Source organism: Luteibacter sp. (assembly GCF_009912395.1).
In the GTDB taxonomy this organism is placed as follows: Bacteria; Pseudomonadota; Gammaproteobacteria; order Xanthomonadales; family Rhodanobacteraceae; genus Luteibacter.
In genome coordinates this window covers 167775-224538 of record NZ_WNDO01000005.1, presented here as the reverse complement: position 1 = coordinate 224538, position 56764 = coordinate 167775, and the positions used below count along the sequence as shown (strand labels likewise).

At 64.0% G+C, this 56764-nt stretch carries 47 protein-coding genes and 2 pseudogenes (1 of these 49 running past the window's edge); 38 read left to right on the top strand and 11 right to left on the bottom strand.

The features are described from left to right. Nucleotides 1-1618 precede the first annotated feature (1618 nt). From GAK28_RS07655 to GAK28_RS07620, 8 genes are all read left to right on the top strand, one after another. Entirely contained in the window at nucleotides 1619-4186 is a 2568-nt protein-coding gene (locus GAK28_RS07655; RefSeq protein ID WP_291776763.1) for a fimbria/pilus outer membrane usher protein, read from the top strand. After that, on the top strand, nucleotides 4183-4755 hold the full coding sequence (locus GAK28_RS07650) for a fimbrial protein (RefSeq protein ID WP_291776761.1): 573 nt from the start codon (nucleotides 4183-4185) through the stop codon (nucleotides 4753-4755). The genes GAK28_RS07655 and GAK28_RS07650 overlap by 4 nt, the downstream gene beginning before the upstream one ends. Before the next feature lie 21 nt (nucleotides 4756-4776). Next, a complete protein-coding gene (locus tag GAK28_RS07645) occupies nucleotides 4777-5310 on the top strand; it encodes a fimbrial protein (protein WP_291776760.1) in 534 nt (177 codons plus the stop codon). 22 nt (nucleotides 5311-5332) lie between these two features. Next, on the top strand, nucleotides 5333-5857 hold the full coding sequence (locus tag GAK28_RS07640; RefSeq protein WP_291776758.1) for a fimbrial protein: 525 nt from the start codon (nucleotides 5333-5335) through the stop codon (nucleotides 5855-5857). Nucleotides 5858-5956: 99 nt separating this feature from the next. Further along, complete coding sequence (locus GAK28_RS07635; RefSeq protein WP_291776755.1) at nucleotides 5957-6463, top strand: fimbrial protein; 507 nt, start codon at nucleotides 5957-5959, stop codon at nucleotides 6461-6463. A gap of 98 nt (nucleotides 6464-6561) precedes the next feature. Beyond that, nucleotides 6562-7323, top strand: a complete 762-nt coding sequence (locus tag GAK28_RS07630) for a molecular chaperone (protein ID WP_291776753.1) — start codon at nucleotides 6562-6564, stop codon at nucleotides 7321-7323. 21 nt (nucleotides 7324-7344) lie between these two features. Beyond that, entirely contained in the window at nucleotides 7345-8364 is a 1020-nt protein-coding gene (locus GAK28_RS07625; RefSeq protein WP_291776751.1) for a fimbrial protein, read from the top strand. Nucleotides 8365-8500: 136 nt separating this feature from the next. Further along, nucleotides 8501-9505 carry a fimbrial protein gene (locus GAK28_RS07620; RefSeq protein ID WP_291776749.1) on the top strand — a complete coding sequence of 335 codons (1005 nt, stop codon included), beginning with the start codon at nucleotides 8501-8503 and terminating at the stop codon, nucleotides 9503-9505. A 70-nt stretch (nucleotides 9506-9575) separates the two neighbouring features. Here the strand turns inward: GAK28_RS07620 and GAK28_RS07615 are convergent, their stop codons facing one another. After that, entirely contained in the window at nucleotides 9576-12047 is a 2472-nt protein-coding gene (locus GAK28_RS07615; RefSeq protein WP_291776747.1) for an acyl-CoA dehydrogenase, read from the bottom strand. A 52-nt stretch (nucleotides 12048-12099) separates the two neighbouring features. Further along, entirely contained in the window at nucleotides 12100-12978 is an 879-nt protein-coding gene (locus tag GAK28_RS07610) for an alpha/beta fold hydrolase (protein WP_291776745.1), read from the bottom strand. Between the two features lie 140 nt (nucleotides 12979-13118). Here GAK28_RS07610 and GAK28_RS07605 point away from each other — a divergent pair, with 140 nt between their 5' ends. From GAK28_RS07605 to GAK28_RS07585, 5 genes and pseudogenes are all read left to right on the top strand, one after another. Next, a complete protein-coding gene (locus tag GAK28_RS07605) occupies nucleotides 13119-13709 on the top strand; it encodes a TetR/AcrR family transcriptional regulator (RefSeq protein WP_291776743.1) in 591 nt (196 codons plus the stop codon). A 99-nt stretch (nucleotides 13710-13808) separates the two neighbouring features. Next, nucleotides 13809-15599: a phosphoenolpyruvate carboxykinase (GTP) gene (locus GAK28_RS07600; protein WP_291776741.1), complete on the top strand. Its 1791-nt coding sequence runs from the start codon at nucleotides 13809-13811 to the stop codon at nucleotides 15597-15599. Nucleotides 15600-15827: 228 nt separating this feature from the next. After that, nucleotides 15828-16382: pseudogene (locus GAK28_RS07595) on the top strand (sigma-70 family RNA polymerase sigma factor). Then, nucleotides 16379-16798 (top strand): hypothetical protein, encoded by a 420-nt coding sequence (locus GAK28_RS07590; RefSeq protein WP_291776739.1) that lies wholly within the window; start codon nucleotides 16379-16381, stop codon nucleotides 16796-16798. Before GAK28_RS07595 ends, GAK28_RS07590 begins: the two are co-directional and overlap by 4 nt. Nucleotides 16799-16815: 17 nt before the next feature. Then, nucleotides 16816-17727, top strand: coding sequence for a DUF4097 family beta strand repeat-containing protein (locus GAK28_RS07585; protein ID WP_291776737.1), 912 nt, complete (start codon nucleotides 16816-16818; stop codon nucleotides 17725-17727). 190 nt (nucleotides 17728-17917) lie between these two features. Here GAK28_RS07585 and GAK28_RS07580 read toward each other — a convergent pair whose 3' ends face one another. Further along, complete coding sequence (locus GAK28_RS07580; protein ID WP_291776735.1) at nucleotides 17918-18892, bottom strand: hypothetical protein; 975 nt, start codon at nucleotides 18890-18892, stop codon at nucleotides 17918-17920. Between the two features lie 269 nt (nucleotides 18893-19161). Here GAK28_RS07580 and GAK28_RS07575 point away from each other — a divergent pair, with 269 nt between their 5' ends. Continuing rightward, the gene (locus tag GAK28_RS07575) at nucleotides 19162-22056 is read left to right on the top strand and encodes an EAL domain-containing protein (protein ID WP_291776733.1); all 2895 of its coding nucleotides are present in this window, start codon (nucleotides 19162-19164) and stop codon (nucleotides 22054-22056) included. Between the two features lie 116 nt (nucleotides 22057-22172). Here GAK28_RS07575 and GAK28_RS07570 read toward each other — a convergent pair whose 3' ends face one another. Further along, nucleotides 22173-23078: an Hsp33 family molecular chaperone HslO gene (locus GAK28_RS07570; protein ID WP_291776774.1), complete on the bottom strand. Its 906-nt coding sequence runs from the start codon at nucleotides 23076-23078 to the stop codon at nucleotides 22173-22175. Nucleotides 23079-23203: 125 nt separating this feature from the next. Here GAK28_RS07570 and mtgA point away from each other — a divergent pair, with 125 nt between their 5' ends. Both mtgA and GAK28_RS07560 read left to right on the top strand, forming a co-directional pair. After that, nucleotides 23204-23932, top strand: coding sequence for a monofunctional biosynthetic peptidoglycan transglycosylase (gene mtgA / locus GAK28_RS07565; RefSeq protein ID WP_291776731.1), 729 nt, complete (start codon nucleotides 23204-23206; stop codon nucleotides 23930-23932). 93 nt (nucleotides 23933-24025) lie between these two features. Continuing rightward, entirely contained in the window at nucleotides 24026-24454 is a 429-nt protein-coding gene (locus tag GAK28_RS07560) for a CBS domain-containing protein (RefSeq protein WP_291776729.1), read from the top strand. Between the two features lie 10 nt (nucleotides 24455-24464). Here GAK28_RS07560 and GAK28_RS07555 read toward each other — a convergent pair whose 3' ends face one another. Further along, nucleotides 24465-25742: an MFS transporter gene (locus GAK28_RS07555; RefSeq protein ID WP_291776727.1), complete on the bottom strand. Its 1278-nt coding sequence runs from the start codon at nucleotides 25740-25742 to the stop codon at nucleotides 24465-24467. 171 nt (nucleotides 25743-25913) lie between these two features. Here GAK28_RS07555 and GAK28_RS07550 point away from each other — a divergent pair, with 171 nt between their 5' ends. After that, complete coding sequence (locus tag GAK28_RS07550; RefSeq protein WP_291776726.1) at nucleotides 25914-27242, top strand: serine hydrolase domain-containing protein; 1329 nt, start codon at nucleotides 25914-25916, stop codon at nucleotides 27240-27242. A gap of 58 nt (nucleotides 27243-27300) precedes the next feature. Here the strand turns inward: GAK28_RS07550 and GAK28_RS07545 are convergent, their stop codons facing one another. The 4 genes and pseudogenes from GAK28_RS07545 to gcvT all read right to left on the bottom strand — a co-directional run bounded on the left by GAK28_RS07545 (nucleotide 27301) and on the right by gcvT (nucleotide 31323). Next, nucleotides 27301-28323, bottom strand: a complete 1023-nt coding sequence (locus tag GAK28_RS07545; protein ID WP_291776725.1) for an energy transducer TonB — start codon at nucleotides 28321-28323, stop codon at nucleotides 27301-27303. A 285-nt stretch (nucleotides 28324-28608) separates the two neighbouring features. Next, nucleotides 28609-29244 (bottom strand): annotated as a pseudogene (metJ, locus tag GAK28_RS24885) (met regulon transcriptional regulator MetJ). Nucleotides 29245-29678: 434 nt separating this feature from the next. Next, nucleotides 29679-30074: a glycine cleavage system protein GcvH gene (gcvH, locus tag GAK28_RS07535; protein WP_291776724.1), complete on the bottom strand. Its 396-nt coding sequence runs from the start codon at nucleotides 30072-30074 to the stop codon at nucleotides 29679-29681. Nucleotides 30075-30222: 148 nt separating this feature from the next. Then, nucleotides 30223-31323 carry a glycine cleavage system aminomethyltransferase GcvT gene (gene gcvT / locus GAK28_RS07530; protein ID WP_291776723.1) on the bottom strand — a complete coding sequence of 367 codons (1101 nt, stop codon included), beginning with the start codon at nucleotides 31321-31323 and terminating at the stop codon, nucleotides 30223-30225. 107 nt (nucleotides 31324-31430) lie between these two features. On the opposite strand from gcvT, the gene GAK28_RS07525 reads away from it, so the two are divergent. The 4 genes from GAK28_RS07525 to GAK28_RS07510 are packed head-to-tail and all read left to right on the top strand — an operon-like array spanning nucleotide 31431 to nucleotide 34909. Beyond that, nucleotides 31431-32573: an ABC transporter permease gene (locus GAK28_RS07525; RefSeq protein WP_291776722.1), complete on the top strand. Its 1143-nt coding sequence runs from the start codon at nucleotides 31431-31433 to the stop codon at nucleotides 32571-32573. After that, nucleotides 32570-33376 (top strand): ABC transporter ATP-binding protein, encoded by an 807-nt coding sequence (locus GAK28_RS07520; RefSeq protein ID WP_291776721.1) that lies wholly within the window; start codon nucleotides 32570-32572, stop codon nucleotides 33374-33376. Before GAK28_RS07525 ends, GAK28_RS07520 begins: the two co-directional genes overlap by 4 nt. A gap of 4 nt (nucleotides 33377-33380) precedes the next feature. After that, complete coding sequence (locus GAK28_RS07515; RefSeq protein ID WP_291776720.1) at nucleotides 33381-34319, top strand: MlaD family protein; 939 nt, start codon at nucleotides 33381-33383, stop codon at nucleotides 34317-34319. Continuing rightward, the gene (locus tag GAK28_RS07510) at nucleotides 34316-34909 is read left to right on the top strand and encodes an ABC-type transport auxiliary lipoprotein family protein (RefSeq protein WP_291776719.1); all 594 of its coding nucleotides are present in this window, start codon (nucleotides 34316-34318) and stop codon (nucleotides 34907-34909) included. The genes GAK28_RS07515 and GAK28_RS07510 overlap by 4 nt, the downstream gene beginning before the upstream one ends. A gap of 120 nt (nucleotides 34910-35029) precedes the next feature. On the opposite strand, the gene GAK28_RS07505 is transcribed toward GAK28_RS07510, so the two are convergent. Then, the gene (locus tag GAK28_RS07505) at nucleotides 35030-35620 is read right to left on the bottom strand and encodes an alpha-ketoglutarate-dependent dioxygenase AlkB (RefSeq protein ID WP_291776772.1); all 591 of its coding nucleotides are present in this window, start codon (nucleotides 35618-35620) and stop codon (nucleotides 35030-35032) included. Further along, nucleotides 35617-37017: an amidase gene (locus GAK28_RS07500; RefSeq protein ID WP_291776718.1), complete on the bottom strand. Its 1401-nt coding sequence runs from the start codon at nucleotides 37015-37017 to the stop codon at nucleotides 35617-35619. The genes GAK28_RS07505 and GAK28_RS07500 overlap by 4 nt, the downstream gene beginning before the upstream one ends. Before the next feature lie 188 nt (nucleotides 37018-37205). Between GAK28_RS07500 and GAK28_RS07495 the strand changes: the two genes are divergently transcribed. From GAK28_RS07495 to rfbF, 17 genes are all read left to right on the top strand, one after another. After that, nucleotides 37206-38813: an electron transfer flavoprotein-ubiquinone oxidoreductase gene (locus GAK28_RS07495; protein WP_291776716.1), complete on the top strand. Its 1608-nt coding sequence runs from the start codon at nucleotides 37206-37208 to the stop codon at nucleotides 38811-38813. Between the two features lie 233 nt (nucleotides 38814-39046). Continuing rightward, nucleotides 39047-40075 carry a glycosyltransferase family 4 protein gene (locus GAK28_RS07490; RefSeq protein WP_291776714.1) on the top strand — a complete coding sequence of 343 codons (1029 nt, stop codon included), beginning with the start codon at nucleotides 39047-39049 and terminating at the stop codon, nucleotides 40073-40075. A 59-nt stretch (nucleotides 40076-40134) separates the two neighbouring features. Continuing rightward, complete coding sequence (locus tag GAK28_RS07485) at nucleotides 40135-40308, top strand: hypothetical protein (protein WP_291776712.1); 174 nt, start codon at nucleotides 40135-40137, stop codon at nucleotides 40306-40308. Then, a complete protein-coding gene (locus GAK28_RS07480) occupies nucleotides 40305-43094 on the top strand; it encodes a glycosyltransferase family 1 protein (RefSeq protein ID WP_291776710.1) in 2790 nt (929 codons plus the stop codon). The genes GAK28_RS07485 and GAK28_RS07480 overlap by 4 nt, the downstream gene beginning before the upstream one ends. Before the next feature lie 168 nt (nucleotides 43095-43262). Next, nucleotides 43263-44009 (top strand): electron transfer flavoprotein subunit beta/FixA family protein, encoded by a 747-nt coding sequence (locus GAK28_RS07475; RefSeq protein WP_291776709.1) that lies wholly within the window; start codon nucleotides 43263-43265, stop codon nucleotides 44007-44009. Between the two features lie 22 nt (nucleotides 44010-44031). Then, on the top strand, nucleotides 44032-44973 hold the full coding sequence (locus tag GAK28_RS07470; RefSeq protein ID WP_291776707.1) for an electron transfer flavoprotein subunit alpha/FixB family protein: 942 nt from the start codon (nucleotides 44032-44034) through the stop codon (nucleotides 44971-44973). A gap of 83 nt (nucleotides 44974-45056) precedes the next feature. After that, nucleotides 45057-46502, top strand: a complete 1446-nt coding sequence (locus tag GAK28_RS07465; RefSeq protein WP_291776705.1) for a UbiA family prenyltransferase — start codon at nucleotides 45057-45059, stop codon at nucleotides 46500-46502. After that, a complete protein-coding gene (locus tag GAK28_RS07460; protein ID WP_291776703.1) occupies nucleotides 46502-47809 on the top strand; it encodes an FAD-binding oxidoreductase in 1308 nt (435 codons plus the stop codon). The genes GAK28_RS07465 and GAK28_RS07460 overlap by 1 nt, the downstream gene beginning before the upstream one ends. 2 nt (nucleotides 47810-47811) lie before the next feature. Continuing rightward, nucleotides 47812-48549, top strand: a complete 738-nt coding sequence (locus GAK28_RS07455) for an SDR family oxidoreductase (RefSeq protein ID WP_291776701.1) — start codon at nucleotides 47812-47814, stop codon at nucleotides 48547-48549. Nucleotides 48550-48551: 2 nt separating this feature from the next. Continuing rightward, complete coding sequence (locus GAK28_RS07450) at nucleotides 48552-49496, top strand: NAD-dependent epimerase/dehydratase family protein (protein ID WP_291776699.1); 945 nt, start codon at nucleotides 48552-48554, stop codon at nucleotides 49494-49496. Nucleotides 49497-49510: 14 nt separating this feature from the next. Beyond that, nucleotides 49511-50839 carry an NAD(P)/FAD-dependent oxidoreductase gene (locus tag GAK28_RS07445; protein WP_291776697.1) on the top strand — a complete coding sequence of 443 codons (1329 nt, stop codon included), beginning with the start codon at nucleotides 49511-49513 and terminating at the stop codon, nucleotides 50837-50839. Then, on the top strand, nucleotides 50836-51243 hold the full coding sequence (locus tag GAK28_RS07440; RefSeq protein ID WP_291776695.1) for a GtrA family protein: 408 nt from the start codon (nucleotides 50836-50838) through the stop codon (nucleotides 51241-51243). The genes GAK28_RS07445 and GAK28_RS07440 overlap by 4 nt, the downstream gene beginning before the upstream one ends. Nucleotides 51244-51275: 32 nt before the next feature. Continuing rightward, the gene (locus GAK28_RS07435) at nucleotides 51276-53285 is read left to right on the top strand and encodes a hypothetical protein (protein WP_291776694.1); all 2010 of its coding nucleotides are present in this window, start codon (nucleotides 51276-51278) and stop codon (nucleotides 53283-53285) included. Between the two features lie 138 nt (nucleotides 53286-53423). Continuing rightward, the gene (rfbG, locus tag GAK28_RS07430) at nucleotides 53424-54521 is read left to right on the top strand and encodes a CDP-glucose 4,6-dehydratase (RefSeq protein WP_291776693.1); all 1098 of its coding nucleotides are present in this window, start codon (nucleotides 53424-53426) and stop codon (nucleotides 54519-54521) included. Then, the gene (locus GAK28_RS07425) at nucleotides 54521-55456 is read left to right on the top strand and encodes an NAD(P)-dependent oxidoreductase (RefSeq protein WP_291776690.1); all 936 of its coding nucleotides are present in this window, start codon (nucleotides 54521-54523) and stop codon (nucleotides 55454-55456) included. Before rfbG ends, GAK28_RS07425 begins: the two co-directional genes overlap by 1 nt. Further along, entirely contained in the window at nucleotides 55453-56412 is a 960-nt protein-coding gene (locus tag GAK28_RS07420; RefSeq protein ID WP_291776688.1) for a glycosyltransferase family 2 protein, read from the top strand. The genes GAK28_RS07425 and GAK28_RS07420 overlap by 4 nt, the downstream gene beginning before the upstream one ends. An 11-nt stretch (nucleotides 56413-56423) precedes the next feature. After that, nucleotides 56424-56764, top strand: the 5' end (the start) of a protein-coding gene (gene rfbF, locus GAK28_RS07415; protein WP_291776685.1) for a glucose-1-phosphate cytidylyltransferase. It continues 427 nt past the right edge of the window; only the first 341 of its 768 coding nucleotides appear in the window; its start codon is at nucleotides 56424-56426; its stop codon lies beyond the right edge, outside the window.

Below are 56764 nucleotides of genomic sequence, written 5' to 3'. Positions count from 1 at the left end.
CAAATCCTCATCCACCGCTTCCGAGCGGGGCACGCCAACGGCCGTGCCCCTCATCGACTCGAGCGGTTCGATCTCACAAGGTCCGACTGTCCGATGTTCTCATTCGCCCACGGCGCTACGCGCCGGGAGGTTCGGCGGAGGGAAATGCCATGAGAAAAGCGGACAGGCCGGGCGTTTAGCCGCGTCCGGAGGGGCTCCGGGACGTCCGTGGACCGCGTGGGTCGGGCGGTGGGTGTGAGAATGCCTTAGACTTTGGCTTAGCCATCGTCAACTCCTCTAAGTTGATTTGGTTAGCGGGTCGTAGGTGCTCTAACACCTGCGGCCCGCGCTTCTTACCGCTTACGAGCGATGGATGTTTGCCGACACGTGACATGAAACAGCAAACAACGCGAGCACGGTAGCAAATTACGTGCGTGCTTGCCTATGGAAGGATTCTCAAAAGTTACCTCACCGTCGTTCCTGCGCACGCAGGAACCCAGCGCCTCGGTTCACCAGCAACACGACGACGCTGCATCGGCTTTTACGTAGGTAACGTGCTCGCGACAACCTGTTGCATCGCCGTGGGCACCGGCCTGCGCCGGTGCGACGAAGTGCTCCGTCGTTCCGGCGCAGGCCGGAACCAACCGCCTCGGTTTGCCAGCACTGCGGCGGCGCTGCATCGGCTTTTGCGTGGGCAACGTCGTCGCGACAACCCATCGCATCGCGCTGGGTTCCAACGTTCGCTGGAACGACGTGGGGCGCGATCAAGCAGTGCCGATGACCTGGCCCGCTGCGCGGAATCGCGCGCAAGCGCGCTCCTACAAGAGGTGGGATGCGATAGCCGGATGCATCGCCGGGGCACCGGCCTGCGCCGGTGCGACGAAGTGCTCCGTCGTTCCGGTGCAGGCCGGAACCCACCGCCTCGGTTTACCAGTACTGCGACGACGCGGCATCGGCGTTTACGTAGGTGACGTACTCGCGACAACCTATCGCATCGCGCTGGGTTCCAGCGTGCGCTGGAACGACGTGAGGGGGTTTGTAGGTTGCCTCGCCCTTTCCATATGCACCTCACCCTGCACGCCCCGGGCGGGTTGGCCCTTGGGGCCGCCTGAGCAGAGGGCCGCGTAACGTACGGATATTCAAACCACGGCAACGGCCCGCTCCGAAGGACTGCGCCGAAGGCCCCAAGGGCCAACCCGTCCGGGGCTCAACGCAACCTCCGAGCGCAAGGCGGCGAACGCCGCTCAACACACGAGTCGCGCAGCGACTGACCGCATCCCACCAGAACAACGGACGTCCATACGTCCATCGCACACAAAAAACAAGGCGAATCCAAACCAACCGCACCAAACGTGCACACCGTCACATTACGTCTCAATCGAGTGTGATTTTAGGACAACTCCTAATAGCTAAGAATTTCCCCTAAGCCCTACTCTTTCCCTCAACGCCGGACACCACGCTGGCATGGGGATCGGGCCGAGCGCCCGGTCGGGGAATGATCACTTCGTAGATAACGACACGCGACGCGCATCGGGAGGTGCGTGACAAGGGACGTTGCACGCCTCGTTTCTGACGACGCGTGCGATCGGCCTTCAGGGCCGATTTCAAAACGAACACCACGGAACGACCGGTGCACGACATGCCTGTGAAAAAGGGGGCAAGGGGAGGCTTTGGCCGTTACCCAGCCACCAACCGACATCGACCGCTTCCGGCGGCTATCGCCTGCGTGCTCGCCATGGCCGCTTGCGTGCCTCTCGCGGCACGTGCCGTGGATGCCAGCGCAGCATCCGGCGCCGCGATTTCGTTCAACAGCGCTTTCCTGATGGATGGCGACAGCATCGACCTGGCGCGCTATGCCGACGGCAATCCAGTCGAACCCGGACCGCAGCTTCTCGATATCGTCGTCAATGGCACGCCCTTGGATCGTCGCGAGATCCTGTTTGTCGCCTCGGGCACACCGGATCATGCCGCTGCCTGCATCACGCCCGAACTGCTGCGCGTTGCCGGCGTGAAGGATGAGCTTCTTACCGGATCCCATGCCGACTCACAGGGCTGCGTGGCGCTTGGCGCCACGATACCCGACGCCACCGTGACCTACGACAGCCACGCGTTACGTCTGAACCTCACGATTCCGCAGGCGGCACTGGCTCGCGAGGCGCGTGGCTACGTCGACCCCGTGCTCTGGAACTACGGCGACACCGCTTCATTTCTCAACTACACCTTTAACGCCCAGCGTACGCGTGGCGATACCAATGCCTACGCCAGCCTTATGGGTGGCCTGAACCTGGGCGCATGGCGCCTGCGTCATCGCGGCTCGATGCAATACAACACGGGACGCGGGCGACATTACCAGTCGTTCACCAATACCGTCGAGCGCGATATTCCTTCATGGCGTGCGCAGCTTCTGGTGGGTGAGAGCTATACGAACGGCCTGCTTTTCGAAGGCGTGGGCTTTGTCGGCGCGCAGGTGGTCAGCGACGATCGCATGCTGCCGGATGCCTTGCGCGGTTACGCCCCGGTCGTGCGGGGCATGGCCTCCACGGAAGCGCGTGTGACCGTTCGCCAGAACGGTTATGTGCTCTACGAGGTGTCGGTCGCGCCGGGTCCGTTCGAGATCAGCGACCTGTATCCGACCAGCTACGGCGGCGATCTTGAGGTGACCGTCTACGAGTCGGATGGGCGCGAACAGCGTTTCACCGTGAGTTTCGCCGCCGTGCCGCAGGCGCTACGCGAAGGGGTGACGCGCTTCAGCGCGACGGCGGGCCGGCTTCGCATGCCTTATGGGAGCGGACGCGAGCCCGTGTTCGCGGAGGGCACCTGGGCGCGGGGCATGAACAACTACCTGACGTTGATCGGTGGTGCGCAGGCCAGCAAGGATTACACCGCCATGCTCGCCGGTAGCGCGATCAATACGCGCTGGGGCGCGTTCGGTGCGGACGTCACCTTTGCGCGGGCCACCTTGCTGCGTCGAGAGCGCCATCGCGGCAGCAGTCTGCGTCTCAACTACCAGCGTACGTTCGCCGGCAGCGGGACGAACTTTGGCCTGGCCGCCTATCGCTACAGCACCGAGGGCTTCTATACATTGACCGAGACCGCGCAGGTCCGGAACGAGCGCGACCCCATCAATACCTATACGGTGTCCCGCGCGAAGCGGCGCCTGCAATTCAATTTTTCGCAGCGTGTGGGTGAGCGAAGCTCGCTGTTTCTCAGTGGCGGCCATGTCAGCTACTGGGGCAGCCAGGGGACGCAGACGGACTACCAATTCGGGTTCCAGAGCAGCATCCGATCGGCCAGCTACAGCGTATCGGCGATGCGCACCCGCGATATCGCCGGCCGTAACGACAACAGCCTGCAGTTCACCCTCAGCATGCCGCTCGGGGGCACCTCCCGGGCACCGAACATCAATGCTTCGGTGCAGCGCACCCGTCGGGATACCAGCAGCCAGGCCTCGATCAATGGCAGCGCGGGCGAACGTGGCGCGCTCAGCTATAGCCTGGGCGCAGCGCATACCCGGGGTGACGCGGCGGCGTACTACGCCAGCTCCTCGTATCGCAGCGCGTTGGCCCAGTGGAGCGCGATGGCCGCGCATTCGCAGGGCGCGACGACGACGGCCATCGGTGCAACCGGTGCGATCGTCGCCCACCGCGGTGGCATCAACCTCAGCCCGACGATCAGCGACGGTTTCGTGCTGGTCGAGGCGAAGGGTGCGCGCGGTGCCCACCTGAGCCAGGGTGATTCGCGTATCGCTCGCAACGGATTCGCGGTGCTACCGCAGATCACGCCTTACCGCTGGAACAGCGTCAGCATCGAACCGCAGGGTCTGTCGCACGACGTGGAGCTGCTGCAGACCAGCCAGCGCGTGGTGCCTACCGCGGGCGCCATGGTGCATATGACCTTCGCTACGCGAATCGACACCACGGTGTACATCCGCGCCGTGGCACCCGATGGGCCGCTCGAGATTCCCTTCGGCAGCGATGTCCGCAACGAGGCCGGCGAGCTGGTCGGTGCCGTGAGCCAGGGCGGCATCGTCCGCGTACAGGGCGACCACCATCACCTGATCGTCGGCAACGACGACACCGGCCAATGCCGTATCGATTACGCCGTCCCCGCTTCCACCGACGAGCGCGGCCTGCGCATGACCGAAGCCGTCTGCAAGCCCGTCGTCGCCGCACCCGCCGTTCCACCCACCGAAGAGGCATCTACATGAGGCGTCCCACTCCCCATGTCTCCATCCGACCCACGCCACCACGACTTGCGCTGTCCCTGCTGATGGCCTGCCTGTGTCTTGACGCCATGGCACCCGCCCAGGCCGATAGCCAGGTGACGCTGACGGGCAAGATCACCGCAGGCACCTGCGTGGTGAACCATCCGTCGGTAGCCTGGGAAGACATCTCTGCCGCCGATATCCCGGAGGGCGGCCGTGTCACGGCGAGTACGCGGCGTTTCGATATCGAACTGAGCAGTTGTGCCGGCGTGACGGCGGCCACGTTCACCTTCGGATCGACGGCCGACGCCGATCCCGTCGAGGCGGACACCTTCCGCAACACGGCCACCTCCCCGGCGCCGTATCTCTCGATCTGGATTCAGCGCGCCAATGCCATCGGCGCCTGCCCCAGCAGCGGCAGTACGCAAAAGCCGGGTACCACCCACAACGTGCTTGTGGACAGCGACGCGATCACGGTGCCGATGTGCGCCACCTACTACCAGCGACGCGACGGACGCATCACCGCCGGCGACGTGCACGCGGCGATCGTCCTCGGTATCGCCTACAACTGACCACCACAGGGATAGCCCTCCATGATCCACCGCACCCTCACCCTCGCCCTGGCGACGGCCATCGCCGGTCTCGCGACGGCACCCGCCATGGCGCAGAACTCAAGCACCATCACGCTGACCGGCCGGGTCACGGCCGGCACCTGCACGGTCACCAACCCGACCATCACGATGCCGGATGTCTCCGCCAAGGACATGACCGCGCCGGGTCGCATCGTCGCCAGCAATACGCCACTGACCATCCAGCTTTCCGGCTGCTCGGGTGTCACCGGGGCGCGACTGACGTTCGGCGGGACCGCCGATCGGGATACCGATGTCACCACGGTGTTCAAGAACAAGGCGACGACGGGCGCGGCGCCGCATACCGCGATCTGGCTGGGCCATACCTCCTGCACGACGTCCAGTAACGACCTGTCGCCGGGCGCGACGCGCGACCACACGTTCACCAGCGGCACCTTCAGCATTCCGCTGTGCGCGGCGTACTACGCGAAGTCCACCGGCGTGGTGAAGGCCGGCACGTTCAGCAGCACGTTCAACGTCCTCATCACGTACCAGTGAGCCACGCATGAGGACCGTCCCCGTGACACATCGCACGTCCCTCCTGATGCTGGGCGGCGCCTTCGCGCTGGCCGCCCAACCCGTGCCGGCCGATAGCAGCTTGACGTTCGGCGGCCGCGTCCTGGCGGGCACCTGCGACGTGCACGCGGACGACGCGGCCAAATCCGTACCGTTGCCGACCTTACGCGCCGACGAACTGTCGTCGTTCAAGGAGGCGCCCGTCCCCGCGAGCGAAACGCCGTTCCAACTCAGGCTTATCAACTGCCGTGGCGTGACAAAGGCACACCTCGACTTCAGCGGTACACCGGCGGGTAGTGGATCGGCCCAGTACGCCAATACGGGAACCGCGAGCGGCGTCGCCGTCCATCTGGTGGAGGCCTCGAACGGCAAGGTCATCAACGCCTCGGGCCATCGCATCACCCTCGTCATTGACGGCGAGACGACGAAGACGTTCGACGCGAAAGCCTACTACTACCGGCTCGGTACCCAGGACCTGAAACAGGGGCTAGTGGATACCACCGCCATCGTCACCGTGCAGTACGACTGAACCTCCCGTCGATCGCAGGCGTCGCCCGGACGCATGGCATCGACTCATACCCACCCTTCCGGGCTATCTACCCAACTCATGACGCAAGGAGCGTTATCGATGAATTTCAAGCTCGCCCTTCTCACCGCCTCGCTGGCCCTCGTGCCGACCTTCGCCTCTGCCGGCACGCTGCAGATCACCGGTGAGATCCAGGCGCCGACCTGCGATTACTCGTCGGGCAGCGACACCAAGACGATCGCGCTGTACCCGATCGATGCCAGCCAGCTCAAGGCCGCCGGCGACATCGCCGGTCACCAAAATGTCGATATCGAGCTCAACTGCACCGCCGCGCTCGGCCGCAAGGTCGGTATCGCCTTCAGCCATCCGGATTCGGTCGATCCGGACACCGGCGACCTGATGCCCAAGGGCACGGCGGAAAACGTCCAGCTCACCCTCATCGACGAGGGCGGCAACCAGCAGAAGTTCAACGGCAAGCCCAACAACCTGAAGGAGACCGTCAACGGCACGACGACCTTCCGTCATACCGTCGCCTACAAGGCGAAGGCCCCGGTGACCAAGGCCGGCACCCTTAACGCCACCGCGACGTACACGGTCGTCTACGAGTAAGTCTCCCCTTCTCGCTCCGCGCTTTCACGGTACGTGCGGCCAACTCGGGGGTGGCCGTCCGTATCGTGCTTTTTTCTCCATGCCCAAGGTGAAAGCCCATGATCCGACACCTCTTCTGGCTTCCGTTGATCGGTGCCTGCCTGCTGGCCATTTTTGCCGTCACATCCACCGCGAAGGCCGGTGTCGTGGTCGGCGGCACGCGCGTGGTGTTCAACGAAAGCAGTCGCGAACAAACGGTGCAGATCACCAACCAGGGTACCTCGCCCGCCATGGTGCAGAGCTGGATCGACGACGGCCAGGCCGACGCACGCCCACGTCATATCCAGGTGCCCTTCGTCCTCACCCCGCCGCTGACGCGCCTGGAACCCGGGCAGGGGCAGACACTACGCATCGCCTACCTTCCTCTGCCGGACAAACCGCTGCCGACGGACCGCGCTACCGTGTACTACCTCAACGTGCTGGAGATCCCGCCCACCTCCGACGAGCACAAGGGCAAGAACACCCTGCAACTGGCGGTACGCACGCGCATCAAGCTGTTCTTCCGTCCCAAAGGCGTCGAAGGCATGCCGCGCGAGGCCGCTACGAAACTTGTCTGGCGTGTGGATGGCGGTGCAAGCGGCCGCTACCTCACGGTGGAGAACCCGACGAGCTATTACGTATCGATCAATCAGGCGGTTGTCTCGGATGGCGCGCAGACAGATACGCCGACCATGGTCGCTCCCCATGAGTCGGCACGCATGCCGCTGGGCGCCAAGGCGATCGAGAAATTACCGAATGCCGGAATGGTCGCCTTCCAGTGGATCGACGACTACGGCGCCTCCGTCGAGAACATCACGTCCCTCACATCGCATGATGAATGATACCGACGAGGGCATACGCATATGACCGGATTCATCGCGCGTAGCATCGGATTGATGTTTCTTTTGATAGTTCCTACGACGTGGGCATGCACAACGCGGAGCGGTGGTGGAGGCTACGCCAGCAACCTAACCGTTCGAGCATTCTACGCCGCCGCGCCCCTGGGAACGCTGATCACGCCCTGGCATTCCATGTTTGGGGGTGCCGATGGGCATACTTACTACTTCGGAGGATGTTCATCCACCGACCGAATCGCCATTACCGCTCGCGGCTCCAGCTCGCTTCGATACGTCGCCATGGTGACGGTAGGTGGAAACCAGTACGCCGCCTATGAAGTCACCCCGACATCGCCCCTGTTCATTTTTGATCACGTCACCGAGATTGGTAGCCTCCACAACGCAGGCAAGGTCACGACCCCCGTTACCGATATCAGCAACATACGTAGCCAAGGCGCCACACCGGCACCAGGAGGAGCGGGCGGCCGCGATAAAGAGAGAACCTCTTATTTTCAGTATGCACTGGTTGGCCGAGGCCACCTGATGACCGGACTCCCGAGCACGCTCGTCGTGAACTTCACAAGCTATCCTGACGCCTATCCTTCGTTGAATATAAACACGTCGCTCACCGCCTCGATCGACGTGGAAATGCCAACCTGCGCGCCAGCGGATACGACGGTGACGTTGGACGACGTGTCTCTCGGAGAACTGAATGCCGTGGGCAAGACATCGGGTGCGAAAGACTTCTCGGTTCGCATGTACTGCTCAGGGGTTGGCCGCAATATGACCATTTCCCTGATCGACGCCAATAACAAAAGCAATATCGGTACGGAGCTGACTCCGTCGGCGGGCTCGGATGCGCAAGGTGTGCGACTGCAGATACTCCGGAGTGGCGCACCGGTACGCATGGGCTCATCGTGGAATGGTGGCGGCACGAGCGCCGCGTACCAGAACGTGGACCTTACCGCACGCTACTACCGCGCAGCCGTGGGCGCCAGGCCGGGCCTTCTCGGCGCCAAGGTTACGCTTCAAGTCGACTATAACTAGGTCAGGCATCGGGAGAACGCCACGCCTTCAATTCGCAGGGCATGGCTAACTTCCTCAGGCTCCACATCATCTATCACTGCTCACCCGAGAGCCTTTGTCTGACGTTCAAGGGTCGTGGTTCTCGGACATTTCATTCATGCCTATGCCTTTTATCTCTCGGCACCGCGCCGTTCCGGCGCTCGCCCTTCTGGCTCTCGCCGGAACCACGAACCACGCCAGGGCCTGCGTAAAAATTACGCCACCGAGTATCGGTCTTTATGCACGGGCGAATGTCGCCAACGACGAAGCCAACGCCCCGTTAGGCACCCCGTTGAGCGACTGGGCGAAAACGCCTTCGTTTGTCTACAGCGGATGCACCTCTAGCCTGCCGCTTGCCCTGCGAACGCAGTTCGCTGGTGGACTGGGCCAGTTCGTGACCTACGTGAATCTCGAAGGCCAACGATATGCGGCGTTTCAGGTCTACGCGAACTCACCGTTGTTTATCTTCAGACAAACCGTGATCGCGGAGAATTCGGGACGAAAGTCGACGCTGCCTGTCGGAGAGTTCGAACTGAACCATCCCGGCATTCTGCCGGACAGCTCGGGCACGCTCGCCAGTTACTTCGAGATGCGCACGGTTGGACGGGGCAGCCCGATCCAGCCGGCGACCAGCGATGAACTTCATATCTTTCGCTTCAACGTGACACCACCGAGCTTCCCGGCACTGAAAGGGTATGCCGATCTGAACAGTTCGATCCAGGTGGTTCAGCCTACCTGCGAATTCCTGCAATCGGAGCAGTCAGTGAAGCTACCCGACATCCGGATGTTGGATCTTGGCTCAACCAGCGCATCGGTATCTTTCTACGTCAATATGAAGTGCAATGTCTATCGCAGCTTCCGTATTCGACTGACGGACAAGCTCGATCCCGGCAACAACAATACGGCACTGACGCCAACACCAACGTCTACGGCGCAAGGCGTCCGCCTGCAAGTACTTCGCAACGACGTCCCCTTTCCCATGCAAGGTACATGGGACTTCAGGGGTTACGGTGGCGGAAGCTATCAATACGAGCAACTGGCGGTGCGTTACGTACGGACATCCGGCACCCTGGTACCGGGAACGATCGGTGCCATGATCACCATCACAACCAACTATCTCTAGCGACGCCGTCAACAGAAAGGGCCACGGAATTTCCGTGGCTCTTTCGGTTTCAACCGATGTCAAAGAAGACTTAAGCTGCCTTCGATGCCTGCATCTTCTCGGCCTTGCGAATCACCGCTGCACGCAGCTCCTCGCTGTCGAAGTCATCGATGGAGATGAACTCGGCCACCGCGTCACGCACACGCTGGAGCAGTTCCCGCTCCGCCGCGTTGATGGCGCCGAGCTTCTCGGCTTCCGCTAGTTGCTCGTTGTAGGTGCGGGCATGCAGCTGGCCGCTCTTGAGCGCCTTGACGAACTTGCGCTCGACCGGCTCGGCGGCGATCACGTCCGGCAGGATCGCGTTCATGCGACCGACCGTGTTGTTCGCCGTGGGCGTGATGTACGACCAGTTCATCAGGCGGTCGCGGGCTTCGCTGGGCGCGGTGATCAGCGCGGCGACGCGACGGCCCAAGCGATCGGACGGCGGCACTTCGCGGCGGCCCCACGGGAAGACCAGGGCGCGCAGCAACCAGGCCACCGGACGGACCGGGAAGTTGCGGATGACGCCGTCGAGCGCGTTCTGGATGCGCCACATGCACTCGTGGAACGCCCAGGCGAGCAGCGGACGGTCGGCTTCCGGACGACCGGTGTCCTCGTAGCGCTTGAGCATCGCGCTGGCGATGTACAGGTACGAGAGCACGTCGCCGAGACGGGCCGAGAGCTTTTCCTTGAACTTCAGCTTGCCGCCCAGCACGCCCATCGAGACGTCGGCACACAGCGCCAGCGCCGCGGAGTAGCGGTCAAGCTTGCGGTAGTAGCGACGGGTGTAGGCGTCGCCGGCAGTCTGGCCGATCTTCGCCGCCGTGAGGCCCAGCGTGAAACTGCGCACCGCGTTGGAGAAGCCGAAGCCGATGTGGCTGAAGAGGAGTTTGTCGAAGGTCTTCAGGCGCTCGCGGTAGTCCGCGATGTTGAGCGACTGCATTTCCTTCAGTACATAGGGGTGGCAGCGGATCGCACCCTGACCGAAGATCATCAGGCTGCGCGTCATGATGTTCGCGCCTTCCACCGTGATGGCGATCGGCACGCCCTGCCACGCGCGGCCCATGTAGTTCTTCGGGCCTAGGATGACGCCCTTGCCGCCGTGCACGTCCATCGCGTCGGCCGCGATCTGACGCGACCACTCGGTGGCGTGGTACTTGGCGATGGCCGACGGCACCGCCGGCTTTTCGCCGCGGTCGACGGCGGCGGCCGTGGCGCGCGACAGCGCCTGGGTGGCGTAGGTCAGGCCGCCGATGCGGGCCAGGGCCTCTTCCACGCCTTCGAAACGGCCGATAGCAAGGCCGAACTGCTTGCGCATGCGGGCGTAGGCGCCGGTGGCGGCAACGGCCATGCGCGAAGCGCCGGTGGCGTTGGACGGCAGCGAGATGGCGCGACCGACCGAGAGGCACTCGACCAGCATGCGCCAGCCCTGGCCGGCCATGTGCGGGCCGCCGATCAGCACGGACAGCGGAACGAACATGTCCTTGGCGTGGATCGGGCCGTTCTGGAACGGCGTGTTGAGCGGGAAGTGACGGCGGCCGATTTCAAGCCCCGGGGTTTCACGCGGCAGCAGGGCCAGGGTGATGCCGAGGTCTTCCTTGTCGCCCAGCAGCTTTTCCGGGTCGTACATGCGGAAGGCCAGGCCCACGATGGTCGCGATGGGCGCCAGCGTGATGTAGCGCTTGTCGAAGGTGAGGCGGATACCGACGGTTTCCTCGCCGTTCCACGTGCCCTTGCAGACGATGCCGAAGTCGGGGATCGAGGTGGCATCGGAGCCGGCGTAGGGGCCGGTCAGCGCGAAGCACGGAATCTCGCGACCGTCGGCCAGGCGCGGCAGGTAGTGGTTCTTCTGCTCGTCGCTGCCGTAGTGCATCAACAGTTCGCCTGGGCCCAGCGAGTTCGGCACGGCGACGGTGGACGACAGCGTGGCGGACATGCTCGAAATCTTCTGCAGCACGGCCGAATGGGCCAGCGCGGAGAAGCCGAGGCCGCCGTAGCTCTTCGGGATGATCATGCCGAAGAACTTGTGCTTCTTGACGAATTCCCAGATCTCCGGCGGCAGGTCGGCCAGCTCGTGGCTGATCTGCCAGTCGTCGACCATGGCGCAGAGTTCTTCGACGGGGCCGTCGAGGAAGGCCTGCTCTTCCACCGACAGCTCGGGCTTGGGCTGCTTCAGCAGCTCGTGCCAGTTCGGCTTGCCGGAGAACAGCTCGCCCTCGAAACCGACCGTGCCGGCTTCCAGCGCGGTCTGCTCGGTGTCGGACAGCTTCGGCGTGACCTTGGCGAACATGGACAGCAGCGGCGCCGAGATCTTCTTGCGGCGGAAGTCGACCATGAGCAGCGGCACGGCCACGATCGCCAGCAGGATCAGCAGGACGAGGGTGGTCACCGTGGCGCCGGCGAGGATGCCGACGACGAGCGTCGTCACCGCCGTGGCGATGGCCCACGTCTTCAGGGACGTGCGGTGGTAGGCACATGCACCGGAGGCGATAAGCGCCGCCAGTACAACCAGGATCGCTGACATGGGTGTCACCTCTTACGTTCGTCGTGTTGCGGGGTTTACTACGGAAAGCGTTTCAGGAAAGTGTTTCGAGGAACCGTGCTATCTCGCGGGTGAAGGCGTCGTTCGCGTCGCCGGCCACCATGTGGGTGGCGTCGGCCAGCGAGACATGGTGCGCATGCGGCACCACGCGAAGGAATTCGTCCACCGTTTGGTTGGAGACCACGTCGCTACGCGCGCCCGACAGCAGCAGCACCGGCACCTGGATGTTCGCCGCAGCGGCGAACAGGCGGGGCTGGTAGCGCTCGCTCTCGTGGATCACGCCGTCGAGCATGGCAGGGTCCCAGTGCCAGCGCAGGCGACCGTCGGCGCCTTCGCGTAACAGGGGCTTGAGCTGTTCTTCCGTCTTGCGTTCGCGACGATGCGGTAGGTAGGCCTCGATGGCCGAGGCCGCTTCGTCGTAGCTGGCGAAACCGTCCGGGTGGGCGCGCATGAAGCCGAGGATGCGCTCGACACCCTTGGTCTCCCAGCGAGGGGTGATGTCCACGAGGATCAATGCCGAGAAGGGGCAGGCATGGGTCGGCTCGCCCGCCGCCACCATGCCGAGCAGGCCGCCCATGGACGCGCCCACCAGCACCGGCTTGCGGCCCGACGCCGGGGTGGCGTGCGCCGTCACCGCCAGCAGGTCGGCCACGAACTGTTCCATGTGGTAGTCGCCGTTCGCCAGCCGGCCGCTTTCGCCATGACCGCGCGCGTCGAAGGTGGTGGTGTCGTAGCCCTGCCCGGCCAGCGTGCGGGCACTGCCGTTCCAGGCGTGGCGCGTCTGGCCGAAGCCGTGCGCGAACACCAGCGCGGGCTCGCGCTCGCCGCGCCAGTGCTGGGTCGCGAGCGCCAGGCCGTCAGCCGTGGCGAGGCTGGCTCGGGTGGAACGGAGGGTGGAAGGTTCGGCTACCATACGCTCGAGTATGTGGTTTGCGGCAGAACCCGTCAATACGGATGCGTATGGACATGCAAGCCCCGCAAAGTCAAGGTCTTATGCAGCATGGCTGGGGCACCCCCGATTGCAAATGGCCCGCCGTCCGTTACCATGCGCCGATGAACGAAGGTGCCAAGAACGAACGCGTCCGTCTCTCCGCCGAAGATTGGGAAGACGGCGCCCTAGCCCTGATCGCCGAGCAAGGGGTCGGCGCCCTGGCCGTCGAGGCCCTCGCCAGGCGACTCGGCGTCACCAAGGGCAGCTTCTACTGGCATTTCCGCACCCGCGAAGCGCTGCTCCAGGCCGCGCTGGAGCGCTGGGAGGAATACGCCGAGCGCGAGGTGCTGGCCGAGATCGAGCGCATTCCCGATCCGCTCAAGCGCTTCCCCGAGCTGTTCCGCCGCGTCGCCCACGAACTCCAGCCGCATCGTGTCTACGCTGCACTGCTGAAGGCGCTCGACCATCCGCAGGTGGTGCCGGTGATGGCCCGCGTATCGCAGCGGCGCATGGACTTCCTGACTCGCCTGTATTCCGAGGCCGGCCTGGATCCAGTCACTGCGCTGCATCGCGCCCGCCTTACCTATGCGGCCTACGTCGGCTTCCTGCAGCTCAATTTCACCCTGGGCCTGCCGCGGATCAGCCACGAGGAATTTGACGCCTACGTCGAGCACATGATCGCCACGCTCACCCCGGCCAAGAAGACGGCGTGAAGCTGAACGCACGGCGCGCATTTTGCTGCGCCGTGCCTTGCGAATACCAGGAAGCGCAAACTACTGTCGCGCCTTGCGTTTACCTGGAGACCACAACGGATGCGTTCGCAAGGCAGTTCCCTGGAAGCCCTGAATCGATGGGTCGACGATGTCGCCCGCCTGACGGAGGCCAGCTCCGCCGTCTGGTGTGACGGCTCAGACCAGGAATACGCGCGACTCGTCGCGACCATGCTGGAAAGCGGCGACCTGCTGCCGCTCAACGAGACCACCAACCCGCGCAGCTACCTGCACCGCTCGCATCCCTCGGACGTCGCCCGCGTCGAGCACCTGACCTTCGTCTGCACGCCCGAGCAGGACGACGCCGGCCCGAACAACCACTGGATGGCGCCCGCCGACGCCCACGCGAAGATGGACGCCCTCTTCGCTGGCGCCATGCGTGGCCGCACCATGTACGTGATTCCGTACTGCATGGGTCCGATCGACTCGCCGCTGTCGCGTTGCGGCGTCGAGATCACGGACAGCCCGTACGTGGTCGCCAACATGAAGATCATGACCCGCATGGGCGCGCCCGCCCTCGCCCGCATCGAGCGCGAAGGCCGGTTCGTAAAAGGCCTGCACTCCACCGGCGATCTCGATCCGAACCGTCGCTTCATCATGCATTTCCCCGAAGAGCTGACGATCAAGTCGATCGGCTCTGGGTACGGCGGCAATGCCCTGCTGGGCAAGAAGTGCCATGCCCTGCGCATTGCGAGCCACCAAGCCCGCCGTGAAGGCTGGCTCGCCGAGCACATGCTGATCGTCGGCATCGAGAACCCCAAGGGCGAGAAGCACTACATCGCCGCCGCGTTCCCATCGGCCTGCGGCAAGACCAACCTCGCCATGCTCATCCCGACCGAGGGCTACCGCAAGGCGGGCTGGAAGGTCTGGACGGTGGGCGACGACATCTGCTGGATGACCCCGGGCAAGGACGGTCGCCTGTGGGCGATCAACCCGGAAGCCGGCTACTTCGGCGTGGCGCCGGGCACCGGCGCCAACACGAATCCCAGCGCACTGGCCACGCTCGGCCACGATGCGATCTTCACCAACGTGGCCGTCACCGCGGATAACCGCCCGTGGTGGGAAGGCCTCGACGATGGTCAGCCGGTCACCGACTGGCAGGGCCGCGCGTACGATCCGGCCAACGGCCCGGCCGCCCATCCGAACTCGCGCTTCACCGTTAGCGCCAAGCAGTGCCCGAGCTGGGCGCCCGAATCCGAGGACGCCGCCGGCGTGCCGATCTCGGCCATCGTCTTCGGCGGCCGCCGTCCGTCGCTGGTGCCGCTGGTGTTCGAGGCGAAGGACTGGGCGCACGGCGTGCTGGTCGGCGCAGCGATGGGCTCGGAAACCACCGCCGCCGCCACCGGCGCCGTGGGCGTGCTCCGCCGCGACTCCATGGCGATGAAGCCGTTCTGCGGCTACAACTTCGCCGACTACTTCGCCCACTGGTTGTCGTTCGACAAGCCCGGCGCGAAGCTGCCGCGCATCTTCCACGTCAACTGGTTCCGCAAGGACACCGACGGCCGCTTCATGTGGCCGGGCTATGGCGAGAACCTGCGCGTGCTCGACTGGATGATCCAGCGCGTGCAGGGCCTCGCCAGCGGCCACGAGACCCCGATCGGCACTGTGCCGGCCGCGGGCGAACTCAACGTCGACGGCCTGTCGGTCACGCCCGGCACCCTCGACGAGCTGCTGCGCGTGGATGTCGACGGCTGGGTCGAGGAGCTCAACGCCATCGGCACCTACCTCGACGGCTTCGGCGAACGCATGCCCGAACGCCTGAAGAGCGAACGCGAAAAGGTCAGCAAGGCCCTCGAGGCCGCCCAGGACCGCCGGACCGAACGCGTCGCCTAAATGCTGGAACTGTAGGAGCGCGCTTGCGCGCGATAGGGGTTATCGCAGCCCCCATCGCGCGCAAGCGCGCTCCTACACAGCGGGGCGACCGCCCCGTTCCGGACACCCCGTCCGACGAAACCCTCCTCCGGCCCGACGAAGCGGCCGAAAAGTGGCTTAAACCGTTTCTCCCTTGTCCGCATCCAAGCTGGCAAGATGAACGCCCTATGCCTCGCCGCCACTTCATTCATGCAGCCTGAGCTGCCCGCCGCGTCGACCGACGACGATATCGTGCGGGCCGCCGCGGCCGGCGATCGCAAGGCGTTCGAGACCCTCTACCGCCGGCATGCCGACCGGGTCTACGGCGCCATCCTGCGCCTGGCCGCCTTCGACCACGCCCGCGCCGAGGACCTCACCCAGGAAGCCTTCGTCCGTGCCTGGCAGAAGCTCGACGGCTTCCGCTTCGAGAGCGCCTTCGGCACCTGGGTCTACCGTCTTGCCGTCAACGTGGCGCTGATGTCCATACGTGCCCGCAACGCCGACCCGGTCAGCATCGTCGACGACGAACACCTGCCGGACATCGCCGATACCGACAATCCCGTGCGCGCCATCGAGCGCGCCGAACTGGAAAGGGCCATCGCGGCCTTGCCGCCGTGAGCCCGCGCCGTCCTCGTGCTGCACGACGTGGAAGGCTGGAAACACGAGGAGATCTCCACCGAGCTGGGCATGGCGGTGGGTTCTTCCAAAGCACAGTTGCACCGCGCGCGCGGCCTGCTCCGCCGGGCGCTGGGAGATACGCCATGAACGAACTCGACTACCTGCGCCAGATGCGCTCGCTCAACCGCCCGGTCACGCCCCATCGCGACCTGTGGGCGAGTATCGACGCCCGACTCGACGAGGCCCGACCGGCCACGACGACGCGCCACCGCCGTGCACGCCCCTGGATGATGGCCGCCGCCATCGCCGGTGTCGCGGTCCTCGGTGGCGGTATCGGACTGCACCTGGTGGCACCCACCCCCATCGACGACATGGCCGTCGCCCCGGCATGGAAACCGGCCGACCCGCGACTGGCCGGCGCCGCGATCCAACTGGATGCCACCCGCATGGAGCTCAACCAGGCGATGCGCGAGGCCCCCGACTCCGCCGCCCTGCAACGCCTGCTGCTGCGCACGGAGCGCCAGCGCGAGCGTCTGCGGAACTTCGACAAGCAAGCCGGCTAACAGGCAGGAATCCCCCTATGAAAACCCTCTACATCGCCCCCCTGCTGCTGGCCTTGTCGATTGGCGAGGCCCTGGCTTCCACGCCGATCAACCTCACCAAGGACATCCGCCCCAACGCGAAGATCAGCATCGACAACACCAAGGGTGACGTCACCGTCACCGCGTGGGACCGCAACCAGATCCAGGTCACCGGCATGCTCGGGAACGGCGCTCGTCCGCTCGAACTGGAAGGCGACGCCAACAGCATCGACATCCGTGTCCAGGGCGGTGGTGGCGACGGCAAGAAGTGGTTCAGCTGGGGCAACGACGCCAGCATGCAACCCTCCACCTTGAATGTGCGCGTGCCCAAGGGCGTCAGCGTCGAAGTGAAGGTGGTCAGCGCGCCGGTGAGCATCGACGGACTGGATGGCGGTCGCGTCGAAGTCGAATCCGTGAGCGGCCGCGTGCGTGCCAACGTGCGTTCGCCAGATGTGCAGATGCAGACGGTGAGCGGCACGATCGACCTCGCCGGTCGCGCCGACAAGGCCGACCTGCAAACCGTCTCCGGCGACATCACCGCGCCGTCGGTCATCAGCAAGGTGGATGCGCAGACGGTGTCCGGCCGCATGACCATCGGCGGCGGTCCGTGGACCAGCGCCAACTTCAGCACGGTGTCGGGCGACACGCTGATCAACGGCGGGCCGGCGAAGGACGGCAAGATCACCGTCGACGCCATGAGTGGCGACGTGCAGGTGCAGTTGCCCTCAGGCGCGTCGACGAAGCTCGAGGCGACCAGTTTCAGCGGCGACATCCGCACCGATTGGGGTAATCCGTCGCGCAACGACGATGGCCCCGGCAAGGAGCTGAAGGTCACCATCGGCGACGGTCGCGGCATGGTGCACCTGGAGTCCTTCAGCGGCGACGTGCGCGTGCGCAAGAGCGGCAATTAACCCACGCCGCCACTGTAGGAGCGCGCTCGCGCGCGACCCCTCAGGATGGCGATGACGAATGAAGCCTTGCAGCGATCGAGCGAGCGGTGACAGCCCGCCCGATCACGGCAAGGCTTCATCGTTTCATGGGGTCGCTTGAGGGTTCGCGCGCAAGCGCGCTCCTACAACAGCGATACCGCAAGGAGGGGGATCAGAGATCCTGGTGGTACTGCACGTACGGCGTGCGCGACTGGTCCGGCTCGGTGAGCGTGGGACCACCGTTGGTGGCAGGGCCATTGCCCGACGACCAGACGTTCTGCGCGCCCACCGACAGTTCACCGCGCCACGGCAGGCGGAAGGTGACGCCCAGGTCGATGGAGTTCCAGCGACGCTCCGGATTGAGGCCGGCGCCCGGTTCGGGCTGCATGGTGCGACCCGTGATTGTGCCGTACAGCGGACCGCGATCGACGCCGAGGCTCAGCGCCTTCTGGTCGATGGCACCCACGCCCAGCAGGTTGCCCGGCAGGAGACGGATTCGGCCAAAACTGGCGCCTACGTCAATGCCACTGCGACCACCGAGATCGACGCGACCATGCGCGTTGAGTTCGGTGCTGGACGACAGCGCGCCAAACGGCAGGCCCGACAGCGTGGACGTGCCCGGCAACACGCGCGGAAGCGCAGGACTGTTGCCCGAAGGACGGGTGGAGCCGACGCCCACGCCGACGCTGTAACCGGAGCCGCGCCAGGTGGCGCCCACTTCGCTACCGACGATACGCGGTGGTGCACCGGGCGAGGTGCAGCGATCGCCATGCGACGTCGCGGAGGCAGCGCAGGATTCGGCGGAATTGATCCAACCCTGCCCGTTCACCGAGGCATGCGCCTGGAGGCTGGGACCGAGGTCGTATTGCAGGCCGCTGGACACGTACTGACCCGCGCCCAAGGGGCGCGGTGCCAGGGCGTTGGTAGTGTCGGCACGATCGTCGGAACGGACCGACAACGTGCGACCGTCCGGCGAACGCCAGATCGGCACCGAGGAATTCTGGGGATCGGAACCCGCATCGGCGGCATCCGCGGCGACGGGCTCGGCATACAGCCGAGCACCCGTGCCTTCCGGTGCCATGCCCACGCCATGCCCTGCCGCGGCGAGCGGCATCAGCAGTAGCAGAGAGGGCAAGGTTCGGCGCATGGAAACCATTGATCGGAAGCGGCTTGAAGGTCCCCCCGGACACCGGCGCAAGCCGACGCCTAGGTTGGATCAGTGTAGCTGGTTTTACTTTTTACTAACAACCCCGAAACCGGCGTCTTAAGGAATCAGGATAGCTGCCGTTTATGACGTTCCAGGAGGGCCGCGGCCGCCAGGCGCAGGGGCCGTGAGACGGGCCACGGCGTCCCGTCGCGCGACCGCCACAACGCATATAGACTGAACCGACCACGACCCGGGACCTACGTCAGGCGATGACCATCGCTCCATCCCAAAGCCACGCTTTGCAGACGGCCGGTTCCGGCGAGGTCGAGCCGTTGCATGACGCCGTGGAGCGCCTGCTCCGGGCCGCCGACGCCGAGGTCGTGCGCAGCGAATGCGAGGCCTTCGCCCGATGCCTGCTGCCCGGTGTCGAGGTCTCCTGGCATGAAACGGCGCCTGCCGCGACGGCCGGCGAGTCCCTTTTTGAACTGGGCAACGACCCGCAGACCGGACTTGCCCTGTTCCTGGCCACCCCCGAGCCCGATGGCGCCACCTGGGCCGACATGATCGGCTGGCTGGGGCGCTTGGCCGGGGCCCGCCTGCGGCAGCTGGCCGAGACCGCCAACCTCTATGAGGCCATCTCCCGCCTGGCCCTGGCCGAGCGCCTCCAGCGGGCGCTCTACGCCATCGCCGAACAGGCCGGGGCCGAGCACAACATGCGCGACATGATGACGGCGCTCCACGACATCGTGGGCAGTCTCATGTATGCCGAGAATTTCTTCATCGTGCTGTACGACGCCCAGAGCCGTACGGTGCGCTTCCCCTATTTCGTCGATTCGGTCGATGACGATCCGCCGGATCCGGAAACGATCCGCCCGATCGAAGACATCGAGAACAGCCTGACCTGGCACGTGCTGCAGAGCGGCCGCCCGTTGATGGGCGCCAGCGCCGACCTGGAAAAGGAACTGCCCGGCCCCAGCGTCTCCATCGGTCCGCCTAGCGACGACTGGCTCGGCGTGCCCATGAAGCACGGCGAGGAAGTGGTGGGTGCCCTGGTGGTGCAGAGCTATCGCGACGACACCCGCTACACACCCAACGACCGCGAACTGCTCACCTACGTGGCCCAGCACGTGCAGACGGCGCTCGAACGCCGCCAGGCGCACGAGGAACTGGAACGCCGGGTCACCACGCGTACCGCCGCGCTGCGCGAGGCCAACCGCGTGCTGCGCCAGCAGGTGCTCCAGCGCCAGCGGGGCGAGCGTCTGCAAGCGGCGTTGTTCCGCATCGCGGAGCTGGCCAATACCTCCGACAGCATCGAGAATTTCTACGCGGCGGTGCATCGGGTCATCGGTGGCCTGCTCTACGCGCGCAACTTCTATATCGCCCTGCTCTCCGAGGACCAGGGCAAGCTCACCTTCCCCTACTCCGTCGACGAGCTCGACGGCGCGCGCGAACCGCGCGAGCTGGGTCGAGGCCTGACCGAGTACGTGCTGCGCAACGGCAAGGCCCTGCTCGCCGACCGCGCCGAGATCGACCGCCTCAACCGCGACCAGGTGCTCTCCACCACCGGCGCACGCTCGCTGCACTGGCTGGGCGTGCCGCTGATCTGGAACGAGAAATCGATGGGCGTGCTCGCCGTGCAAAGCTACTCGCCCGAGCACACCTACAGCGCACGCGACCAGGAGCTGCTGACCTTCGTCAGCTACCACATCGCCAACGCGCTGCAACGTAAGTACACCACCGAATCGCTCAAGCAGGCCTACGCCAGCCTCGAACGCCGTGTCACCGAGCGCACGCGCGCGCTGGCCCTGGCCAACCGCGACCTGCGCGAGCAGATCGCCGAACGCGAGCGCGTGGAGCGTCGTCTCAAGTACGAAACCCTACACGACTCGCTGACTGGCCTGCCGAACCGCACGCTGCTGCTCCAGCGCCTGGAGCAGGCGCTGAACCACTACAGGGAAAACCCTGGTGAGTTGTTCGCGGTGCTGTTCATCGACCTGGACCGCTTCAAGGTCATCAACGATTCCGTGGGCCATCTGGTCGGCGACGACCTGCTCTTCCAGGTCGGTGGCCGCGTACGCGCCTGCCTGAAGACCCGCGACGTGGTCGCACGCCTGGGCGGCGACGAGTTCGCCGTACTGGTGGAAGGCATCACCGATCCGCAGGCGGCGACGCATATCGCCGAACGCATCATCGCGCAGTTGCAGACGCCGTTCCGCCTGGGTGCCAAGGAGATCTTCACCTCGGCCTCCATCGGCATCGCGTTGCCCACGCCGGATTACACACGCCCCGAGGAACTGCTGCGCGACGCCGACTCGGCGATGTACCGCGCGAAGGACGAGGGGCGCCATCGCGCCGCCGTGTTCGACGATCGCCTGCGCCGCGAGGCGCTATCGCTGCTGGAACTGGAAGGCGATCTGCGCCGCGCGCTCACGCGCAACGAGTTCGTGCCGTTCTACCAGCCGATCGTCGACCTGGAGACCAGCCGCGTGGTGGGCTATAAGGCCCTGCTGCGTTGGCGCCACCCGGAGCGCGGCCTGTTGCCGCCGGGCGAGTTCCTGGCCGTGGCCGAGGACACCGGTTGCGCCGAGGCGATCGACTGGCAGATCTTCCAGCAGGTGGCCAAGCAGACCCGCGCGCTTACGCGCGACGAAGGCTTCATCAGCATCAACGTGTCGGGCAGCCACTTCCGCTCGCCCGACCTCGACCAGCGCCTGCTCGACCTGCTCGCCCAGCACAAGGTGCCCGCACGTTGCATCCGCGTGGAGGTGACCGAGCGCGCCCTGCTGGAGAATCCGGCACAGGTGAAGCGCATCCTGGAAAACCTGCGCGCCCACGGTGTCGGCATCGCGCTGGACGATTTCGGCACGGGATACTCGTCGTTGAGCTACCTGCACCAGTACCCGATCGAGACGCTGAAGATCGACCGCTCGTTCGTCACCGAACTGCCCGCCGAAGATAACGAGGCGCACAGCACGGCCGTGGTCCGCGCGATCCAGGCGCTGGCCAACTCGTTGCGCATGCATGTGATCGCCGAGGGTATCGAGACGGAAACGCAGATGAAGGTGCTGCGCCGTATCGGCTGTCGCTTCGGCCAGGGCTTCCTGTTCGCGCAACCGGCGCCGGCCAGCAAATGGCTGGGGGCGCCGTTGTCGTTGGATATCTGACCGAACGGGTTTGACGGGTCGCGTCGCCGCTGCGTTGGCTTATCGCGCGCAAGCGCGCTCCTACAGGCGAAGCGCAGCGACATCGCCTGTAGGAGCGCGCTTGCGCGCGATCGGGATTACTGCAGCGTCTGCGACGTCGGCGGCGTATCGCCGTCGCTGAGGAGCTGCTCGGCGTCCACGCGGTCGAAGGTGTAGCGCGTGGCGCAGAATTCGCAGACCACCTCGATTTCGCCGCCGCGATCGTCCAGCGTCGCCTCGACTTCCGCACGTCCCAGGCCTTGCAGCATGCCCTCCACCCGCGTGCGCGAGCAGGTGCAGCCGAAGGCCAGATGCCTGGGTTCGTAAAGTTGCACGGTTTCTTCGTGGTAAAGGCGATAGAGCAGGTCTTCCGGGAGCGTCGCCAGCATTTCCGCCGACTTCAGCGTGGCGGTCAGGGCGCCGACGCGATTCCAGGCGTCGGCATCTTCCTCGGCTGCGTCATGGCCACCCTCGCCAGGCACCGGCTGCAACATCAGCCCGACCGCACGCTCGCCATCGGCGGCCAGCAGGATGCGCGTGGGCAACTGCTCCGACTTGAGGAAATAGGTTTCCAGCGCCTGGCCGATATTTTCGCTGTCCGCGAGATCGACGATACCCTGATAACGACCACGCTCCGCGCTGCCGACCGTGATGGCGAGCAGTTCGTCGTCCATGGTGCCGAGGTTCACCGCCTCGCCGAGGGAGTCTTCACCTTCGTCAAAGCGTGCCAGGCCGCGCAGGCGTCCCTTGTCGGTGCATTCGCTGAACAACAGGCGCACGGCGCCCTGGCTCTTGAACTCCAGGGAGAGCGAGCCATCGAACTTGATGTTGCCCGTCAGCAGCGCGCTGGCGGCGACCGTCTGGCCCAACGTGTCGCGCAAGGCCTGGGGATACTCGACGCGTGAGGCGATCTCCCGCCAGCTGGCGCCCAGGCGGACGAGCACACCGCGCACGCCCGCCTTTTCGAGCATGAACCGATGCAGCACGTCGTCGGTCAGGGACATGGGGGTGGTCGTATCGGTCACGGGTCTCTCCTTATGATCCGACGGAAGATGGGGCTTGCCGGCCCCCACGACAAGGCCGGCCGCGGGCACCCGTATACTGCGCCATCCTCCGCCATCGTGCCCCCATGAGACTGACGATCCGACGCCTGTTCCGTATCGCCCTGCTGCTGGTCGGCGCCTGGCTGGCTCTGTCCGTGCTGGTGGTGTTCGTGCTCCGCTTCGTGCCGCCATGGACCAGCGCCGTGATGATGGAAGACCGTCTGTCCGCCATGATGGACGGCGATACGAGTTTTCATTTCCGGCACCGCTGGGTGGCCTGGGACGACGTATCGCCCTACGTCGGCATCGCCATGGTCGCCGGCGAGGACCAGAAATTCCCGTTCCACCACGGCTTCGATGTCGATGCCATCCAGGACGCCATCGACGCGGCCGACGAGGGCAAGCGCCTTCGCGGCGCCAGCACCATCAGCCAGCAGGTGGCCAAGAACCTGTTCCTGTGGAACGGTCGCAGCTTCGTGCGCAAGGGTCTGGAAGCCTGGTACACCGTGCTGATCGAGGCGCTGTGGCCCAAGCGGCGCATCCTCGAGGTCTACATGAACAGCGTGGAGCTGGGCGACGGCATCTACGGCGTCGGCGCGGCGAGCGAGGTCTATTTTCACACCACGCCGAACCGGCTCAATGCGACGCAAGCCGCGCAGCTTGCCGCCGTGCTGCCGAATCCGCAGCGCTTCCGCGTCGACGCGCCCAGCGCGTATGTGCAGCGCCGCGTCGCATGGATCCTCCAGCAGATGGGACAGCTCGGCGGCCCCGCCTACCTGGAGCGTCCCGCGCCGGTTCGCGGTCGCGTGCGCTGACGCCTTCACCTGTCGCTTACTCGGTGTTTTGCTCACGGCGCTAGACTGGACTCCAACGCGGCGACGCGCCGCGCACAGCCAGTGGAGTCGAGCATGCAGCAGGTCAAGCATCTCCTTGAAGCCAAGGGAAAGGGTGCCTACTCGGTAGCTCCCGACGCACCGGTGATCGACGCGATACGCGTGATGGCCGAGAAAAACGTAGGTGCCCTCGTGGTGATCAAGGGCAGCGAACTGGTCGGCATCGTTTCCGAGCGCGACTACGCCCGCAAGGTCATCCTGAAGGACCGTTCGTCGCGCGACACCCCGGTCGCCGACATCATGACCGCCAGCGTGGTCACCGTCGCCCCGGACGCCACCGTGGACGAGTGCATGCGCCTGTGCACCGACAGCCGTTTCCGCCACCTGCCGGTGCTGGACAACGGGCGCGTGATCGGCATGATCTCCATCGGCGACCTGGTGAAGGCCACCATCTCGGAGCAGAAGGAAACGATCAACCAGCTCGAGAGCTATATCGCCGGCTAGCTGTCGTCGGCTAGCTGTCGTCGGCCTCGGGCAGCAGGTCAGGCGAGGTGGCCGCGCGCTTGGCGACGAAGGCCGCCACGCCGGCCAGGCCCGCACAGATCAGGCCCAGCGTTGCCACGGTGGCGCCCATGCCGCGCAAGGCGTTGAGACCCGAGGTGACCAGCAGGTCGCCCAGGCGCCATACCGTGGTCTCGACGAAGTTCTTGCCCTTGTAGCGGTCGTCGCGCGGGATGCGGGTGTACAGGGCATCGCTGGCCGGCTTGGTCATCCCGTAGGTCATGCCGCGCGTACCGATCTGCACGATCGTCACCAGGGACACCGCCCACCCCAACATCGCGATGTCGACCGGCCCGTTGATCGCCAGCGCGACCAGCAGCAGGAAGTTCACCACCGACGGCAGCACCATCGCCCAGACGGCGCCGAGGCCACGCAGCAGCATGGGCGTGATGGTCAACTGGAGCACGGCGCCGAACAGGTTGATCGCAAGATCCAGCCGCGCGTAGAACGCGGTACGAGCGGCGGTGTCGAGATAATGCGTCTTCGTGTAGTCGGCCATCAGCGCATAAGCCACCGTGGCCACACCGTCACTGAGCAGCATCAGGAAAGTCATGTTGCGCAGGAACGGCCGCGCGAACACGGCCTTGACCCCGTCGAGGATCGAGCCGCCGATGGGAGCGCCCGCGCTGCGATCGTTGCTCGCGGCGTTCGCAGGGATCGCCAGCAGCAGTCCCAGGGCCAGCAGCAGCGCCCCCGAGGACACCAGCAGCAACGGAGGCACGCCGATCCTGGCGACGAGCATCGAGGTCAGGAACGGTCCGACGAGCGCGCCTGCCATGCCGCCGAAAGCGATGAAGGGAAAGACCAGGCGGGCCTGCATGCTGCGGTACACGTCGGCCATGACGCTCCAGAACAGCGACACGACGAACAGGTTGAACACGCTGACCCAGACGAAAAACACCCGCCCCAGGTTCACCGCGCCGATACGATCCTGTGCCGAAAACGCGGGCATGAAGGCGATCAGGCAGGCCACGAAGAACAGGTAACTGCCACCGAGCACCCAGCGCCGCGGAAAACGCGAGACCAACCAACCGAAGATCGGGGTCAGCACCAGCATCACCACGAACAGGATCGCGTAGAACACGGGCAGCGACGACGATCCGGCGGCACCGATGAGCTGGTCGCGCACGGGGCGTATCACGTAGTAGGACGTCATCACGCAGAAGAAGGCGATGACCGAAAGCGCGAGGGTAATCCCATCGCCCAGGGCGGCGTGTCGACGAGCGTTCACGAGGTGGGCCGGCATATCCGGTGGAGGCGCGCAAAGCCTAGCACGGTGCCAGGGGCCATTCATTCAGGGTGATCAACGCGATTTGCGTTGTCGCGAGGCCGGAACTGGCAGACAATCGAAGCATCCAAGTATCGATGGCGTGATTCCACGCCGGGCTTTTGCGAGATAAGCATGTCGTTTCGTTCCGTTTCCCTGCTCGCCTGCGCGCTGGCTTGTGCCCTGGCCGCGCCCCTTGCCTTCGCCGCACCGCCCCCGCCCGCCACGCCGCCCGTTGTCCACAACGACCCGCAGTACGTGAAGCTTCCGCCGGAGCGGGTGAAAGAGACCATCGAGAACTACAAGCGCTGGCTCGACGAAGCCGAGTCGCGCGACGCCGCGCCGGCCCTGGTGACGGCGATCATCGTCGACGACAAGGTGGTGTACGAACGCGCCATCGGCTTCGCCAACGCGAAGACGAAAGAACCCGCCACGCCGGAGACCGTGTTCCGCCTCGCCTCGCTGTCGAAGGCCTTCGCCACGGGCCTCACCGCCGTACTGGTCCGCGACGGCTTCCTCAGCTGGGACACGAAGCTCGTCGACGTGCTCCCCTACTTCAAGCTCAAGGACATGCAGGCCGCGCAGCAGGCCACCGTGCGCGACATCCTCGGCCAGCGCCTGGGCCTGCCGCGCAACACCTACGACGCGATGCTCGAGGCCGATGCGCCCTATGAGGAACTGGTGCGCAAGCTCGACGAGGTGAACCTCTCCTGCAAGGTCGGCGCTTGCTACGGCTACCAGAACGTCGCCTTCAGCATGATCGGCGACGTGGTCTACGCGCAGACTGGCGATTACTTCTTCCGCCAGGTGGAGCGCCGCATCTTCACGCCGCTGGGCATGACCACCGCCAGCTACGGCCGCGACGCGCTGGAATCGAGCAAGAGCTGGGCACGTCCGCACCGCGGCGGCCCGCACAACTGGATTCCCTACGAGCCCAACGACGCCTACTACCGCGTCGCCCCGGCGGCGGGCGTGAACGCGAGCCTGCGTGACATGGAGCAGTGGCTCATCGCGCAGATGGGCGGTCGTCCGGACGTGCTGCCCGCGCAGGTGCTTGAAGTACTGCATGCTCCGGAAGTCTCCACGCCGGGCGAGGAACGCTCGCTGCCCTGGCGTCGCTCCCGCGTCAGCGATGCGCACTACGCCCTGGGCTGGCGCGTGTTCCGCTACGGCAACGAGGACCTGGTCTATCACGCAGGCGCCGTCTCGGGGTATCGCACGATGATCGGCTTCTTCCCGAAGTACCACGCCGGCGTCGTGAGCATGTGGAATGGCGCAGGCCCGATGCCCGCCGGCCTGATGCCGATGGTCTTTGACAGCCTGATCGGCCTGCCGCACGTGGACTGGGCGGGCGTGGAAGGCCCGGTGCACGCCGCCGCGCCGGCACCGAAGGCCAAGGCGAAGACCAAGGCCAAGGCCGCGCCGACGAAAAAAGCCGCGACCAAGAAGAAAAAGAAACCGTGACCCTGTAGGAGCGCGCTTGCGCGCGATCGCGCGCAAGCGCGCTCCTACAGGAAGCCCGTCAGCGGCCCAGGTTGAACTGGAGGCGGCGGCGCAGGGTTACCACCATCGGTTCGCCATTGCGCGTGGCCGGCTTGAACTCCCAGCGGCTCACAGCCTCGATGGCGGAACGGTCGAACACATGGCGGGGCTGTGAGTCGGTCACGTTGACATTGCTCACCGCGCCGTCGGTACCGACGGTCAGCTCGACGTCGACCCAGCCTTCCTGGTTCGCGCGCATCGCCGCCGTCGGATAACGCGGCTTGACCTGGTTGACCAGCACCGCGTCGGTGATCGTCTCGCCTTCCGGCGCCTTGCTGGCTGGCGCCTGCGTCACCGGAGCCGTGGTCCGGGGTTGCGCCGCCTGTTGCGGCGTGCGCGCCGCCAGCTCGCGTGCCGCCACCTGCTGGCGCTGCGCTTCCGCCGCCTGTTCGGCCGCCTGCTGCCGCGCAGCGGCCGCCGCGTTCTGCTGGGCGAGCTGCTGAGCCTTCTGGGCGTCGAGCGCCTGCTGCTGCTCGCGATCAAGCGTCTTGCGCTGGGCATCGAGCTTCGAGCGCAGGATGGTCAGGGTGTAATTCTCCGGATCGGCCTTCGCCAACAAGTCGATCTCGCGCTGCGCCTCGTTGAAGTCGCGCTGGTTGATCGTCTGCTCGGTGGCGGCGGCGCCATAGGAGAAGGTTTCCCGCAGCGCGTCGGCCGCGACGGGATTGCCCGGCTGCTTCTGCAGCACCTTCATGTAGAACTCGAAAGCGTTATTTCCTGCGGGCGCCACGAGACGCTGGTCGTTCATGGCCGCGCGCGCTTCATTGAGCAGCTGATCGACGCTCAACGCGTCGACGTTGGCCAGCGGCGTGTCGCGTGCACTCGCCGGACGCGCCGCCGACGCGGCCGGTGTCTCGCCCGTGCTGGCATCGCGATAGGGTCGGATGATCAGGAACCAGGCGGCCACGGCCAGAGCGGCGACAATGGCGAGCACGGCGATCGTGACGGGCTGGATCGCACCACGGGCCGGGTGACGCGAGGGAACACGGTAACGAGGAACCATGGCGGTACAAACCTTTTCCGCAGGACGCGCTCCCCCTGTAGGCATGGCGGAGACCCCCCGGTCACCGCAGCGCGATACGGCTGAAAGGTAAACGTAATGGTCCTGTGAATCCAGTCTGGAGACGTAGGAGGTTTTCGGGGGTGCGGAGTGAGTCGCGGTTTTGGGTCGTCCAAAAACGAAGAACCCCGGCATGGCCGGGGTCAAGTTTCGAAATACCTCCCCGCGCTGGGCACCGCGGGGAGGGAATTCGACACGAGCTTTCTTATTGGATGAAGCGGGTAAAGCTTAGGCCTTGACGGCCTTGGCGGCACGCGGAGCGCGCGGAGCCTTGGCGGCCTTCGGAGCCTTGGCGACGCGCGTGGCGCGCGGAGCCTTGGCGCCGGCAGCCTTCTTGGCGACGCGGGGCTTACGGGCGGTCTTGGTAGCGGTCTTCTTGGCGACGCGCTTGGTAGCAGCCTTCTTCGGGGCGGCCTTCTTGGCAGTTGCCTTCTTGGCAACGCGCTTGACGGCAGCCTTCTTGGCGGTGGCCTTCTTGGCTACGCGCTTGGTGGCGGCCTTCTTGGCGGTTGCCTTCTTGGCAACGCGCTTGACGGCGGCCTTCTTGGCGGTTGCCTTCTTGGCAACGCGCTTGGTGGCCGCCTTCTTGGCGGTACGCTTCTTGGCAGTGGCTTTCTTGGCAGTGGCCATGGTTCGTCTCAGCTCCTCATCAGTTGGCAGTGGTTGCCCAGTAAAAGCGTGGAGGAACGCTTCGACCAGCAGGTCGCTGTTCGTCGCGTGCCTCAAATTGTTCACCTGTCAGCGAGTACGTTCATCGGAAAGTAGCCGGAGCACATGCAGCGGAATCGAGACTGTGATCTTGCGAACCGATCCTGCTTTTGCACCGTGATCCACATACGGCCTGATGAATGTCTGTGTTTCCATTTCCGGGTTCCCCGTCAATTGACGCAAAAGCTATTCCTGAACATATCCGGTGTCAATAAATTTTGGCTCTAAATTGAAGGTCTTGCGGACGCATATCCACGCCCGGCATTCCATTTGGCCAAGTCATCGGCGTCATTTTGAATGACGCCACCGGGTAATCCGGCATTGCACCGGCATGTCCTGAAGTACGCAATGCGATTCAAGAAATACCTTAAATAATGATGTTTCCCGTTAATCGCCCGAAATGCGAAACGCGTTGACAACGCGTTTGCGCATGTCCTTCGACCGCTGCCAGACGGTCCCCGAAGGACCGCTTTCGGGGGATGAACGGAGTTCGACTGACCGGGAAAAAAAATTTCCCGGAAGACCCGCCCCGGACAAAAAAATGCCGGTCGAGGGACGACCGGCATGGGGGTCGAGCGATCCGACGAGGATCAGTGGTCTTCGTTCTCGACCAGTTCGGAGTACTCGTCCGGCGTCAGCAGGTTGTCGAGTTCGGACTTGTCGCTGATCTTCAGCTTGAAGATCCAGCCGTCGCCGTAGGCGTCGGAGTTGATCGTTTCGGGAGCGTCGGCGAGCTCCTCGTTCACCGCGATCACTTCACCGGAGAGCGGCGAGTAGATGTCGGAGGCGGCCTTGACCGACTCGACCACGGCCGTGCCGTTGCCGGCTTGCACGGAACTGCCCACTTCCGGCAATTCGACGTACACCAGGTCGCCCAATTGCGCCTGCGCGTGGTCGGAGATGCCGACAGTGACGGTGCCGTCCTGCTCGACGCGCACCCACTCGTGGGACTTCGCAAATTTCAGATCGCCGGGAATGTCGCTCATGGGTGTGGTCCTCGATGTCTCGGTTCGGGGCTGAGGTGATGGTAGCGGCCAATTGTACCGGTCTGGGCGTGACGGGAAAGCGGGCGCCGTATCGAAAGAGGGGAGCGACCGCGTCGCTCCCCTTCCTACATATATATATGTGTGCGGATCAGATGCCCGCCTTGGGCTGGCCGTCGCGGACGAAGGGGAACGTCACGACGCGCACCGGCACCTCGCGACCGCGGATGTCCACGCGGACATCACCCGGCTCGCCGGCCGGAATGCGGGCGAAGGCGATCGACTTGCCGAGCGTCGGCGCGAAACCGCCGGAGAGAATTTCGCCGTCGCCGTTGGCGGTGAGCACCTTCTGTCCGTGGCGCAGCACACCCTTGTCGTCCATCACCAGGCCGACCATCACGCGCTTCACGCCATCGGCCTTGTGCTTCTCTAGCGCGGTGCGGCCGATGAAGTCGCGGCCGTCGTCGAGCGAGATCGTCCAGGCCAGCGCGGCCTCCCACGGCGACACGGTTTCGTCCATGTCCTGGCCGTAGAGGTTCATGCCCGCTTCCAGGCGCAGGGTGTCGCGCGCGCCCAGGCCGGCCGGCGCGACGCCGGCGTCCTTCAGCAGGTTCCACAGTTCGACGACGCGGCTGTTCGGCACGACGACCTCGAAACCGTCTTCACCGGTGTAACCGGTGCGGGCGAGGAAGAGCGGCATGCCATTCGGGCCTTCGATCTCGATGGCGGCGAACTTGCCGAGCTTGGTCGCCTTCTCCTGGACGTCCGACGGCAGCAAGCCGATGAGCTTCGCGCGCGCGTTCGGTCCCTGCACGGCGATCATGCCGAATTCCGGACGCTCGCGTACGGAGACACCAAACGCGGCCGCCTGCTTTTCGATCCAGGCGAGATCCTTCGCGCGGGTGGCGGCGTTCACCACCAGGCGGAAGAAGTCTTCACGCAGGAAGTAGACGATGAGGTCGTCGATGACGCCGCCTTCCTCGTTGAGCATGCAGGTGTAGAGCGCCTTGCCCGGCTTGGCGAGCTTGTCGACGTTGTTGGCGACGAGCTTGCGGAGGAAGTCGCGGGTCTTTTCGCCGGTGAGGTCGACCACGGTCATGTGGGAGACGTCGAACATGCCGGCGTCCTTGCGCACGGCATGGTGCTCCTCGATCTGGGAGCCGTAGGCGATCGGCATGTCCCAGCCGCCAAAGTCGACCATGCGGGCGCCAAGCTCGCGGTGGGAAGCATTGAGTTCGGTCTTGTCGGTCATCGTCTTACCTTGAAGGGGATGGCGGGCGAAGCGGTCGACCATTATCGGGCCCTTGGGGCGCAAGGCCAAGCGCGACCGCAACATCGAGTCCTGCTAGCCTTCCCCTCATGGCGACCCCCTCCCTGCCCGGCACCGTCTCCCTCACCCGCGATTCGGGCGGCGCACGGCTGACCCTGCGTGGCGACTGGACACTGCCGCACTACGTGGACCTGCAACACCGGGCCAACGAACTGGCCGGTGATATGGGAACGGACGTCCAGGTGGATATCCACGACCTGGGGGCCATGGACACCTCCGGCGCGTTCGTCATCGCCGAACTGCTCGGCAGCGCGCGTACCCAGGCGCTGGCGCAGGACACCGCGCTCCCCGCCGCCCGCCGCGCGCTGTTGAAAACCGTCGCCGACGCCATCGACACCTACTGCACGGGAAACAAGCCGGTGCGCGACGCCGGTTTCGTCGTGCTGCTGGAGCGGATCGGCAAGGCCATGGCCTCGTTCTGGAAGCAGACGGCCAAACTGCTCGGCTTCATCGGCATCACCCTCCAAGGTTTCGCCTCCACGGTGTGGCGCCCATCGCGCTGGCGGGTCACCTCGCTGGTGTCGCACATCGAACAGACCGGCCTGGACGCGGTGCCGATCCTTGCCCTGCTCTCCTTCATGGTCGGCGCGGTGGTCGCCTTCCTCGGCGCCACGGCGTTGGCCAGTTATGGCGCCAGCGTCTTCACGGTCGACCTGATCGGCTTCGCCTTCCTGCGTGAATTCGGCGTGCTGCTCACCGCGATCCTGTTGGCGGGCCGTACCGCCAGTGCGTTCACGGCGCAGATCGGCTCCATGAAAGCCCGCGAGGAGATCGACGCCATCCGTACGCTGGGCCTGGATCCGATCGAGCTGCTGGTGCTGCCACGCACGCTCGCCCTCCTGATCGCCCTGCCTCTGCTCACCTTTGTCGCGATGCTTGCCGGCATCGTCGGCGGTGCCGTCGTCTGCCTGGCCACCTTGAAGATGTCGCCGTCGATGTTCCTGACTATGTTCCAGGACGACATGTCGATCGCGCAGTTCCTGGTCGGCATGGCCAAGGCCCCGGTGTTCGCCTTCATGATCGCCACGATCGGCTGCATGGAAGGCTTCAAGGTATCGGGCAGCGCCCAGTCGGTGGGCGAACACACCACCTCGGCCGTGGTGCAGTCGATCTTCGTGGTCATCCTGCTCGATGCCGTGGCGGCACTCTTCTATATGGAGATGGGCTGGTGAGCGCGCTCCCCACCCAGGCGACCGCGGTCGAACCGGTGATCCAGGTCCGCGGCCTGGTGAATCGCTTCGGCTCGCAGACGGTGCACGAGGACCTCGACCTCGACGTACGGCGCGGTGAGATCATCGGCATCGTCGGCGGCTCGGGCACGGGCAAATCCGTTCTGCTGAGAACTATCGTAGGACTGGTACGTCCCGTGGCCGGCGAAGTCCGCGTATTCGGGGAGAACCTGCTCGCGCTGGATGAAGAACGCCGCTCGCTGGTCGAACGACGCTTCGGTGTGCTGTTCCAGAGTGGCGCGCTGTTTTCTTCGCTGACCGTCGCGGAGAACGTCGCGCTGCCCCTGGTGGAGCACGCGAAACTGCCCCGCCCCGATGCCCAGCGCCTTGCCGGCGTGAAACTCGCCCTCGCGGGGCTGCCGGTGGACGCAGGGCGAAAGTATCCCGCGCAACTCTCCGGCGGCATGATCAAGCGCGCCGCGCTCGCCCGCGCGCTGGCGCTCGATCCGGAGATCCTGTTCCTGGACGAGCCCACCGCCGGACTCGACCCGATCAGCGCGGCCGCCTTCGACAGCCTGATCGTCACCCTGCGCGACGCGCTGGGTCTCACCGTGTTCCTCGTCACCCACGACCTGGACACCCTGTACTCCACCTGCGATCGCGTGGCGGTGCTATCGCAACGCCGCGTGCTCGCCGTCGGCCCGATCGACGAGGTGGCCCGCACCGACGATGCCTGGGTACAGGCGTACTTCAACGGCCCGCGCGGTCGCGCGGCCACCTTCGCCGCCACGCAAGGCAAGGACTGATCCCATGGAAACGCGCGCCCACCACATCCTGATCGGCCTGTTCACGGTGATCGTCGTGATCGCCGCCCTGATCTTCGGGGTCTGGCTCGCCAAGGCCCATTCCGACCAGGAGTGGAACTACTACGACGTCGTCTTCAACGAGGCGGTCACCGGTCTTTCGAGGGGCGGCGCGGTGCAGTACAACGGCATCCGCCTGGGCGATGTCATGCAGCTGCGCCTGGACCCCGAAGACCCCCGTCGCGTACTCGCCCGCATCCGCGTCACCGGCGATACGCCGCTGCGCACGGATACCCACGCGAAGCTCGCGCTGACCGGTGTCACCGGCGTGGCGATCATCCAGCTTTCCGGTGGCACCCCGGGCAGCGCCCTGCTCGTGGGCCACGACGGCGAAGTGCCCGTGATCATCGCCGACCCGTCGCCCCTCGCACGATTGCTATCCAACGGCGAAGATCTCATCACCAACATCAACCAGGCCGCCGCCCGCGCGAACCAGTTGCTGTCGAAGGAAAACGTCCACCATATCGAGAACGTGCTCGACCACCTCGACCGCACCACCGGGGTGATCGCCGACGAGCGCGAGGACATCCGCGAGCTGATCCACCAACTGGCGTCGGCGACGAAGCAGGCCAACGAGACGCTGGCCGAGAGCAAGACGCTCATCCACAACGCCAACGGCCTGGTCGAAGGCCAGGGCAAAGCCACCCTGGAGAGCGCGCAGCGTGCGATGGGCTCACTGGAGCGTTCGATGGGCACCATCGACCGCCTGCTCAACGACAACAGCGACGCGATCAACGGTGGCGCGGCCAGTCTCGGCGAACTTGCCCCCGCGCTGCGCGAACTGCGCGACACGCTGGGCTCGCTGCGTTCGATCACCCGTCGCCTCGACGAAAACCCCAGCGGTTACCTGTTCGGCCGCGAAAAGACCCAGGAGTTCACCCCATGAGCCGCGCCCGCTTCGCCCTGCCGCTGGTCGCCCTGCTTTCCGCCTGCTCGATCCTGCCCAAGCAGGAAATGTCCAAGGTCTATACGTTGCCATCCGCACCGGGCGCACGTCCGCAGGCTCCCGCCACGGTAACCTGGGCGCTCCGCATCGCATCGCCGAACGCGCCGCGCTCGCTCGACAACGCGCGTATCGCCGTCGTGCCGCAGGCCAACACCATCACGGTGTATGCCGGGGCACGCTGGAGCGACACGGCACCACACCTGTTCCGCGACCGGCTCGCCAACGCCTTCCGGGACAGCGGTCGCATTCCTGCGCTCAGCACCGACGACGGCAGCTTCGCCGCCGATTACGAGCTCGGTGGCAGCCTTGCCGCATTCCAATCCGACTATGTGGATGGCAAGCCGGTGGTGACGATCCGCTACGACGCCGTCATCGCCGACACCCGTCGGCATCGCATCGTGGGTAGCCGACGTTTCGAAGTCAGCGAACCCGTGGCAGGGAAAGAGGTGCCGCAGGTGGTCGAGGCCTTCGGTCGGGCGATGGACAAGCTGTCGGGCGACGTGGTGGGCTGGACGTTGAAAACACCGTAGCGATCCGCGGCAGCGGGCCACTCTGCCACTGCCATGCCTGCTCTTGTAGGAGCGCGCTTGCGCGCGATCCCGCGTAGCGGGCCAGATTGCCGCTGCCGCGGATCGCGCGCAAGCGCGCTCCTACAGGGGATGGATATAGCGGAAGGTGAGGTTCAGGCGCGGGGTGGTGACGCGCTTGCGCACTGGCAAGTCATGCTTATAGAGACGCTGCGTACCCTCGCCCATGCGTAGCAGGCTACCGTGGGTCAGTTCGACCGCGACCGTGTCGCCACCCTGTTTCGCCCGGAACCGGAACGTCCTCTGCGCACCGAGGCTGATCGACCCGATGATCGGCTCGGGGCCCAGTTCGCGCTCGTCGTCTGCGTGGAATCCGGTGTACTCGCCACCGTGGCGATAAAGGTTGGCCAGCACGCTATTGAAACGCGTACCGCACGCCTGTTCCGCCCGCTCGCGCAATGCGAGCAAGGTCGGCGTCCACGGATAAGGCTCGAACGTGTTCCCCGAGTACCGATAGCTCGCCCCCGGATCACCCACCCACGCGTTGAGCCGGGGCGAATCCACCCAGCGACCGAACATGCGCAACCGGTGTGTTTCCCAGGGAATCTCCTCGTGAAGGACGGCCAGCAGACGATCGGCTTCCCGAGGATCGAGCCAATCCGGCGCGAAGCGGACGTCCGCGCCGGGTAACGCGATGACCTGCCAGCGAGTCAGACGGGCTCCACGGGATAGCGCGGCTCCGCATCGAGCGAGGACGCGCAGACGGCAGCCAGTTCGAGCAGGCGCAGGTCGGAACCGCGCGCACCCACCAACTGCATGCCGATCGGCAATCCATTGGGAAGCGTGCCCATCGGAATACTCACCGAAGGACAGCCGGCCAGGCTGGCGAAGCTACAAAGATCAGCCTGCGAGGCCGGCGCGGGGCCATCCAGCGGAAAAGCCCCCTGCGGCGTGGTCGGCAACACCAGCACGTCGACCTGGGCGAACAGGCGGCGCATTTTCAGCGTGGCCGCGTCGAGCACCAGGTCGGCCGCGACATAGTCGGCGGCGGATTTCTTCGCAGCGAACTCCACCATCTGGCGGAAACCGGCGGAGACCGGATAGGCCTCGTCGGCCAGTTCGGTCGCGAAGGTGTTGAGCATCTCCGCCTCCATCAACAGCAGGCCCGCACGACGCGTCCGCGCGAAGTCCCAGTCGGAAAAATCGACGTTACGCCGCTCGCCGAGTTCTCCCTTGAGCTGACCCAAGGCATGTTGGAAGACGTCGATGACATCACGTTCGACACCGATCGCCGCCAGATCGGGCAGAAAACCGGTTCGCAGGTTGCCCGGCTCCCAGTCGGGCGGCGAAAAGGCCACCCGGCGGCGGCGCGAGCGCGCGTCGTCGGCGTCGTAGCCGGCCAGGGTCTGCAAGAGCACGGTGAGATCGTCCACGCCACGCGCCAGCAGGCCCACGGCATCGAGTCGACGGGCGGCCGGTACGAGGCCCCGGGCGGAAATCTCGCCATGGGTGGGCTTGAGCGCGTACACACCGCAGTAGCTGGCAGGCACCCGGATCGAACCCAGGCTGTCCGAGCCGATGGCGGCCACGGCCATGCCGGCGGCGACGGCGGCTGCCGCACCGCCGGACGAGCCGCCCGCGGTGTAGCCCAGTCGATGCGGATTGTGCGTCGCGCCATGGAATGGATTGTTCGTGGTGAGCCCCAGCGCGCCCTCGTCCATATTGGTCTTACCCAGCAGGACGGCGCCGGACGCGCGCAAACGCGCCACCACATGGGCGTCTTCCTCGGGCACCACGCTGCGCCGCCGCATACCGGCGCGCGTCGGCACGCCAGCGACATCGAAGTTGTCCTTGATGGCGATCGGCATGCCATCGAGGCGCCCGATCACCCCGTCGCGGCGACGGCGGTCGGCCGCTGCCGACTGCTCCTGGATCAGGGAGACGCTGAAATCGACGAAGGCGTTCAGGCTCGGATTCAGGCGCTCGATGGCGTCCTGGTAGACGTCGGACAAGGCCTGCGGTTGTATCCGGCCGATCGCCAGCCAATGCAGGATCTGCAGCAGCGTGGCGCGGCGCATGTCGGTATCGGCGACCGGCGGCATCGTGTTCATGAAATCTCCTTGCACGTGGGACGATTATGAACGCGGTTTGTGAAGGGCATGCAACCCCTCGCAATGCAGCATGGGTCGTTTCAAACAGGTATTTGCCCGCCCGGCGACGAAATCGGACAATGACCGGTCACATGCGCGCCGGGGAGGCGCGTGTCTTCCCCGCCAGCCCGAGTTTGAGTGAGCCAGCCATGAGCGAACGCGAAACCATGGAATACGACATCGTCGTCGTCGGCGCCGGTCCATCCGGCCTGGCGTTCGCGATCCGTGCGAAACAGCTCAATGCGGAGTTGTCGGTCTGCGTCATCGAGAAGGCCTCCACCATCGGCGCCCAGATCCTCTCGGGCGCCGTGATCGAGACCGCCCCGCTCGACCGCCTGCTGCCCGAGTGGCGGAACAACCCGCCGCCGATCTGCGTGCCGGTGACGCATGACGAATTCTGGATCCTGCGCGACCACGCCTCCAGCTCGAAGCTGCCGGTGACGCCGCCGCAGATGAACAACCACGGCAACGTCATCGTCAGCCTGGGCGCCACCTGCGCCTGGCTGGCGCCGCAGGCCGAGGCCCTCGGTGTCGACGTATTTCCGGGCTACGCGGCCGCCGAGGCGCTGTTCGACGAGGCCGGCGTGGTCAACGGCGTGCGCATCGGCGACATGGGCATCGCCCGCGACGGCACGCACAAGCCGGGATACACGGAAGGCATCGACATCCGCGCCAAGGTGACGGTGCTGGCCGAAGGCTGCCGCGGCCACATCAGCAAGACCCTCATCAAGAAGTTCGACCTCGACAAGGACAGCGACCCGCAGACCTACGGCATCGGCATCAAGGAGCTCTGGCAGCTTCCCCCGGGCCGTTCCGAGCCTGGCAAGGTCGTGCACACCGCTGGCTGGCCGCTGCCCAGCGACACCTATGGCGGCAGCTTCCTCTACCACCTCGACAACGATCGCGTCGCCGTCGGTTTCGTCGTGGGCCTGGACTACCCCGACCCGAATTTCTCGCCGTTCGAGGCCTTCCAGCAGTTCAAGCACCACTCCAACGTGAAGGGCCTGCTCGACGGCGGCACGATCGTCTCGGCCGGCGCCCGCGCCATCGTCGAGGGCGGCTTCCAGTCGCTGCCGAAGGTGGAGATGCCCGGCGCGATCCTGGTCGGCGATTCGGCCGGCCTCGTCAACGTGCCGAAGATCAAGGGCACGCACCAAGCCATCGCCTCCGGCATGCTGGCGGCCGAACACCTCGTGGCCTCCGCGCTCGACAGCAAGGGCTGGGACGCGAAACTCCGCGGCTCGGCCGTGATGGACGAACTGAAGAAGGTCCGCAACATCCGCCCGGGCTTCAACAAGGGCCTGTGGTGGGGCCTGATCAACGCCGCCTGGGAAACGGTCACCGGCGGCAAGTCGCCGTGGACACTGAAAAACCATGCCGACTGGTCGTCGCTGCACAAGCTCGGTCAGTACGAGGCGCCGAAGAAGGATTACGTGGAGCGCACGCTCGCACCGCGCGACCGTCTCGCCAGCGTCTACTTCGCCGCCACCGAGCATGACGAGGACCAGCCGGTGCATCTGAAGGTGGCCGACACCTCGATCTGCGTCGATCGCTGCACCACCGAGTACGGCAACCCCTGCCAGCGCTTCTGCCCGGCGGGCGTGTATGAGATCGTCCAGGACGAGGCCGGCAAATGCCTGCAGATCAACTCGGCGAACTGCGTGCACTGCAAGACCTGCGATATCAAGGACCCTTACCAGATCATCACCTGGGTGACGCCGGAAGGCGGCTCGGGGCCCAACTACCAGAATCTCTGATGGAACTTCGCTGGAGGCTACGCCGTATCCATCTGTTGTTTCGGCGCCTGGCGTCCAGTATCGCCCTGCGAGGCTGGACCGGAACGCTCCGCCATATCCGTCGATCGAAGGATGCCTTCGACGAGACAACCTCGCGAACCGCGGTGCTACGCCCTCCCGCCGAGGGCTTCGCCCCTCGGCGGGCGCTGGTGATCGATAGCCTGCCCCCCGACGCCACTCGCGACTCAGGTTCCATGCGGCTGATCCAGATGCTCCGACTGCTCAACGGCTCGGGGTGGCGGATCGATTTCATTGCCGACGACGGTCATGCCACGCCCTCCGCCGAAACGCGCCTGGCCGAGTTGGGCGTACGACTCGTGCGGGAGTCCCCCTTGCGTTGGCTGGCTCAGCAAGGTAATGCGATTAATGCTGTCATGCTGTGTCGTCTTCCGGTGGCGGATCAATACCTGGATATCGTCCGGCACAGGGCACCTGCGGCACGAATCATCTTCGATACCGTCGATCTCCATTTCATACGCGAGCGACGCGCCGCGGAGATCACTGGCGCGCAAGCCCTGCTGCGGCAAGCGAACCGGTCCCGGCGCCGGGAACTCGCCATGGTGGAAGCCTGCGACATCACCCTTGTGGTGAGCGACGACGAGCGCCTGATCCTTGAGCGAGAGGCGCCGACAGCACACGTGGAAGTGGTCAGCAACATCCATGAGGCACATGGCCGGGACCAGGGATATCACGGGCGTTCAGGCCTTCTTTTCGTCGGAGGTTTCGGCCATCCGCCTAACGGAGACGCGGTTCGCTGGTTCATCGCCGACGTGTTGCCGCTCCTTCGCGAAAAAGACCCGTCGATCATCCTGCACGTGGCGGGAGATATCGATGAAGAGTCCCGTCGTTCCATCGAGCACCCCGGCGTGATCGTCCACGGACGTGTGGCGGACCTGCGCCCGCTACTCGCCTCCTCGCTGGTGTCGGTGGCCCCGCTTCGATTTGGTGCGGGTGTAAAAGGCAAGGTGAACCAAGCCATGAGCCACGGGCTTCCCGTCGTACTCACCGAAATCGCTGCCGAAGGCATGCATCTGAACGACGGCAAGGAAGCCCTCGTCGCAAATACCCCATCCGCCATGGCGGATGCCATCCTGCGACTGCATCGCGATGAGAGTCTGTGGATGGCGCTTTCCGAGGCCGGACTCGAAAACGTTCGGCAACACTTCTCCGTCGAACGGGCCGGCGTCGCCCTTTCCCGTGCCATGGAGCACCCTTTCGAATGACCGGGCTGCTTCGCTTGCCTCTTCGCGCTGCCCTTCGTCTACTGACGAAGCACCCGCGTATGAAGCGCTGGCTGGTCGATACCGTTTATCGAATTCCCGCACTCGACGCGGCTCTTCGCACCGCGGCGCACCGCGTCTCCCATCCCGAGGCCCGGCTTGATGTGGATGCCAGCCAGATGTCCGAAAGCAGCCGCCGCAGTTTTGATCGCATGCGAATGGGAAACCCGCAGTGAAGATCGTCGTCGACATGCAGGGCGTTCAGACGGACAGCCGTCATCGAGGGATCGGCCGCTATACGCGGCAAGTGACGTCCGCTTTCCTCACCATGGCGAGCGCACGTCACCACGTCCAATTCATGTTCAACGCGGCGCTCGACGGTATCGACGAAAGTATCGAGATGTGGCCGTCCGGCACCGGCAAGCCCAGTTGGTCGACCTACGGGCCGATACGGCAGACGTCATCGAGCAACCCCGACAACGCATGGCGTCGCGATGCCGCTGAACGGCTGATGTCCCACGCGCTCGATACCAGTGGGGCCGACGTGGCGTGGCAAAGTAGCGTCGTGGAAGGATTCACCGACGATGCCCTCGCGCCGAGCGGAATGATCTCCCCACTCTGTGTCGCCACGCTCTATGACCTTATCCCCCTGCATGCGCCTGAAGAAATGGGGCGTTCGAGGATGCGGGACTGGTACTTCAGGCGCATAGCCTCGCTGAAGCGCTGCGACCTGCTGCTCGCGATTTCCGAATGGGTGAGACAGGATGCCATCGAGCGCCTCGGCGTGCCCGCGGAGCGGGTTGTCGCCATCGGCGCCGGTGTGGATGCCCGTTTTCGCCCCGCCCCACCCGACGGATCCGCGCAAACAGCGCTACGGGAGCGTTTCGGCATTCGGGGAGCGTTCGTTCTCTACAACGGCGGGTTCGATCAACGCAAGAACGTCGACGTGCTGTTTCCGGCATTTGCCGAACTGCCCAGGGATGTCCGCGATAGCCACCAACTCGTTATCGTCGGACGACTCGACGAAGGCACACGCCAACGCTTCGCAGCCCACATGGAACGGACGGGACTTCACGCTCACGAGGTCATCCTTACCGATTTCGTGAGCGATGATGAACTCGTCCTGCTTTACCAGCACTGCGACCTGTTCGTCTTTCCTTCGCAGCGGGAGGGTTTCGGTCTTCCTCCGCTCGAAGCCATGGCCTGTGGTGCTCCCACTATCGCGAACAACGCCACGAGCCTCCCAGAGGTGATCGGCGACGCGTCGGCGCTCTTCGACGGCTCAAGTGCGCAGGCCATCACGAAGGCCATGCTCGACGTGCTCACGTCCACCGAACGCCAACACGATATGCGGGAAGCCGGACTGCGACGCGCTGCGATGTTCACATGGGACAACGTTGCCGAGCGGGCCTTGGTCGCGATCGAGCATGCCATGGCGGGACGGCGACCTCGCGAACGAATCGACCAGACGCCCCTCACGCACATCGCACCGATCCACGCCCTCGACGCATTGAACGTCAGCCACCGACTCCCCGAGGTCCGACGCTGGCCGGGGCCTATCCATTGGAGCGGCCCCTATCCCACGGCGGACGCCCTTCCTCCCGCCGACCGCTACCGCGTTCACGGTTATGCAGGGCTTGTCCGCCCTCCCGACATGGACGACTGGCGAGTGCTGCTGGCCGGGCTTGGGCCGATCGTGGTCGCCCCGACCGACACCATCGACTGGACCTCGGTCGCAACCCATCCGCTGATCCGCCAGCGTCTCGTGGAAGACGCCATTGCCACGAACGAGGCGCCTCACCTGGGCGACGATGACCTGGCTCGCATCGCTGACGCTCTCGATCGCCTGCGTCCGGCGACTGCACGCCGCTGGCTTGTCGATGTCACCCAGATCGCAGAAGCCGATTTCGGTACGGGGATCCAGCGCGTGGCGCGCTGCATACTGGAGAACTGGCTGGCCCGTCCCCCTGAACACGTAAGGATCGAGCCAGTGGTTTTCAGGGACGGCCGCTATCATCACGCGCATGCCTATGCTTGCGCGCTGCTCGGCGTGCCCACACCCGCCGATCTCCCGGATGACATCGTGGCGGTCACCGGAAACGAAACGTTCGTCGGCCTGGATTGGGCGATCAACAGCCTTCCAGCCAGCGCCCCCCTGCTACGCACCTGGCGTCGCGCCGGGGTCGACATGCACTTCATCGTGCACGATCTGTTGCCGATCACGCTGCCGGACGCTTTCCATCCACATACACGGACGTCGTTTGTCGAATGGCTCGCCAACGCGGCCGATCTAGCCGATGTACTGCATTGCAACTCCCGCAGCACGGCGCTGGATCTGGAGCACTGGCTTGCTGCCCGGCATGACGCAAGCCGCCCTCGGGTCACCATCTTTCCGCTCGGCGTCACGCCGATGCGCACGATGAAGAAAACCACGATTCCGCCGTACGTCGCTGACGCCCTTCGCGCCCGTCCCAGCTTTCTCATGGTGGGAACGCTCGAACCCCGGAAAGGACATGCCCAGGCGCTTTCGGCCATGGAAATATTATGGGCGGAAGGTGTGGACGCCAACCTTGTCATCGTCGGCAAGCGCGGATGGCTCGTGAACGACCTGATAGAGCGTCTTGATCGACATACCGCCCGTGGCGGCCGCCTTTTCTGGCTGGACGAATGCGACGATGCCATGCTCGACACCATTTATACCGCCAGCACCGCGCTGTTGGCAGCGTCGTGGGGCGAGGGCTTCGGGCTTCCCCTCATCGAAGCCGCTCAGCGCGGCAAGCCGGTGATAGCACGGGATTTGCCGGTTTTTCGTGAGGTGGCCGACGCCTACCCCGCTTACTTCGACGCCGATACCCCACGGCAACTGGCCACGTTCCTGAAAGGCTGGCTGACATCGCCGCCGCCCTCCGGGACCCTTCCTCCATGGCCGGAGTGGGCCACCAGCGCCCAGGCGCTAGCCACCGATATCCTGCGACAACGAGGCGTCATCCAGGAGCAACCGAGCCAAGTGGTCTCACCCTAGGCTGCGGAAAGCCTCGATACGACCACCGCGGCGGCACCCTTCACCCGTCAAGTACCCGCGCAACTAGCCGTTTTGTCGCCATTTGCCATGTCGGGAGCTACAATCGAAGTGGTATGCCTCCCGGATCTGGCCCCGGGCGGGAACACTCTTCCATCAGGGAATAGCCGAATGAAGATTCTGGTTGGTTACAAGCGTGTGGTGGACTACAACGTCCGCATTCAGGTCAAACCGGACGGTACGGGCGTCGTGACCGACGGCGTGAAGCTTTCCGCCAACCCGTTCGACGATATCGCCCTCGAAGAGGCCTTGCGCCTGCGTGAGAAGGGCATCGCAGAGGAAGTGATCGTCGTGGGCATCGGCCCCGCCGACCTCACCGCTCATCTGCGCAATGGCCTGGCGATGGGTGCAAACCGCGCCATCCATGTCCAGACCACCGACGCCGTCTCCCCCCTGACCGCCGCCCGCACCCTGCTGAAGCTCGTGGAAAAGGAACAGCCCGGCCTGGTCATCGTGGGCAAGCAGGCCATCGATGACGATGCAAACCAGACCGGGCAGATGCTCGCCGCGCTCTGGGATCGTCCGCAGGCCACTTTCGCCAGCAAGGTAGAGATCTCGGACGGCAAGGCGACGGTCACCCGCGAGGTCGACGCCGGCCTGGAGACGATCGAGGCCGAACTCCCCGCCGTGATCACCACCGACCTTCGCCTCAACGAACCCCGATTCATCAAGCTTCCCGACATCATGAAGGCCAAGTCTAAGCCGATCGACATCATCGAACTCGGTTCGCTAGGCGTCGATGCCGCAGACCACCTCAAGACCACGCACTATGCCGCTCCGGCCAAGCGCAGCAAGGGCGTGATGGTGAAGGATGCCGCAGAACTGGTCGCGGTCCTCAAGCAAAAGGGTCTGCTGTAAAGCAGGCGCACGGAGACTCGACATGACCAAGATCCTCGTTATCGCCGAACACCTCGACGGCAAGCTCAACGGCGCCACCCACCGCGCCGTCAGCGCCGCCGCCGCCGTCAACCCGGAAGCCATCGACATCCTCGTGCTGAGTGATGCCCCTGATGCGATCGCCGCCGATGCCGCGAAGATCGATGGCGTCAGCAAGGTACTTACCGTGGCTCGCCCCGAGAACACCCATGCGCTCGCTGCGGTTTTCGCCCCACAGATCGCCAAGGTGGCGGCAGGCTATAGCCATGTCTTCGCTCCCTCGACCACCTTTGGCAAGGACCTCGCCCCTCGCGTCGCCGCGTTGCTCGGCGTGTCCCAGGTCAGCGACGTGATGACCGTGGAAGGCCCGCATAGCTTCAAGCGCCCGATCTACGCCGGCAACGCCATCGTCACTGTCGAGGTCGACACGGCCTCCATCGTCGTTGCCACGATCCGCACGGCCTCCTGGCCGGCCGCGGCTGCCAACGGCTCCGCTACCATCGAACCGGTGGTCGTCGATGCCGCGTTGCCCACCCACACCCGTTTCGTCGGGTTGCAGCAGGGCAAGAGCGATCGCCCGGACCTGCAGGGTGCGCCCAAGGTCGTGTCCGGTGGCCGAGGGGTTGGTTCGAAGGAAAACTTCGAGGTGATCTACAAGTTCGCCGACAAGATCGGCGCTGCCGTAGGAGCATCCCGTGCGGCGGTCGATGCCGGGTATGTCCCCAACGAACTACAGGTCGGACAGACCGGCAAGATCATCGCCCCTGAACTCTACGTCGCCGTGGGCATCTCGGGCGCCATCCAGCACCTCACCGGCATAAAGGACGCCGGCACGATCGTTGCCATCAACAAGGACGGCGAAGCGCCTATTTTCGAAATCGCGGATATTGGCCTGGTGGGCAACCTGTTCAAGATCCTGCCTGAACTGGAAGCTGCCATCGGCTGACAAGACAGGCCAGCCGCGCAGGCGGCTGGCCTTCATCAGGGGAACGTGCGGCAAGCGTCGCGACGTATAGGTGCGAATATTTCATGGTGTACGTCGCGATGGACAACACAAAAGCAGAAGGAATCCCACTCTGCGTGGATCTTGACGGAACGCTGATCCGTTCGGACTTACTAGTGGAATCCGCGTTGATGCTGCTGGCGCGTCAGCCTTTTGCATTTTTCCTGATGCTTGTCTGGTTGCTCCGCGGCAAAGCCTACCTCAAGCAACAAATCGCCCTTCGCGTCGAGCTGAATCCTGCCGCGCTGCCCTATAACCACGAAATTATCGACTGGTTGCGGGAGCAGCGCGGCTATCGCCGCATCGTCCTGTGTACCGCCTCCGATGCGATGCTCGCAGCCCCGGTGGCCACCCACGTCGGCGTCTTCGACGAGGTCCTAGCCAGTGACGGTCAACTGAATCTCGCGGGCGCGAATAAAGCACGCATCCTGACGGAACGTTTCGGCGAGAAGGGGTTCGACTACGTCGGCAATGCACCGGTCGACCTGATGGTGTGGCAACACGCGCATGCAGCGCTCGTGGTGGAGCACGGCCATGCCTTGTCCACGGCAGCCGCCAAAGTGAGCGCCGTCGAAAGACGTTTTGTCATCCGACGTGGAGGCCCCCGTGCCTGGGCCAAGGCGCTTCGCATACACCAGTGGATCAAGAACGTACTCGTGTTCCTGCCCCTGCTGGCCTCCCATCGTGTATTCGATGTAGAAGCCCTCTCCGCTTCCGTACTTGCATTCCTTACGTTCGGACTCTGCGCGTCCAGCGTGTACCTCACCAACGATCTACTCGATCTTGCCGCCGATCGACAGCATCACCGCAAACGTCACCGTCCCTTCGCAGCGGGTAACCTGCCGCTAGCGGCAGGTCCCGCGGTGGCCGTCCTGCTCTTGGTGACAGCCTTCGCCCTGTCTACCCTGCTCCCCTATCATTTTATCGCCGTGCTCGCCGGGTATTACGTACTGACCACGGCATACTCCGTACGTTTGAAACGCATCATGATGCTCGACGTGGTAGTGCTGGCAGGTCTCTACACCACGCGGATACTGGCCGGAACCGCCGCCATTCATTCCAAACCGTCGTTCTGGCTGCTTGCCTTCTCGATGTTCATATTCCTGAGCCTCGCGATGGTGAAGCGCTATGTCGAACTTCTGACCCTCCAGTCCGCCGGCAAGGTCCAGGCCAGTGGACGCGGATACGATGTGGACGATATCCCTCTCATCCAGTCCATGGGAAGCGCCAGTGGCTACATGGCGGTGCTTGTGCTCGCGCTTTACGTTGAGAGCACAGCGAGCCTCTCGCTCTATCGGCATCCCCATTACCTGTGGATGCTTTGTCCGTTACTGCTTTACTGGATAAGCCGGACCTGGGCCATAGCGCACCGAGGTGTCATGCACGACGATCCCGTCGTGTTCGCTGTCATGGACAAGACTAGCCGCATCCTGGGTGTCATAGCCGCGGTCATTGTCGGGTCGGCGATCTGATGCGCCGGGTGGGACGCTCATGGGGGCGCTATCCCGTGACGACCGAGCAGGTCGTCACCTTGCTCGATCGACATGCACCCCTTCCCCAACCCGATCACGGGTTCGCGCTGCCGATCGGCAACGCCAGAAGCTATGGCGATAGTTGCCTGAACGACGGGGGCACGCTGTATGCCATACGAGGACTGGATCGCTTCATCGCCTTCGATCCCACCACAGGCATCCTGACCTGCGAAGCCGGTGTCCTGTTTTCCGACATCCTGGACCTTGTCGTTCCGCAGGGCTGGTTTCTGCCGGTCACCCCAGGGACACGCTTCATTACTGTCGGAGGCGCCATCGCCAACGATGTGCATGGCAAGAACCATCATCGCGCCGGGACGTTTGGCCATCACGTTCTGGCCTTTGAACTCCTCCGCACGGATGGAAGCCGCATCCGGTGTTCTCCTGACGAACAGTCCGACTGGTTCTCCGCCACGATAGGCGGCCTAGGGCTGACCGGCGTGATCACATGGGCCACTATCGCCCTGCGCCGCATTGCCAGCCCATGGATGTCTGCCGAGAGCCATCGGTTCGCCAACCTGGATACGTTCTTCGAGTTGTCCCAGGCATCGAATCAGGACTACGAATACACGGTGTCTTGGATCGACTGCGCGGCACAAGGAAATGCCCTGGGTCGTGGACTGTTCAGCCGGGCCAACCACGCGCCAAATCCGTCGGACGCACCGGCAAGCCCTCCCCGGCAACGCATCGGCGTACCCGTAACGCCGCCTCTTTCCCTGATCAACCCGTACAGCCTGCGCATTTTCAACTGGCTTTACTATCATCGTCAGCGCAAGAGCGTCCGCCACGATACGGTCCACTACCAGCCATTTTTCTACCCGCTCGACGGTATCTCCGACTGGAATCGGATCTACGGGCCGAAGGGTTTCGTCCAGTACCAGTGTGTGGTGCCGCCTACGGCGGCGGAAACCACCATGAGAGAGCTGGTGCGAACCATAGGTAACGAAGGCGGCGGCTCCTTCCTTGCCGTGCTCAAGCAATTCGGCGCCAAGCCGTCCTGCGGCCTGCTGTCCTTTCCGCGCGAAGGCACGACACTGGCGCTGGACTTTCCCTTGGGGGACCAGCGCACGCTCCCATTGCTGGATCGTCTCGACGCCATCGTCGCCGACGTGGGTGGAGCCGTATATCCCGCCAAAGATGCGCGGATGAGCGGCCCGAGCTTCCGCAAATATTATCCATCGTGGGAGGCATTCTCCCGATTCATCGACCCCGGTTTGTCGTCAAGCTTCTGGCGCAGGGTCACGGAGTAACCATGCAACGAGTGCTCATCATCGGCGCGACATCGGCTATCGCAGAAGCTGTCGCCCGCATTTACGCGAAGCGGGGGGCGCGGCTGTTCCTGTGGGGACGCTCTTCCAGCAAGCTCCAGGCCATGGCGGACGACCTTGGTGTCCGCGGTGCAGTCGCTGTCGGTCACGCAAGCCTGGACGTCAACGAGATCCAGGAGCACGCATCGATGTTAGACCGCGCCTGGAACGAACTCGGAGGTATCGACGTCCTGCTGATCGCTCATGGCACGCTACCGGACCAGCACCAGTGCGAGATAGCCGTCGACATCGCCCTTCGGGAGTTCGCTACGAACGCGACCTCGACCATCGCATTGTTGACCCTCGCCGCCCAACGCATGGAGCAGGCCGGGAAAGGCAGCATCGCCGTCATATCCTCCGTGGCTGGAGACCGTGGGCGAGCCAATAACTATCTATATGGTTCGGCGAAGGCTGCCGTCACCACGTTCCTGAGTGGCCTACGGCAGCGGCTCTCGCATCACGGCGTAAATGTCCTGACAATCAAACCCGGCTTCGTGGATACACCCATGACCAGGGACTTCAAGAAAGGTGCGCTATGGGCGAAGCCATCCGCGGTCGCTAGTGGCATTGTCAACGCCCTGGATAAGAGGCTGTCGAGCGTTTACCTGCCATGGTTCTGGCAAGGCATCATGATCATCATTCGCAGTATTCCCGAATCCATCTTCAAACGTCTCCGTCTCTGACCATGCCTAGCGAACACAGCAAGATCGTCATTACGGGTGCCGCCGGACTGGTCGGACAGAATCTTATCGTCGAACTGAAGAGTCATGGATTCGTTCGAATCGTCGCGATCGACAAGCACGAATACAACCTGGGCATCCTTCGACAGCTCCATCCGGACGTCGAAGTCATCCAGGCCGATCTGGCCGTGCCCGGCGACTGGGAACAAGCCTTCGAGGGTGCGGATTGCCTAGTCCAATTGCATGCCCAGATCACCAGCAAATTTCGTGATGTATTCATACGCAATAATATTGATGCTACGCGCCTGGTACTGGCGGCAGCCCAACGGCACGGAACGCCTTACATCGTCCATATCAGCTCGTCGGTGGTGATCTCCGTGGCGGTGGACGACTACACTGAGACCAAGCGGGCGCAAGAGGAACTCGTCGTTTCCTCGGGTATGCGGCACTGCGTGCTGCGCCCCACGCTGATGTTCGGCTGGTTCGATCCGAAGCATTTTGGCTGGCTATCGCGATTCATGGCCCGAACCCCCGTATTCCCCATACCCGGTGACGGCCGCTACATGCGGCAGCCCTTGTATGAGCGCGATTTTTGCCGCTGCATCGTCGATTGCATTCTTCGCGAGCGCAATGGCGAGATCTACGACGTCGTGGGTGATACCCGAATCGACTATGTCGACATTATCCGGACAATCAAGAAAGCGAAGGGGCTCCGTACCGCCATCGTACATATTCCCTACGGGCTTTTCGCATTTCTCCTCAAGGTATATGCATTGTTTAGCGGAAAACCCCCCTTCACCGCCGATCAATTGAAAGCACTCAGCGCAGGGGATGACTTCAAAGGCGTCGATACAGCGCAAATCTTCGGCGTAACCCAGACGTCCTTTGCCGAGGCCGTGCGTGAGAGCTATTGCGATCCGCGCTATTCGGCCATCGTCCTCAAGCGCTGATATCGGAAAATCAAATGAACAAGCCACAACGCATTGCCGTCATCGGAGCGGGCCCGATGGGCTTGGCCGTCGCCTACCAGCTGGTCCGCGACGGACACCAACCGGTGGTATTCGAGGCTGACGACCGTGTCGGTGGGATGACCGCCACGTTCGATTTCTCGGGCCTTCAGATCGAGCGCTACTACCATTTCCATTGCACTTCGGATCGAGGGTTCCTGGATGTCCTGTCCGAGCTGGGTCTTTCGGACCGTATGCGATGGACGGAAACTCGGATGGGTTATTGGTATCAAAAGCGCCTGCAGCCCTGGGGAAACCCCATGGCCCTGCTGCGCTTCAAGGGTCTTGGCCTGATCGCCAAGATTCGCTACGGCCTGCACGCGTTTTTTTCGACCAAGCGCAAGGATTGGCGGCCCCTGGATCATGTCGAAGCGACAGGATGGATCCGCCGCTGGGTCGGCGAGGAGGCATGGAACGTCCTCTGGCGGCGCCTTTTCGACTACAAATTCTACGACTACAGCGACAACCTTTCCGCTGCCTGGATATGGAGTCGAATCCGTCGTATAGGCAACTCGCGATACGACATCTTCCGCGAAAAACTCGGTTATCTCGACGGAGGATCCGAAACGCTCCTCAAGACCATGCAATCCTGGATCGAGGCCCACGGAGGAGAGTTCCGGCTATCCAGCCCGGTTAAGAAAGTCGTCATGAACGACGGCGCCGTCATGGGCGTCGAAACCGCGCAGGGGCTTGAGTCGTTCGAGAAAGTGATCAGCACGACACCGCTACCCCTGGTTCCCCGGCTGATGCCCGACCTGCCGCCGGATATCCTGGAACAATATTCCCGCCTAAAGAACATCGCTGTCGTATGCGTCATCGCCAAGTTGAAGAAAGCCGTGACGGAAAACTTCTGGTTGAACGTCAACGACGAAGACATGGATATCCCAGGATTGGTCGAGTACACCAATCTTCGTCCGCTCGATGCGCACATCATCTATGTTCCCTTCTACATGCCGGGTGAGCACCCGAAGTATGGCGATGCCGATGAGGTCTTCACCGCGAAGGTGAAACGTTATCTCAAGACCATCAATCCGGGGCTGACGGATGCCGACTTCATCGACATTCGCGCCAGCCGATATCGCTATGCCCAGCCGATCTGTCCGCCGGGGTACCTGGATGACATTCCGTTCCGAAAGTTACCCGTTCAGGGACTCTGGGCCGCGGACACGTCGCACTATTACCCCGAGGATCGAGGCATCTCCGAAAGCATCGATTTCGGCCGGATGATGGCCCGGGAGGCCGTGGCGTCCCCTGTTCAGGTGGATCAGGGCGCAGGATCGGCATGATCCGCGCCCTGTCTCCTGCTCATATACGCTTTCTGAAATTCCTGGCGGTTGGTGGTTTTGCCGCAGTGGTCAACTTCGGCTCTCGCATCGCGCTAAGCCAGATGATGGCCTATGCGCCCGCGATCGTCGTCGCGTACTGCCTGGGCATGATCACCGCCTTCTACCTCAATCGCCGCCTTGTATTCCAGGCGAGTGCGCACTCCGTAGGCCGCCAGGCCGTCTGGTTCGTAGTGGTGAATCTGTTCGCCGTCATCCAGACATTGGCAATAAGCTTGCTTCTGGCCCGTTGGTTCCTGCCATTGATCGGATGGTCCTGGTACCCCGAGCTTTGCGCCCATGCGGTCGGCGTGGCTGTCCCGGTCGTGACCAGCTACCTCGGCCACAAACACCTTTCCTTTCGCTGAGGACCACCTCTCCCTGTATGGGTATCGATACCATGACCATCCAGCATCCCAGCCGGTTCTCCTGGGGCATTTTCGCTTTCGTAACCGCGCTTATCGCGGCCTTTGTCATCACGCAACATGCGACCTTCCTTTTCGGTCCGCCGATCATGGAAGTCGGTGACATCGGCGCCAATGCGCTCAACATCATCGATGCGAGGTCTTTTTCAGACCTGTATGGAAATTATTCGCGCTGGGGCTTCAATCATCCCGGACCGTTTTTTTTCTATTGGTACGCAGGCGGACAGTGGTTATTCCACGACGTGGCCCATCTTGTCGCGTCTGCGCACCAGGCCGATATCTTGGCCGGCATTCTTCTCCAGTCAGGCCTCATCGCTGGCGCCATCAGTCTTCTTGCTACCACGACGCGACGCGCCGTGGTGCTGCCTCTGCTGATCATCGTCGCCACCATCGTCCTGACGTACGCCGGCAACGCCATTGCCAGCGTGTGGATGCCCCATGTGCTGCTTGGGCCATATATCCTCCTTCTTGTCGCCTGCAGCTTCCTAGCCTGCGGCAGGCTGAACATGCTTCCATTGTCGGTCCTGATGGTATGCATCCTTTGCCATGGGCATGTCGCGCAACCGCTCATGTCAATCCCCCCGTTGCTCGTGGCGGTAGCCTTCTACGCACAAGCATGCCGTCGCGAAGGCTCATCTCCTTCCGCCATCCTGCGTAAGGCCATCAAGCCGCTACTTGTCTCGCTCCTCATTATGGCGATCTTCCTGTTACCTATCGTCATCGACCTGGGGCGATGCCCCGACTGCAACGCCGCCCGAATCCTGGACTATGTAAAACGTGGCGGCGGAGAGCGCCCGAGCTGGGCTCAAGCCATCAACGCCATCGCATCGCTGTTCATTTTCGATCACCATCCGGAGGGCATAAGCGGCCTGCCGCACATCGGACTCCTGACCCGTCGCGTGCTGGCCATGGTGCTCGCCTGCATCGGCGCGTTCGCCATCACCACCATCGTGGCACGCCGCCACCCCGGTGACCGCGGCGCTCAGGCACTGCGGATGACGGTCGGTTTCTGCCTGCTGGCTGTAGCGCTCTCTTGCGTGTGGTCTAGTCGAATCACCGGGCAACTGTTCGAATTCAACTCCTACTTCGTGTACGGCATCATTTTTGTCATGGCGGCGACCACCGTCTCGGCATTGGCCATGCTGACAGGCCCCGTATTGACCGGGCCGCTCCCCCCCTCGCTAGCCTGGCTGATGGTCATCGTCGTCGCCACCCTGATGCCCAGGGAGCCGATCAACAGTGAGTCGAACGCCTTCGACCAGACCCCATCCACGCAGCTGCCCTATACGGGTCGCATGGCACTCATCAACCAGTCCGCGGTTGAGAATTGGCCTGCCACGGTAGCGCTGGCTACCTGGGCCTACCGCTCCGGATCCGAGTTCCAGGTCCCATCCCAGTGGGCCTACGTTTTCGGGTATAGACACGCATTCAATGAGCACGCAATACGGGCGGCAGGCGATCGTGTGGATGTCTGGGAGGTGGGCAGCGCCGGCAACATCATGGCCACGCGCAGGTTCTCTTCCACCATGTACTGCCATATCACCGCGACGACGCCCATTGCAGAACTGGAAGGGGCCATCAAGTCCCTCGCCGCTCTACGAAAGGACTGCACACTGGCAGCGTTCGGATTACCCGATCCGGTGTCGTCCCCCCAGCCAGCTTACGTCGATGGGACGGTATACCTTCAGTTTCGGTCGCGCTCCGCACAGAATGCGGTCGTATTGCAGGTCGAGGTGGCATCCACCCCCCACGCAAAAGACGTGCCAGTCACAGTCAAAGTCAATGGCCAGGATGTGGGTATACAAGCGGTTGAACAGCACGGGCCCGTCAGCGTCCGAATTCCGGCAACCCTATGGAATCGGAGCCAGATCACGACCGTCGAGCTGTCCCCAACGGATGATGCGTCCCGTCCTGAACGAGATGCCACGGGCTCCACCTCCCATCCACCCCTGGATATCCGCGGTATCGGTCTGACCTATGAATGATTCAGCCAGCCCATCCCTGGGTGAGCCGATCAGGATGGTAAGGCTATACTTACGGGATATCTGGTGCTCCCCTGCCCGCTCACGGGTCGCCGACGGGGGCTAGCCATCCAACGAATCCGGCCGATCAGGGAAAGAACCATGCGTCATACCGAACTTCTTGCGTTCGAGGAAAAGCTGCGGGGCAGAAAGGTATTCGTCACCGGCCATACGGGATTCACCGGTTCATGGGCTTGCGCGTGGCTTCTCGATATTGGCGCTGACGTATGTGGTTTTTCGCTCGCACCGGAGACATCTCCCAGCCTTTGGCACGAACTCCGCCTCGACGGACGCATGCGCTCTATCCTCGGCGACATTTGCGACCGTCAGGCGCTGGAACAGGCCATGTCGGCTTACTGCCCCGACGTGGTACTTCACCTGGCCGCCCAGCCACTGGTCCGCAAAAGCTATCGCGAACCCTTTGACACATTCAATACGAATGTGATGGGCACCCTCAACGTGCTCGAAGCCAGCAGGCACGTTCCTGGCCTGCGGGCAGTCGTTTGCGTAACGACGGACAAGGTCTACGAAAACCGCGAATGGCCGTGGCCTTATCGCGAAAACGATCCCCTTGGCGGAAAGGACCCGTACAGCGCGTCCAAGTCCGCGGCCGAGATGGTCATCCAGAGCTACCAGTATGCGTTCAGGACATCGGACGACCGCCCTTTGCCGGTAGCTACCGCACGTGGTGGCAATATCATCGGTGGCGGCGACTGGTCTGAAGACCGCCTGATACCTGACTTCGTCCGGGCGGTCACGCAGGGCTCCAGCCTTACCCTCAGGTATCCCGACGCTACCCGTCCCTGGCAGCATGTACTGGCCCTGGTGCAGGGTTACATGATGTTGGCGGCACGTCTTATCGACTCGCCCGACACCACCGCGCGCAGTTGGAACCTCGGGCCGGCCGACGGGCGGGCACTGACAGTCCGCGCCGTACTGGAATCCCTGGCCGAAACGTGGTCCCGTCCTGATCTGGAGTATCTCGACAATCCCGCGAAAGAGGCACGCCTTCTGGCGCTGGACAGCACGCTGGCACGAGATGACCTTGGCTGGCATCCCGCATGGGACGTCGAGCAGACCATCGAACGTACCGCTGCCTGGTATCGCGAATTCCACACCGGGAAACAGGACGCGACCACCATCACCTTCGGACAAATCGTGGAGTGGCGACAGCTCCTGCTCAAGCGGAACAAGGGCTGATGCGCGTCCTGCTCACGGGCGGCGCCGGTTTCATCGGTAGCAGGCTGATTGCCCACCTCCAGGCAGCCCGCATCGACGTCGTGTCGATCGGGCGTAGCCCGCTGCGGTCATCGGGGGAAATACGGCACGTCCTCGTACCCGGCGGCCTCGACGGTTCCAGCGCCCGCAAAGCACTCGAAGGCGAAGCCTTCGATGCGATACTCCATCTCGCCGCTGCGGGCGTGCATCCTTTGGATCGCTCGCCCGAGGTCCTCATCCAGGTCAATGGGTTTCTTCCCAGCGAACTGGTATCGCTGGCCCATGACCTGGGCTGCCGTGCCTTCCTCATGACCGGAACCAATTCCGAGTACGCCAGTTTCGATGGGAATCGCCTTGACGAGGCAACCCCGCTGGAAACCCGCAAGCTTTACGGCGCAACCAAGGCTGCGGGAGCGATGCTGGCCGTGGCCAAAGGTGCCGCGCTGGGCGTTTCTTCGACGAATCTCCGGCTGTTCAATGTGTACGGCCCCGGCGAGGCTCCCCATCGCCTGCTGCCTTCGCTTCGCAACGCACTGCTCGAGAAGCAAACCGCTCCCTTGTCGGAAGGCCACCAGCTCAGGGACTTCGTTCATATCGACGATGCCTGTCGTGCGATACTTGGTGCGCTCGCTGCCGCCCTCGACGGGACGCTTCCCGGTGGTCACTACAATGTATGCAGCGGTATCGCCACAAGCGTGCGCGATTTTGCGCTCCACGTCGCCCAGGCCATGAGAGCGGACACCGCACTCCTGCAATTCGGCGCGATCCCTCTTCGACCGGACGACCAGCCGCGTGTCATCGGCAACCCGGACGCCCTGGCATCCCATATTTCGTGGCATCCCCGGTTCACGGTGACCGAGGGCATCCAGGCCACGATCGCCGAACTAAGCCAGACGGACCTTCTTGGAACGCCATGAACGCATTACCCCTGATTTCGATCGCCATTCCCGTCTTCAACGAAGAAGGAAATATCGAAGCGCTGTATGCACGCCTCGACGCCTTGGCACACTCCCTTGCCAATGAGTGCGAGCTGGAATTCGTTTTCAGCGATAACTGCTCTACGGACAGCACGTGGAGCATGTTGGAGGCACTGGCCGCGAAGGACCAGCGCATTCGGGCAATTCGTTTTTCAAAGAATTTCGGCTTTCAGCGCTCGATCCTTGCCAACTATCTCCACACCCGTGGAGATGCGGTCCTGCAAATCGATGCGGATCTCCAGGATCCGCCCGAACTGCTCAAGGAATTCCTCGCGCTTTGGAAGCAGGGTTACCACGTCGTGTATGGGGTGCGCAGGGCGCGGCCAGAAGGCAAGCTCATCCACTCGTTCCGCAAGGTCGGCTACTGGTTCATCGACCGAATCAGCGAGCATCCCATTCCGCGTAATGCCGGTGATTTTCGCCTCGTGGACCGCAAGGTAATCCAGGCGCTAGCCGAGCAGAGATCCGCCGAACCTTACCTGCGCGGACTCATCGCGGGCATGGGCTTCCGGCAGATTGGCCTGACATACGATCGCGCCGCTCACGTCGCTGGATCCAGCAAGTTCGGTGTCGCCCAACTGATTCGACTCGGACTGACGGGCGTATTCAATCACTCGCTGATCCCGCTTCGCCTGGCGACGGTGGCGGGCATCGCCATTCTCTCGTTATCTGCTATCGGCGCCATTTATTATCTCGTGCTGAAGCTGATCTTTCCCGATCTACCCCGGGGCCTCGCAAGCCTCCACATCCTCATTCTGTTCGGCATTGGCTTTCAATCGCTTTTGCTTGGCATACTCGGCGAGTACCTGCTGAGGATCTACCGGATACTCCGGCGCGAACCCATCGCTATCGTTCAGGATGCCCTGAACCTTGCTCCCAACGACATCAAACTCTAAGTGGCCCGAACATGAAGGCAGTTATTCTCGCTGGCGGCCTCGGCACACGCATCGCCGAAGAATCCGACTACAAACCCAAGCCGATGGTCGAGATCGGCGGTCGCCCTCTCCTGTGGCACATCATGAAGAGCTACGCCAAGCATGGGGTGAAGGACTTCGTGATCTGCCTCGGCTACAAGGGCTATGTCATCAAGGAATATTTCTTCAATTACTATCGCCATACGGCCGACCTCGAGATCAACCTTCGCACGGGTGAAACTGCCGTGCTGAACAGCCAGGCGGAAGACTGGAAGATCACACTCATCGATACGGGGCAGGACACGATGACGGGTGGTCGCGTTAAACGAGTTCG

Bases quoted from the DNA above. Each gene is read 5' to 3' on its own strand.
- GAK28_RS07470 (WP_291776707.1), top strand. From the start codon at position 44,032: ATGACCAAGATCCTCGTTATCGCCGAACACCTCGACGGCAAGCTCAAC.
- GAK28_RS07510 (WP_291776719.1), top strand. From the start codon at position 34,316: ATGAGCCGCGCCCGCTTCGCCCTGCCGCTGGTCGCCCTGCTTTCCGCC.
- GAK28_RS07620 (WP_291776749.1), top strand. From the start codon at position 8,501: ATGCCTATGCCTTTTATCTCTCGGCACCGCGCCGTTCCGGCGCTCGCC.
- GAK28_RS07425 (WP_291776690.1), top strand. From the start codon at position 54,521: ATGCGCGTCCTGCTCACGGGCGGCGCCGGTTTCATCGGTAGCAGGCTG.
- GAK28_RS07600 (WP_291776741.1), top strand. From the start codon at position 13,809: ATGCGTTCGCAAGGCAGTTCCCTGGAAGCCCTGAATCGATGGGTCGAC.
- GAK28_RS07655 (WP_291776763.1), top strand. From the start codon at position 1,619: ATGCCTGTGAAAAAGGGGGCAAGGGGAGGCTTTGGCCGTTACCCAGCC.
- GAK28_RS07650 (WP_291776761.1), top strand. From the start codon at position 4,183: ATGAGGCGTCCCACTCCCCATGTCTCCATCCGACCCACGCCACCACGA.
- GAK28_RS07635 (WP_291776755.1), top strand. From the start codon at position 5,957: ATGAATTTCAAGCTCGCCCTTCTCACCGCCTCGCTGGCCCTCGTGCCG.
- GAK28_RS07570 (WP_291776774.1), bottom strand. From the start codon at position 23,078: ATGTCCCTGACCGACGACGTGCTGCATCGGTTCATGCTCGAAAAGGCG.
- GAK28_RS07580 (WP_291776735.1), bottom strand. From the start codon at position 18,892: ATGCGCCGAACCTTGCCCTCTCTGCTACTGCTGATGCCGCTCGCCGCG.
- GAK28_RS07515 (WP_291776720.1), top strand. From the start codon at position 33,381: ATGGAAACGCGCGCCCACCACATCCTGATCGGCCTGTTCACGGTGATC.
- GAK28_RS07575 (WP_291776733.1), top strand. From the start codon at position 19,162: ATGACCATCGCTCCATCCCAAAGCCACGCTTTGCAGACGGCCGGTTCC.
- GAK28_RS07645 (WP_291776760.1), top strand. From the start codon at position 4,777: ATGATCCACCGCACCCTCACCCTCGCCCTGGCGACGGCCATCGCCGGT.
- GAK28_RS07590 (WP_291776739.1), top strand. From the start codon at position 16,379: ATGAACGAACTCGACTACCTGCGCCAGATGCGCTCGCTCAACCGCCCG.
- GAK28_RS07445 (WP_291776697.1), top strand. From the start codon at position 49,511: ATGAACAAGCCACAACGCATTGCCGTCATCGGAGCGGGCCCGATGGGC.
- GAK28_RS07560 (WP_291776729.1), top strand. From the start codon at position 24,026: ATGCAGCAGGTCAAGCATCTCCTTGAAGCCAAGGGAAAGGGTGCCTAC.
- GAK28_RS07460 (WP_291776703.1), top strand. From the start codon at position 46,502: ATGCGCCGGGTGGGACGCTCATGGGGGCGCTATCCCGTGACGACCGAG.
- GAK28_RS07625 (WP_291776751.1), top strand. From the start codon at position 7,345: ATGACCGGATTCATCGCGCGTAGCATCGGATTGATGTTTCTTTTGATA.
- GAK28_RS07485 (WP_291776712.1), top strand. From the start codon at position 40,135: ATGAAGCGCTGGCTGGTCGATACCGTTTATCGAATTCCCGCACTCGAC.
- rfbG (WP_291776693.1), top strand. From the start codon at position 53,424: ATGCGTCATACCGAACTTCTTGCGTTCGAGGAAAAGCTGCGGGGCAGA.
- GAK28_RS07495 (WP_291776716.1), top strand. From the start codon at position 37,206: ATGAGCGAACGCGAAACCATGGAATACGACATCGTCGTCGTCGGCGCC.
- GAK28_RS07440 (WP_291776695.1), top strand. From the start codon at position 50,836: ATGATCCGCGCCCTGTCTCCTGCTCATATACGCTTTCTGAAATTCCTG.
- GAK28_RS07610 (WP_291776745.1), bottom strand. From the start codon at position 12,978: ATGGTAGCCGAACCTTCCACCCTCCGTTCCACCCGAGCCAGCCTCGCC.
- GAK28_RS07605 (WP_291776743.1), top strand. From the start codon at position 13,119: ATGAACGAAGGTGCCAAGAACGAACGCGTCCGTCTCTCCGCCGAAGAT.
- GAK28_RS07550 (WP_291776726.1), top strand. From the start codon at position 25,914: ATGTCGTTTCGTTCCGTTTCCCTGCTCGCCTGCGCGCTGGCTTGTGCC.
- GAK28_RS07615 (WP_291776747.1), bottom strand. From the start codon at position 12,047: ATGTCAGCGATCCTGGTTGTACTGGCGGCGCTTATCGCCTCCGGTGCA.
- GAK28_RS07450 (WP_291776699.1), top strand. From the start codon at position 48,552: ATGCCTAGCGAACACAGCAAGATCGTCATTACGGGTGCCGCCGGACTG.
- GAK28_RS07545 (WP_291776725.1), bottom strand. From the start codon at position 28,323: ATGGTTCCTCGTTACCGTGTTCCCTCGCGTCACCCGGCCCGTGGTGCG.
- GAK28_RS07490 (WP_291776714.1), top strand. From the start codon at position 39,047: ATGCGGCTGATCCAGATGCTCCGACTGCTCAACGGCTCGGGGTGGCGG.
- gcvT (WP_291776723.1), bottom strand. From the start codon at position 31,323: ATGACCGACAAGACCGAACTCAATGCTTCCCACCGCGAGCTTGGCGCC.
- mtgA (WP_291776731.1), top strand. From the start codon at position 23,204: ATGAGACTGACGATCCGACGCCTGTTCCGTATCGCCCTGCTGCTGGTC.
- GAK28_RS07525 (WP_291776722.1), top strand. From the start codon at position 31,431: ATGGCGACCCCCTCCCTGCCCGGCACCGTCTCCCTCACCCGCGATTCG.
- GAK28_RS07585 (WP_291776737.1), top strand. From the start codon at position 16,816: ATGAAAACCCTCTACATCGCCCCCCTGCTGCTGGCCTTGTCGATTGGC.
- GAK28_RS07465 (WP_291776705.1), top strand. From the start codon at position 45,057: ATGGTGTACGTCGCGATGGACAACACAAAAGCAGAAGGAATCCCACTC.
- GAK28_RS07500 (WP_291776718.1), bottom strand. From the start codon at position 37,017: ATGAACACGATGCCGCCGGTCGCCGATACCGACATGCGCCGCGCCACG.
- GAK28_RS07630 (WP_291776753.1), top strand. From the start codon at position 6,562: ATGATCCGACACCTCTTCTGGCTTCCGTTGATCGGTGCCTGCCTGCTG.
- GAK28_RS07420 (WP_291776688.1), top strand. From the start codon at position 55,453: ATGAACGCATTACCCCTGATTTCGATCGCCATTCCCGTCTTCAACGAA.
- GAK28_RS07455 (WP_291776701.1), top strand. From the start codon at position 47,812: ATGCAACGAGTGCTCATCATCGGCGCGACATCGGCTATCGCAGAAGCT.
- gcvH (WP_291776724.1), bottom strand. From the start codon at position 30,074: ATGAGCGACATTCCCGGCGATCTGAAATTTGCGAAGTCCCACGAGTGG.
- GAK28_RS07435 (WP_291776694.1), top strand. From the start codon at position 51,276: ATGACCATCCAGCATCCCAGCCGGTTCTCCTGGGGCATTTTCGCTTTC.
- GAK28_RS07475 (WP_291776709.1), top strand. From the start codon at position 43,263: ATGAAGATTCTGGTTGGTTACAAGCGTGTGGTGGACTACAACGTCCGC.